The organism is Ensifer sp. Root31, assembly GCF_001424825.1.
Classification (GTDB): domain Bacteria; phylum Pseudomonadota; class Alphaproteobacteria; order Rhizobiales; family Rhizobiaceae; genus Ensifer; species Ensifer canadensis.
In genome coordinates this window covers 501,659-558,083 of the sequence record NZ_LMCO01000001.1, presented here as the reverse complement: position 1 = coordinate 558,083, position 56,425 = coordinate 501,659, and the positions used below count along the sequence as shown (strand labels likewise).

Below are 56,425 nucleotides of genomic sequence, written 5' to 3'. Positions count from 1 at the left end.
GGCCCGAAAGGCCGGCTTCAAGGCCGAATCGGGCGCGGTCCTTCTGATCCCATCCGCCGATGGCCATCTCGGCGGCGCGCTCTTCGGCCTGGGCGGCAACCCATCCGAGGCGCCGTTCCTGACCGGCAAGCTCGCGCGCGCCCTGCCACCCGGCAAGTGGCATATCGAAACGGCGCCGCTCACAGCCAACCGGCTGGCACTCGGCTATGGTCTCGGCTCCTATCGCTTCGAGCGTTACAAGTCGGCAAAGGGCGAGCCGCCGACCTTGCTCATCCCGACCGATGCCGATGCTGCCGATATCAAGCGTCAGCTCGCCGGCGTCTTCCTTGCCCGCGACCTCATCAACACGCCGACCAACGACATGGGCCCTGAGGCGCTGGAAGCAGCATTCCGCGCACTTGCGACGCACTACAAGGCGGATGTCTCGGTGATATCGGGCGAGGCTCTTCTGACGCAGAACTTCCCGCTTGTTCACACGGTCGGCCGTGCGAGCGCAGAAGCGCCGCGTCTTCTTGAACTGCGCTGGGGCAAGAAGGGCCACAAGAAAGTGACGCTGGTCGGCAAGGGCGTCTGCTTCGACACCGGCGGCCTCGACATCAAGCCCGCTTCCTCAATGCTGCTAATGAAGAAGGACATGGGCGGTGCCGCCAACGTCATGGGCCTCGCGCTGATGATCATGGATGCAAAGCTCAAGGTCGATCTGCGCGTCATCATCCCCGTCGTCGAGAACTCGATCTCCGCCAATGCCTTCCGGCCGGGCGACATCTATCGCAGCCGCAAGGGCCTGACGGTGCAGATCGACAACACCGATGCCGAAGGCCGTCTCATTCTTGCCGATGCGCTCGCCTATGCCGACGAGGAAAAGAACGAGCTGCTTGTCGATATGGCAACGCTGACCGGTGCCGCCCGCGTTGCACTCGGTCCCGACCTGCCGCCGTTCTTCACCGACGACGCCGAGCTGGCGCAGGATCTCTCTGAGGCGAGCCTCAGCGTCGACGATCCGATGTGGCGCATGCCTCTGCACATGGGCTACGACAAGGACGTCTCCGCGCGCATTGCCGACCTGACGAACGCGCCTTCGGGCGGCATGGCAGGTTCGATCACCGCCGCGCTCTTCCTCAAGCGCTTCGTCACCAACACCAAAAGCTGGGTGCATTTCGATATCTTCGGGTGGGCCCAGTCCGAGCGGCCGCATTCGCCTGTTGGCGGTGAGGCTCAGGCTATTCGCGCGCTCTATCAGCATATCGGGCGGATCGCCAAGTAAGTCTCTGATGAAGACGACCGGCGCTGACCCTGCGCCGGTCGTCCGAAAAAGCAACGCTTGCGTAACGGTCCGCCGCTATGGTGGCGGACTACCGCAGCGCCGCGCTTCCCTTGGAAGTGTATTGGTCGCTGTCGTTCGTTGACTGTCTGTTTGAATCCTCGAACCGGAGAGCGATCGAGGGATTCATGCGGTTGCGCAGGAGTTGCCATTGCCGGTCGAGCTTACGCCCTCCCAGGCCCTCGGGCTCTGGCACATGGTATCGTTGGAACAGGTGCGGGTGGACGGTCGCGATCTGACGCTGCGCCAGATGGCGATCCTCTTGCAGATCTATCTCGTGCCGCCGCCCCACACCGTTCGTGGCCTTGCCGCAACCCTTGGCGTCACCAAGCCGGTGATCACGCGAGCACTCGATACCATGGGCGCCCTCGGCCTTGTCGACCGCGCCCGCGACGACCGCGATCGGCGCAACGTGGTCATCAAAAGGACAGTCGACGGTGCTCTCTATCTTGAAAAATTCGGCGATCTGATCATTGATCAGGGCCGCAAACAGCCTAAGTGAGTTGACATGTCGACACTTCCCGATCGCCGCCTGAATGCCTATCGAGCCGACCTCGCCGAAAGCCGCCTTCGCGGTGTCGTGGAGGCCGAGCGCTATGTCGAGGGAAGCGTTGCCCGCGTCTCCGTGCCGGTAACGCCGCTCAGGGCAAAGCCCGATCTTGCCTGCGGTACCGATACCGAACTGCTGCTCGGCGAATCGGTTCGGGTGCTCGATACCAACGAGAGCTGGTGCTGGGTGAAGGCGGATCTCGACGGCTATGTCGGCTACCTTCCGGAATATTGCCTTGCGCCGGTGGTCAAGAGCCCGACGCACATCGTCTCGGCCCCGCGCACCTTCGTCTATTCCGGTCATGACTTGCGTTTTCCGACTGTTTATCCGTTGTCGATGGGCAGCCGTCTCAGCGTTGTCGACGAGCGCGAGACCCGTGGCACGCGCTACTTCCTGCTCGACGGCGGCCAGGCGGTGATCGCCAACCATTGCATCGAGGTCGGCAGCGTCGTGCCCGGAGACTATGTCTCGGTTGCCGCCCGCTTCGTCGAAACTCCCTATCTCTGGGGCGGTCGTTCCGGTTTCGGCATTGATTGTTCCGGCCTTGTGCAGCTGTCGATGATGATGGTCGGCAAGCTCGCCCCGCGCGACTCCGACATGCAGGCTGCAGGCTTGGGAACGCCGATCGCCCGTGAGGAGCTTAGGCGCGGCGACCTCGTCTTCTGGAAGGGCCACGTTGCGCTGATGGAAGACGACGAAACGCTGATCCATGCCAACGGCCATACGATGACCGTTGCCCGCGAGGGACTGGAAGCGTCGATCGAACGCATCGGTTGGCTCTACGACCAGCCGACGGGCTATCGCCGCCCTTAAGCATTTCCAGGAAAAGTGCGAAGCGGTTTTCCGTCAGGTAATGCGCAAAAACAAAGAGATAGAGGGTTTGGGCGGCTCTCTCGAGGCCGGAAGCGTTCTAAGCGCTCAGTAGCCGGCTAATTTATCGACGACGTGCTGCAAAGGTTGCCCGCTTTCGAGGCGGGCGATCTGCTGTTCGACGTGGCGGAACAGCGCCTTGACGTCGGACGAAGCTGCGACATGCGGCGTTACATAGACATTCGGCATCTGCCAGAAGCGGCTTTCTGGCGAAAGCGGCTCCTGCTCGAAAACGTCAAGGGACGCTGCGCCGAGAAGGCCCGAATCGAGTGAGCTCAAGATATCGGTTTCGACCTGGCTGCCGCCGCGGCCGCCATTGATGAAGACCGGGGCGCCAAAGGGGCCGTTGCGGCTCAGCTTGGCAAAAAGTCCGGCATTGAAGATGCCGCGGGTCTCCGGCGTCAGCGGCAACAGGCCAACCAGGAAGTCCGTGCGCGCCAGGAAGGCGTCCAGCTCGTCACCGCCATAGGTCTCGATGCCGTCGATCGCCTTCGTGCTGCGCGACCAGCCGACGACCTTGAAGCCCAAGGCCGAAAGCTTACGGGCCGCATCCTGTCCAAGCACGCCCATGCCCATGATGCCGACGGTAATGTCCGCCGCCTCGGGTTGGGAAAGGTCGCGCCACTCCCGCTTTGCCGCCAGCGCCTCATAGGTGCTGTGCTGGCGCAGATGCATGAGGCATTGCATCACCACCCATTCGCTCATGCGTGTCGTCAGGCTGCGATCGACGAAGCGCACAAGCGGCACATCCGGCAATCCCGGCAGCGTCAGGACATGGTCGACGCCGGCGCCGCCGGAGAACACCACCTTGAGATCCGGCGCTCTCTCGAAAAGGTCCGGTGCCGATTTCCACACGACGGCATAGTCGATATCAGAGAGATCGCGATTGTCGTGGATGGCATCGGCTCGGTTGATCACCTCCCGGTCCGGGAAGGCGCCCTTCAGGGCTGCCGCAACCTCCTCGGGAATGAACTTCAGATCGATGATGACGGAGCTTTTCGAGGGCATTGTTAGGACTCTACTGGCGGATGGCGGACAGGTTGACGGCTTCGAGGTTGAAGGCTGCCGCCATCAGGGCCTTGGTATAATCCTCCTGCGGCGCATTGAAGATGCGCTCCGCCGGGCCCTGCTCGACGACCTTGCCCATGCGCATCACGATCATCTCGTTGGCAAGCGCCCGCACAACCTTGAGGTCGTGGCTGATGAAGAGATAGGCGAGGTCGTGCTTGTGCTGCAGGTCGCGCAGCAGGTCGACCACCTGCGCCTGGACGCTCATGTCGAGCGCCGAGGTCGGCTCATCCAGCATCACGAATTTCGGCTTCAGTACCATCGCACGCGCAATCGCGATGCGCTGCCGTTGGCCGCCGGAGAATTCGTGCGGATAGCGCCAGCGGGTGGCGGGGTCGAGCCCCACTTCCTCGAGCGCTGCGGCGACGCGTTGATCGCGCTCGTTGTCCGACAGCGCGCTCTCGTGGATTTTCAGCCCTTCGGCGATGATGTCGGAAATCGACATGCGCGGGCTCAGAGAACCGTAAGGGTCCTGGAAGACGACCTGCATCCGGTTTCGAAGCGGCCGCATTTCGCGGAAGCTGTAGGCGGCGATGTCCTTGCCGACGAAGGCGATCCGTCCCTTGGACGATATCAGCCGCGTCAGCGCCAGACCGAGCGTCGTCTTGCCGGAACCCGATTCGCCGACGACGCCGAGCGTCTGGCCGGCGCGCAGCTTAAGGTCGATGCCGTCGACCGCCTTCACGTGGTCGACGACCTTGCGCAGGAAGCCGGCCTTGATCGGAAACCAAACCTTCACATCAGCCGCTTCCATGACGACTGGCTTGGAGGCGTCCGAAAGCGGCGGGTTACCCCTTGGCTCGGATGCGAGCAGGTGGCGGGTATAGGCATGCTGTGGATTGGCAAAGATCTCGGCGGTCGGCCCGGTCTCGACGATCTTGCCCTTGGTCATCACGCAGACCCTGTCTGCGATTTTTCGCACGATGCCGAGGTCATGGGTGATGAACAGCATCGACATGCCGTGCTCGTCTTTCAGCGTTTTCAAGAGTTCGAGGATCTGGGCCTGCACCGTGACGTCGAGCGCCGTCGTCGGCTCGTCGGCGATCAAAAGCTCCGGCCGGTTGGCGAGCGCCATGGCGATCATCACGCGCTGGCGCTGGCCACCGGAAAGCTCGTGAGGATAGGCGCCAAGCCGCTTCTCCGGCTCGCGGATGCCGACCTGGTTCAAGAGCTCGAGAATTCTCGTGCGCGCCGCGGCTCCTTCCAGTCCCTGATGCAGCTCCAGGATCTCGCCGATCTGCCGTTCGATCGGATGCAGCGGATTGAGCGATGTCATCGGCTCCTGGAAGATCATCGTGATGTCGTTGCCGCGCACATGGCGCAGCTCCGCATCGCTGGCCTTCAGCAGGTCCTTGCCGTTGAAGTGGATTTCGCCGCTCGGATGGCTTGCCGAAGGGTAGGGCAGGAGCTTCAGAATCGAGTTGGCGGACACGGACTTGCCGGAGCCGGACTCACCGACAAGCGCAACCGTTTCGCCGCGCTTGATGTCGAAGGAAATGCTATCGACCGCAAGCGAGGTGTTACCGCCCTGATGGAAAGCGACCGACAGATCGCGGACGGAGAGAATGGGATCGGTCATCGTCGCGCTCACCGGAATGTCTTTCTCGGGTCGAAGGCATCGCGGGTCGCTTCGCCGACGAAGATCAGCAGCGACAGCATCACCGACATGACGCAGAAGGCCGTCAGCCCGAGCCAGGGCGCCTGCAGATTGGATTTGCCCTGCGCGATCATCTCGCCAAGGGAAGGCGAGCCCGGCGGCATGCCGAAGCCGAGGAAGTCGAGCGAGGTCAGCGTGGTGATCGAGCCAGAAAGGATGAACGGCAGGAAGGTCAGGGTCGCCACCATCGCGTTCGGCAGCAGGTGACGGTACATGATCGTGCCGTTGCCGACGCCAAGCGCGCGCGCTGCATTCACATATTCGAAGTTGCGTGCCCGCAGGAACTCGGCGCGCACGACGCCGACAAAGCCGACCCAGGAAAACAAGAGCATGATGCCGAGCAGGATGAAGAAGCCCGGCGGCAGGATCGCGGCGATGATCAAGAGAATGTAGAGCACCGGCATCGACGACCAGATCTCGATGAAGCGCTGCATCAAGAGGTCGGTCCAGCCGCCGAAATAGCCCTGCACTGCGCCGGCCGTCACGCCGATGATCGCGGAGGCGATGGTGAGTACCAGCCCGAAGAGCACCGAGATGCGGAAGCCGTAGATCATGCGCGCCGTCACGTCGCGCGCCTGGTCGTCGGTGCCGAGCCAGTTGAGGTTGCCGGCAATGCAGTTGCGGTCGGCGGTGCCTTCCGGATAGGCCGAGCAGCGTTCCTCCGTGCTCATCAGCCAGAAGGGCTTTGTCGGCGCCGAATGCGGAATGTTCGAGTTGACCGTCTGGTAGGAGTAGCGGATCGGCGGCCAGATCATCCAGCCGTTGCCCTCGATCTCGTCGCGAATGTAGTCGGAGCGATAGTCGGTCTCGGCAAGGAAGCCGCCGAACTTCTCCTCCGGATAGTTGACCACCGCAGGAAACAGGATCTCGCCCTTGTAGGAGGCGATGATCGGCTTGTCGTTGGCGATGAATTCGGCAAACAGGCTGAGCACGAACAGCAGAAGGAACAGCCAGAGCGACCAGTAGCCGCGCCGGTTCGCCTTGAAGTTCTGCCAGCGCCGCTTGTTGACCGGCGACAGCCAGCCACGCGGCGGGGCGGCAACCTGGGTGGGGGCAGTGGTTACGGTGCTCATCACACGTCCCTCCGCTCGAAATCGATGCGCGGATCGACCCAGGTGTAGATGAGGTCGGAGAGCAGGCTGACGAGCAGCCCCATCAGCGAGAAGATGAACAGCGTCGCAAAGACGATCGGATAGTCGCGCTTGACGACGGAATCATAGCCGAGCCGCCCAAGGCCATCGAGCGAGAAGATATATTCGATCAACAGCGAACCGGTGAAGAAGGCCGAGATGAAGGCGCTCGGGAAACCGGCGATGATGATCAGCATAGCGTTGCGGAAGACGTGGCCGTAGAGCACCTGACGGTCATTCAGGCCCTTGGCGCGCGCCGTCGTCACATACTGCTTCTTGATCTCGTCGATGAACGAATTCTTGGTCAAGAGCGTCGTTGTCGCGAAGGCCGAAAGCAAAAGCGTGATCAGCGGCAGCGTCATGTGCCAGAAGTAGTCGAGGATCTTCTGCCACCAGGGCAGTTGCCAGAAATTGTCGGAAACGATGCCGCGCAGCGGAAACCAGTCGAGGAACGAGCCGCCGGCAAAGACGACGATCAGCAGGATGCCGAAAAGGAAGCTCGGAACGGCATAGCCGACGATGATGATGCCCGAGGTCCAGATGTCGAAGGTCGATCCATCAGACACCGCCTTCTTGATGCCGAGCGGGATCGAGATCGCGTAGGAAAACAGCAGGATCCAGAGCCCCAGCGAGATCGAGACCGGCATCTTCTCCTTGATCAGATCGATGACCGACGTGTTGCGGAAGAAGCTCTCGCCGAAGTCGAAGCGGATATAGTCCCACATCATCGTGCCGAAGCGTTCGAGCGGCGGCTTGTCGAAGCCGAACTGTTTTTCGAGCTTGGCGATGAATTCCGGGTCGAGCCCCTGGGCGCCTCGGTACTGGCCGCCTTGATCGCCACCGGTCTGCATCAGGTCGCCGCTGCTGCCGCTCAGCCGGTCGGAGCCGCCGGCGTTCGTCAGGTCCGAAATCACCTGTTCGACCGGTCCGCCGGGCGCAAACTGAATGACTGTGAAAGAAATCGCCATGATCCCGATGATCGTCGGGATCATCAGCAGCAGGCGTCGCAGGATATAGGCACCCATCAGGCCAGCCTTTCGATCGACGTGTTGCCGGTGGCCCGGACCCGCGAAGCGTCGGCGTGCGCCCTATGGTGTCTCAATCCTCACGTCTCCTTGCGGCTTTCAGGCCCAAGCCGGGCCTATATTCGTTTTCAGTGATTCGTTTTTCTGCATTTGGAATCGAGACGGCATCCAAGTGCAAGGGCTTCATTTGGCCGTGGCGTTTTTCGACCACCAGACATCCGGGAAGCCGGTGCCGTAATAGGGCAGCTCCTGCGGATGGGCGAGGTGGTTCCAATAGGCCACGCGGACCGCCTTGGAATAGAAGAGCGGCACGACATAGTTATGGGAGAGGAGAACGCGGTCGAGCGCCCGTGTCGTCGCAACCAGTTCCTCGCGGTTCGGCGCGAAGATGATCCTTCGGATCAGCTCGTCGATCGCTGGATCGGCAATGCCGGCATAGTTTCTCGATCCCGGCTGGTTGACCGAGCTCGAGCCCCAAATGTCGATCTGTTCGTTTCCTGGCACCAGGGACTGCGCCCAGATGCCATAGATCATGTCATAGTCGAAGCTTCTGACGCGATTGGTGTATTGCGAATCGTCGACGGTGCGGATGCGGGCATCGATGCCGATTTTCTTGACGCTGTTAATGAATGGCGTGACCGTGCGCTCGAAGGATGGGTTGGACAGAAGCAGCTCGAAGCCGAAGGGTTCGCCGGTCTTGACGTTGACCAACCGGTTGCCCTTGAGCTCGTAGCCCGCCTCCTTGAACAGGTCGAGCGCCTTGCGCAAGTTGCCGCGCACCTTCTGCGGGTCGCCGTTGATGGGGTTCACATAGGGCGTGGTGAAGACTTCGGCCGGAACCTTGTCCTTCAGCTCCTCCAGGATTGCCTTTTCGCGGCCCTCGGGAAGCTTGGAGGAGGCAAGCTCGGTGCCCCAGAAATAGCTGTCGACACGCTGATAGGCGTTGTAGGCGAGATTGCGGTTGAGATCCTCGAAGTCGAAGGCGTAGTTCAGCGCCTCGCGCACCCGCTGATCCCTAAACTTCTCGCGGCGCATGTTCGGCACCAGCGCCTGCATGACCCCGGTTGCGCGCAGCGGATTCTCGATCTCCTCGCGGATCACACGGCCGTCCTTCATGGCCGGAAAGTCGTAGGCGGTCGCCCAATGGCTCGCGCTGCTGTCTCGGTAGAAATCGACGTTGCCGGCGCGAAAAGCCTCGAATTCCACGTTTCTGTCGCTAAAGAAGGCATAGGTGATCGTGCTGAAATTGTATTGTCCGACATTGACGTTGAGGTTCTTGCCCCAATAGTCGTCCCTGAGCTCGAAGCGGATCGAGCCACCCGCCTGGAAAGAGGCGATCTTGTAGGGGCCGGAGCCCATCACCGGTTCCAGCGTTGTGCGGGAGATATCGCGCTTGTTGCCCTTGGCGTCCTGCCCCTCCCACCAGTGCTTCGGAACGATCGGGAACTGGCCGAGAATGTTCGGCAGTTCGTGGTTGTTCTTCTCGTCAAAGCGGAAGGTGATATCGCGCTCGCCGGTCTTTTCCGCTGAAACCACGTGGCGGTAATAGTTGGACTGGAGTGGATTGTGCTCCTTCGCCATGTTGAGGGAGAAGATGACATCCTCCGGGGTCACCGGCGTTCCGTCGGCCCACTTGGCCTCCGCACGCAGGCGAAAAGTGGCAGACGAGATATCGTCGGGATAGGAGACGCCCTCGGCAAGCAGGCCGTATGCGGTGGTGATTTCATCCTCGGCGGTTTTCAACAGCGTATCGAAGACCAGGGACGAAACGCCGGTCGCCGCTTCGCCCTTGGCGAGGATGGGGTTGAACGTGTCAAACGTGCCGTTTTCCGAGAGCCGCAGCTCGCCGCCTTTCGGTGCGTCCGGATTGACGTAGTCGAAGCGGGCGAAGCCATCCTTATGTTTTGGCTCACCGATCGACGACGTACCATTGCGCCAGACGGGCTGTTCTTCGGCATTCGATGCAGGGGGAAGGAGAAGAAGCGCTGCTGTCAGAAGCGAGGCCGCGAGGCCAGGTTTCACGGTCCTGCAGAAGTTTGGCATCCAGCCGGTACCCCTATATTCCAATGTTCTTTTTTGAAAGCATAGGCGAAATCGGGGCAATTGACAGGCACCGCCGCAAATCAGGCGAAATTTTTGCGTCACATCCCGGTGATTCACAAGGCTGAGGCAAAGACCGCGCCTTAGGATGGGGGTTCATCGGACACGGCGCGTCGGCGTCGGGGTCTGCGGGACATGAACGGGACGAAATGACATGGTTGCTCCACTTCAACGTTGCGGCTCGGCGCTTCTGGCGCTGTTGCTCGGAACGAGTTTCTTGATCGCCGATGCTGCCAGGGCCGACGACACGCCGGCAAAGACGCTTTTCGGCGCCAAGACGCTGCCGGCTCAGATGGCGCCTTCGTCCTATGGCTTCTATGCGAAGGGCTGCCTTGCCGGCGGCGTCGCGATCCCGACGGATGGTCCCACCTGGCAGGCGATGCGGCTGTCGCGCAACCGGCGCTGGGGCCATCCCCAGATGATCGCACTGATCGAACAATTCTCCCATGATGCCGCCGAAAAGGTCGGCTGGCCGGGTCTGCTTCTCGGCGATATCTCGCAGCCGCGTGGCGGACCGATGATCTCCGGCCACGCCTCGCACCAGATCGGTCTCGATGCCGATATCTGGCTGACGCCGATGCCGCAGAGGACGCTGACGGGCCGGGAGCGGGAAGACATCTCCGCAACGTCGATGCTGCAGAAGAACAAGTTTCTGACCGTCGACCCATCGATCTGGACGCCGGCGCATGCCCGGCTGATCATGCTGGCCGCCAGTTACCCGCAGGTCGAACGGGTCTTCGTCAATCCGGCGATCAAGAAGAAGCTCTGCGACACCTGGAACGGTGACCGTTCTGCGCTCGGCAAGGTCCGGCCGATCTATGGCCACGACTACCATTTCCACATCCGCATCAAATGCCCGGCAGGCTCGAAGACCTGCAAGGACCAGGCGGCCGTCCCGGCCGGCGATGGCTGCGACAAATCGCTGGCCTGGTGGTTTACAGATGAACCATGGGCAAAGCCGAAGAAGAAGCCGGGCGAAAAGCCGGTGAAGCCCCGGTTGACGACCATGGCCGATCTGCCGAAGGCCTGCACCCTGGTGCTGAACGGACCGGCCCCGGCCACCGAGCAGGATGCGACCTTCGGCATGGCCTATCGCGCTGCGTCGCCAGTGCCTGCCGAACAGGGCATCGAGCAGGTGATCGGCAATGCCGCAGCCGATTTGCCGCCAGCCGACATTCCCGTTCCCCTGGCGCGCCCGACGCTGCAGTAGCCGTCTCGGCTTGCGCCTTTTCAATCTTGCCGGGCTCATGTATACGGCCATCAAATCGATTTAAATTTGCTGGCGGGGATACGGCATGGCGGATCGGAAATGCGTTGCCCTGATCGCTCACGATCAGAAGAAGGATGATCTCGCCGCGTTTACCAAGGCAAACGAAGCGGTCTTCGCGCAATGGAAGATCGTTGCCACGGGCACGACTGGCGGCCGCGTTCTCGATGTTTGTCCCAGCCTCGATATCACGCGCCTGAAAAGCGGTCCGCTCGGCGGCGACCAGCAGATCGGCGCGATGATCGCCACCGGCGATATCCAGCTTCTGATCTTCTTCGTCGATCCGCTGACGGCGATGCCGCACGATGTTGACGTCAAGGCGTTGATGCGGCTTGCGATCGTCTACGATATTCCGATGGCGCTCAATCGCGCAACGGCGGAGCAGTTGATCGACTTCAACCACAACTGATACTGCATGAATCCTTAAATCGGATTCGATCTAAGGATTCATGCAGCAAGTTTAAGTGCTACAGCGTCCTTTGCGCGTCATATTTGACGCGCGGCGCTGTAGAGAATTCGAAACCTCACGGCGACGATCAGGATGGACAGTGTGATGCCCGGTGCGAGTGACAACAGTTTTTCCTTTCCGATCCTGATCGGCGACATCGGCGGCACCAATGCCCGCTTCGCTTTGCTGCTCGATGCCTTTGCCGAGCCGAAGCAGCTGCCGCCGATCAAGACCGGCGATTTCGAGACGATCGAGGAAGCGTTGCAGAAGAGCATCCTCGACAAGACCTCGGTCCAGCCGCGGTCGGCGATCCTCGCCGTCGCCGGCCCGATCAAGGGCGACGAGATTCCGCTGACCAATGCCGGCTGGGTGTTACGCCCCAAGGACATGCTGTCGGGCCTCGGCCTTGAGGACGTCCTGATCATCAACGATTTCGAGGCGCAGGCGCTGGCCGTCGCCGCCCCGGCTGCCGAAGATCTGGTGAAGATCGGTGGCGGCAGCGTTCGCCCGCTGACCTCCCGCGTCGTTCTCGGTCCGGGTACCGGACTCGGTGTCGGCGGCCTGGTCTTCGCGCAGCACACCTGGTTTCCGGTGCCCGGCGAAGGCGGTCATGTCGATATCGGCCCGCGAACCGAGCGCGACTTCCAGATCTGGCCTTTCCTGGAGCCGATCGAGGGGCGCATGGCCGGCGAGCAGATCCTCTGCGGTCGCGGCATCATGAATCTTTATCGGGCCGTTTGCGCCGCCAATGGCGAAGAACCGGTCCTGAACGATCCGGCCGAGGTCACCACAGCAGCACTTGCCGACAACAACCCCGCCGCGGTCGAGAGTATATCGCTGTTTTCGACCTATCTCGGTCGCGTGGCCGGCGACATGGCGCTGATTTTCATGGCGCGCGGCGGTGTGTTTCTGGCCGGTGGCATTTCGCAAAAGATCCTGCCGGCGCTGCAAAAACCGGAATTCCGGGCCGCCTTCGAAGACAAGGCGCCGCATTCCGCGCTGATGAAGACCATCCCGACCTTCGCGGTCATTCATCCGATGGCGGCACTGTCGGGTTTGGCAGCTTTCGCGCGCACGCCGAGAGACTTCGGTGTTGCAACGGAGGGACGCCGCTGGCGAAGCTGATGGCGGCGGCGTGCGCAAAGACTCGCCAAAGCGACATCAAAGCACTATAGAGCCCGAGAAAGGTAGTGTCGGCGTCCGACTTACCGCGCAGGCTCAGGGAAGACAGGCTTTTTGAGCGCCAGAGATAGAAAACAGCACGCTGTCGATTCTGACACGATCAGCGGAATCTTGAAGCGGGTCATCGCAGAAAACGGTCGCGATCATATCCGCGGCTACGTCTTTGCCATTGCGTGCCTGGCTGTCGTCGCCGTGACGACCGGCTTTACCGCCTCGATCATGGAGACCGTGATCAACGAGGCTTTTGCCAACAGAAATGCGGGTATCGTGCTGCTGGTGTGCGGTTCGATCTTTGGCGCGTTCGTGTTGCGCGGCTTTGCCACCTACGGCCAGGCGGTCGCCTTGTCGAAGATCGGCAACAATATCGTCGCGCGCTACCAGCGCCGGCTCTATGCGCATCTGATGGCACTGAGCGTCGGTTACTTCAACGAGACACGCTCGGCGCAGCTCGCTGCCCAGATCAGCCAGAATGTCAGCGGCATTCGGGACGTGCTCAATCTGACCGTCACTTCGATCGCCCGTGATCTCCTGACCCTGATCGGGCTCGTCGGCGTGATGTTCGCCAAGGATTGGCTGCTGTCGATCATCGTCTTCGTGGCAGCGCCGCCGTTGCTGCTGGGCCTGCGCTACGTTTCCAGGCGCTTGCGCTCGGCGACGCGTGAATCCATCGAGGTCAACAGCCGTGTCCTCGGTGCCATGCAGGAGACGATCCAGGGCATTTCCATCGTCAAGGCATTCACGATGGAGCGCGAACTGCGCGGCAAGGTCGAAGCGATCATCGAGCGGGCCGAAAACCGGGCCAACCGGATTGCGCGCTTGAGCGAACGCACCGCGCCGATGACCGAAACCTTTGCGGGTCTCGCGATTTCCTGCGTGCTTGCCTATTCCGCGTTCCGCGCGATTTATGCCGGCGTACCGCCGGGAGCCTTCTTCGCCTTCGTCGTCGCTCTGTTGATGGCCTATGACCCGGCCCGACGCCTGGCGCGCCTGCAGGTTTCGCTGGAACGTGCCGCGGTCAACGCCCGCATGGTCTACGAAATCCTCGACACGGTGCCGCATCAGCGTGACAAGCCGGATGCAAAGCAGCTCGAGTTCCACGGTGCAAACGTCGAGCTGCGCGATGTGCGCTTCCGCTACGCCAATGGCGACGAGATTCTGAAGGGCGTCAGCTTTGTCGCCGAAGGCGGCAAGACCACTGCGCTTGTCGGCCCGTCCGGGGCCGGAAAGTCGACGGTCATCAGCCTTGTTCCGCGGTTCTACGATCCGGCCTCCGGCCAGATTCTGATCGACGGGCAGGACATCGCCGACGTCACCAAGCAGTCGCTGCGCAATGGCATCGCCTATGTCTCGCAGCAGCCCTATCTTTTCGAAGGCTCTATCCGCGACAACATCCGCTATGGCCGCCCGGACGCGACCGATGCGGAAATCGAGGAAGCCGCGCGTCTGGCCTATGCGCATGACTTCATCCTCACCCAGCCGCAGGGTTACGACACCCCGGTTGGCGAAAACGGGGTCACGATGTCCGGTGGCCAGAGGCAGCGTCTGTCGATCGCCCGCGCGTTGGTGCGCAATGCACCGATCCTGCTGCTCGACGAGGCAACCTCGGCGCTCGACACCGAGTCGGAGGCCGCGGTGCAGAAGGCGCTCGACGAGGCGATGCACGGACGCACGGTCATCGTCATCGCCCACCGTCTGTCCACGGTCGTCAATGCCGACAAGATCATCGTCATGAAGGACGGTCTCGTCGTCGAGGAAGGCACGCACGAGGATCTTGCGCGCCGCCAGGACGGTCTCTACGCTCGCCTGCACAATCTCCAGGGCAAGGCCCCAGAGGCGTCGGCCGACGCCGAAATCTAAACATGAGCTGGAAGGAATATCGCCGATGAGCACGACGGACATGAAGCTTGTGGTCGTCGGCGCGGCCGGTCGCATGGGCCAGACGCTGATCCGTATGGTTCACGGCATGGACGGCGTCCGCCTGCATGCGGCCGTCGAACGTCCAGGCTCACCCTTCGTCGGCCGTGACGCGGGCGAACTCGCCGGGCTCGGACCGATCGGCATCGCGATCACCGACAAGCCGCTCGAAGCTTTTGTCGAAGCCGAAGGCGTGCTCGATTTCACGTCGCCGGCCGGCACCGTCGAATTTGCCGGCCTCGCCGCACAGGCACGCATCGTGCATGTGATCGGCACCACCGGCTGCGGGGCGGATGACGACGCGAAGATCCGCGCTGCCGCGCGTCATGCCCGCATCGTCAAGTCGGGCAATATGAGTCTCGGCGTCAATCTTCTCGGCGTGCTGACGGAGAAGGCGGCGCGTGCTCTCGGGCCTGCTGCCTGGGACATCGAAATCCTCGAAATGCACCATAAGCACAAGGTGGATGCCCCCTCCGGCACGGCACTGCTCCTTGGCGAAGCGGCGGCGAGGGGGCGCAGCATTGCGCTGTCTGAAAATTCCGTGCGCGTCCGTGACGGCCACACCGGCGCCCGCCCGCAAGGCACGATCGGTTTTGCGACGCTGCGCGGCGGCTCGGTGATCGGCGAACACTCGGTCATTCTCGCCGGAGAAGGCGAACAGGTGACGCTGTCCCACAGCGCCACCGACCGTTCCATCTTCGCGCGGGGCGCCATTACCGCAGCACTCTGGGCACGCGACCAGAAACCCGGCTTCTACTCCATGCTCGATGTTCTCGGGCTCAACTGACACCATCTCTATCGTCTCAAGGGGAAATCATATGAGCGGCACCCTCGTCCTTGTCCGGCATGGCCAGAGCGACTGGAACCTGAAGAACCTGTTCACCGGCTGGCGCGATCCTGACCTGACCGAGCTTGGCGTCGAAGAAGCCAAGGCTGGCGGCAAGGCGCTCGCCGACTACGGCATCAAGTTCGACATCGCCTTCACCTCGTCGCTGATCCGCGCCCAGCGCACCTGCCAGTTCGTGCTCGACGCCGTCGGCCAGCCGTCACTCGAAACCATCCGCGATCAGGCGCTGAATGAGCGCGACTATGGTGACCTCTCCGGCCTCAACAAGGATGATGCCCGCGAGAAGTGGGGCGAAGAGCAGGTGCATATCTGGCGCCGTTCCTACGACATTTCGCCGCCGGGCGGCGAAAGCCTGCGCGACACCGGCGCCCGCGTATGGCCCTACTACCTGACGGATATCCTGCCGCGCGTGCTGGCCGGCGAGAAGGTTCTCGTTGCCGCGCATGGCAACTCGCTGCGCTCGCTCGTCATGGTTCTCGACCGGTTGACGAAGGAAGAGATCCTGAAGCTCAATCTCGCGACCGGTGTGCCGATGGTCTACAAGCTCAACGCCAATTCGACGGTCGCTTCCAAGGAAGTGCTCGGCGATATGTCGGCTGCCCATTAAGGCAAACTGCAGAGCAAACAAAAGGGGCGCCGGTCGCCCCTTTTTTCGTTCTCAGGCCTTGCCGGCTTCCCATCCGAGGATTGCGCGCTTGCGCGTCAGCCCCCAGTGATAGCCCGTGAGATCGCCGCTCTTGCCGAGCGCCCGGTGACAGGGAACGACGAACGAGATCGGGTTACGGCCGACGGCTGCCCCGACGGCGCGTGAGGCGGTCGGCTGGCCGATCTCGCCGGCGATGGTCGAATAGGTCGTGGCGCGGCCGAGCGGGATCTTCAAGAGCGCCTGCCAGACCCGGATCTGAAAATCGGAGCCGATCAGGAAGATGCGCAAGGGCTCTCCGGCGCACCAGCGTTCAGGATCGAAAATGCGCGCCGCATAACGCGCCGTGGCCGCGCTGTCCTCGACATAGGTGGCGTTCGGCCAGCGATGCGCCATATCCTCGAAACTCTCGTGCTCGCCGCCGCCATCGGCGAAGGCAAGGCCGGCAAGACCTCGATCGGTGATCATCACCAGCGCCGTGCCGAAGGGGGAGGGGTGGTAGCCGTAGCGGATGGTGAGGCCCGCGCCGCGCGCCTTCCATTCGCCCGGCGACATCGCCTCATGGGTGACGAAGAGGTCGTGCAGCCGGCTCGGGCCGGAAAGCCCGATCTCGATGCTGGTCTCCAAGAGTGGCATGTCTTCCTGGCGCAGCAAGCGCTTGGCATGGTCGAGCGTGACCGCCTGCAGGAACGCCTTCGGCGACAGCCCGGCCCAGCGGGTAAAGACCTTCTGCAGTTGCGTCGGCGACTGCTTCAGACGCTTCGCGATCGCTTCAAGCGAAGGCTGCTCGCGATACTCTTCGGTGAGCATCTCGATCACATTTCTCACCGTGTCGTAATCGGTGCCATCAGGCGTGATGTCGGTGGGGAGGGTTGTCGCAATGTTCATCGGTCATCTCCTGTCGTGACACAGGTAACCATGCCGCCAGCGTCGTTGCCACCCGAAACTTGATTGGCCCTAGCGTCAGCGGCGGCGCACGGTGGCAAGCGCCCCGGAAAACGCCGTGGCGAAGGTTTCGCGGTCGTCGCGGTTGAGGAAGGAACCGACATCGGTCCTGTGGCCGCCGCCGCTGATGCTCATCGAGACGATGCCGATCTCCTGATGCCGTGCGATGTTGAAGCGCGCCCAGAACGGATTGAAGCGGTGTTCGATCATCCGGCCCGACGGCGTGAACTTGCGCACCGACACGTCGGTTCGCGAGACGCTGACTTCTTCACGGCTACGCGCCGAGCGGTAGTTCAGCCAGAAAGCACCGAACAGCAGCGCGAAATCCAGCCCGAAGAAGAACACGATCGGCCAGGCGCCGATCACCATGAACACGACCGCATGTACCAGGCTGAGCAGCCCGGCGATCAGGAAAAACACCTTGAACCCCTTAAAGCCCAGGGAGCGATAGGGGGTCAGTTCGGCGCTGAACACCGGCTCTTCGCCGTCAAGCGTCTGATCGTTGCCATCAGTCATGACCATTGACTATAGATGCATCATGAAAAACGTGAAGCCGAAATTGCCGGGCGAGCCCGCGAAAACGAAGCCAGCGACGGGCCGCCGCGCCCCGCGTACCTCAGGCGTCTACAGTCGCGAGGAAATCTCCGAGATCTTCCGACGCTTCTCGATCCAGCGGCCGGAGCCGAAGGGGGAACTGGAGCACGTCAATCCCTTTACCCTGGTGGTTGCCGTCGCCCTGTCGGCGCAGGCGACTGATGCCGGCGTCAACCGGGCAACCCGGGCACTTTTCGCCGTTGCCGACACGCCGAAAAAAATGCTGGCCCTCGGCGAGGAGAAGGTCCGCGACTACATCAAGACCATCGGCCTTTTCCGCAATAAGGCCAGGAACGTCATCGCGCTCAGCGAAAAGCTGATCACCGATTTCGGCGGCGAAGTCCCGCGCACGCGGGAGGAGCTGGTAACGCTGCCGGGCGTCGGGCGAAAGACCGCCAACGTCGTGCTGTCGATGGCCTTCGGCCAAGCGACGATCGCCGTCGACACCCATATCCTTCGCATCGCCAACCGCCTCTGTCTGGCACCGGGCAAGACCCCTGATGAGGTCGAGGCGAAGCTCTCGCGCATCATTCCCAACGAATATCTCTACCATGCGCATCACTGGCTGATCCTGCATGGCCGCTATTGCTGCAAGGCGCGCAAGCCGGAATGCGAGCGCTGCGTCATTGCCGATATCTGCAAGGCACCGGAAAAGACCTGCGATATCCCGGCGCCGCTGGTCGAGTTGCCGCAACAAGTTCTTCCGGTCGCCGGCTGACGCGCGTCTTATATCTGTCTGCGCTGTCGGCCCGAGACTGACTCATGCGGAGATCAGTCGGTCGATCAGATGGCCGATGGCGTCGACGTAGACCTCTGTCGGCGCGCCTTCGGCAATCTCCAGCACGGCGCGGTCGAAGGCGGCTGACAGCAGCGTCGCCATTGCCGTCAAGGCGGCCTGATCGTGGACCTGCGGCGCCATCGCCTCCGCCAGGCCCTCTTCCAGCGTTCTCTGGGCGTTGGCCGCGTCGATCGTCGCCATTTCCCGTGTGCCGAGCACGGCCGGGCCGTCGAGCAGTAGAATGCGGATTCTGCCCGGCTCCGCCATGGCGTCGAAGAAGGCGCGCGCGCCTGTTATCAGCGCCTCGCGCGGCGTCAGGCGGTCGAATGTCGCTTCCTCGATCCTCGCCGCCACGGCACTGGATTCCCGCTCGGCGACGGCGCGAAACAGTGCCCTCTTGTCTTCGAAGTGGTGGTAGAGCGCACCGCGCGTCATGCCGGCGGCAGCCACGATGTCCGGCGTCGACGTTTCTGCATATCCCCTCGCGACGAAGAGACCGTGGGCAGCATCGAGGATCGCGGCGCGCGTCGTGTCGGAGCGCTCGCGATTGGAGCGGCGCGAGGATTTTATTTGCATACATTCAGCCTGTATGTTAATTCAAAAATACATGCAGACTGTATGATGATGCGAGCGCGAGGGAAAGCCCCATGAAATCGAAAAGCTACTATCCTGTGATCATGACATCAGACGTTGCAGCAACCGCGGCATTCTACATCGACAACTTTCGCTTCCAGGCGCTGTTCACCAGCGATTGGTACATGCATCTGCAGTCGACGGAATCCGAGACGGTGACGCTCGCCGTCCTCGACTATCGCCATGAAACCATCCCGGAGCGTGCCCGCGCGCCGGTCAGTGGCCTGCTCCTCAACTTCGAAGTCGAGGATCCCGACGCAGTCTATGCCGATTGCCAGGCAGCAGGTCTGCCGATCCTGAAGGCGATCTGCGACGAAGATTTCGGCCAGCGCCACTTCATCACCGCCGATCCCAATGGCGTTCTGATCGACGTCATCAAGCCGATCCCGCCGAGCGCCGAGTTCGCCGCCGCCTATGAGGCAAGCGCATTACCAGCGGAATGATCGCAGCCACGCGTGTTTTGTCTTCCAAATGGCTGGAAAACCGCTATTAACGAACACCGGCCATTAGGGAAACTGGACGGAGTTCATGACAAAATACGACGTGCTGACGATCGGCAATGCGATCGTTGATATCATTGCGCGCTGCGATGACGGCTTTCTGAGTGAAAACGGCATCATCAAGGGCGCAATGAACCTCATCGATGCCGACCGCGCGGAGCTGTTGTACTCGCGCATGGGCCCCGCCGTCGAAGCTTCCGGCGGCAGCGCCGGCAACACGGCGGCCGGCGTTGCCAGCCTTGGCGGACGTGCCGCCTATTTTGGCAAGACGACCAACGACCAGCTTGGCGAGATCTTTGCGCACGACATTCGCGCCCAGGGCGTCTATTTCCAGACCAAGCCGCTCGAAACGGTGCCGCCGACCGCCCGCTCGATGATCTTCGTGACCGAGGACGGCGAGCGCTCGATGAACACCTATCTCGGCGCCTGCGTCGAGCTCGGTCCGGAGGACGTGGAGGCCGATGTCGTCGCTGAGGCCAAGGTCACCTATTTCGAGGGCTACCTGTGGGATCCGCCGCGTGCCAAGGATGCAATCCGCGAGGCCGCCAAGATCGCCCATGAAAACGGCCGCGAAACCGCAATGACCCTGTCGGACAGTTTCTGCGTCCACCGCTATCGCGACGAGTTTCTGGAGCTGATGCGCTCCGGCACCGTCGACATCGTCTTTGCCAACAAACAGGAAGCGCTCGCACTCTACGAGACCGAGGACTTCGATCTGGCGCTGGAAAAGCTCTCGAAGGACTGCAAGCTTGCGGCCGTCACGCTGAGTGAAGAAGGCTCCGTCGTCGTGCGCGGCACCGAACGTGTCCGCGTCGGCGCGACGCCGCTCGCGCAGGTGGTCGATACGACAGGCGCCGGTGATCTCTATGCTGCGGGCTTTCTCCACGGATATACGACCGGTCGGTCGCTCGAGGATTGCAGCAAGCTCGGCAATCTCGCAGCCGGTATCGTCATCGGCCAGATCGGCCCGAGGCCGATGGTATCGCTTGCCGCTGCCGCCAAGCAGGCCGAGCTCGCCTGAGGCGAGCTGCAGCGCCGCGCACCAAATATGACCTATGTCAGAGCGGGCGTAGCCTTTATTTGAAGGCTTCGCCCGGATAGGCGCCCCAGATCTCGCTCTGGACGATCCAGCCTTCGACGCCCTGGGTTTCGATGTGGCACCAGTCGCCATTGCATTCACCCACACGGATGACCACGCCGGGCTCCATGCGCGCAACGATCCCTGCCGTGCTCTGCGGCTCGCGGCGCAGGTTGACGAAGACGCCTTCGCCCTTGCCGCGCATCCATGGCGCGGTGACGGCCGTGCGGTCGCCCGACAGAAGGGCCTGGTTCACCCAGCCTTCCGTGCCGTCGGCGTCGCGGATACGGCGCCAGTTATCGTATTCCTGGATGATTTCCACCGGTACGCCGGGCCTGAGGTAGCGGAACGCCACCGCGTAGTCGACGCTCGGGCCGATGCGCAGGTTGACGCTCTTGGCCTTCAGGCTGACGAAACGCGGCAGCGGCAATCCGCTGGCCCCCTTTGCGGCCTGGGCATGGGCACCCGACGTCGTGATGACCGCGCCGATGCAGGCGGCGATCAACGCTAACGAGAGTTTGGAAATGACGTGACGCATGACGAAGCTCATTTTCCGTGGCAACTTGCAGGCGCAGTTCACCCAGGGCTCTTGGCCGGGGCGTAAATCGCGGGGACGACGCAGCGAGTTTTGTTTGTCTTCCCGACCGGGTCTGGTAGAAATTGCGGCTACAGGGAGAAAGTATCGCCCAACTTGGTTAAGGACCCGTCAACAAGGCCCATCGCAGCAATGACAAGCAAGAAGAAGCCCAAGGTCTACATCACCCGGAAACTGCCGGACATCGTCGAAACCAGAATGCGTGAGCTCTTCGACGCCGAACTGAACATCGATGATACGCCGCGCAGCCAACCAGAGCTTGTGGCGGCGGTGAAGCGCGCCGACGTGCTCGTGCCGACGGTGACCGACCGCATCGATGCGGCGTTGATCGAGCAGGCCGGCCCGCAACTGAAACTGATCGCCAGTTTCTCCAACGGCGTCGACAACATCGATGTCGACGCGGCCGCACGCAAGGGCATTACCGTCACCAACACCCCGAACGTTTTGACCGAGGACACCGCCGACATGGCGATGGCGCTCATTCTCGCCGTGCCGCGCCGGCTCGCCGAGGGTGCGCAGATCCTGACCGATCGCAAGGGCGAATGGGCCGGCTGGTCTCCGACCTGGATGCTCGGCCGGCGCATTGCCGGCAAGCGCATCGGCATCGTCGGCATGGGCCGCATCGGCACCGCGGTCGCGCGCCGTGCCAAGGCCTTTGGCCTGTCGATCCACTATCACAACCGTCACAGGGTCAAGGCCGAGACCGAGGAGATGCTGGAGGCGACCTATTGGGACAGCCTCGACCAGATGCTTGCCCGCGTCGATATCGTCTCGGTCAATTGCCCCTCGACGCCGGCGACCTATCACCTGCTTTCGGCCCGTCGGCTCGCGCTGATGCGCCCGGAAAGCTATATCGTCAACACCGCCCGCGGCGGCATCATCGACGAGACGGCGCTGATCAAGTGCCTGCGCGAAGGCAAGATCGCCGGTGCGGGGCTCGACGTTTTCGAGAATGAACCCGTGGTCAACCCCAAGCTCATCAAGCTCGCCGGCGAGGGCAAGGTCGTGCTGTTGCCGCATATGAGTTCGGCGACGCTCGAGGGTCGCATCGACATGGGCGACAAGGTGGTGATCAATATCCGCACCTTCTTCGACGGTCACCGGCCGCCGGATCGGGTGCTGCCGGGTCGCGATTGATTCGCGACTGATCAAAGCGTCTTGCGCATCTCGATCGAGGTAGGCCGGGTAAAGCCCGGGTGAGCGGTTCTGTCGGTTTCGACGAAGCCCCAGGCCGAAAACGTCCTGTGGTTTTCGGTGAGTTCGATCCGTGTCAGCAGCCTCAGAGCGGCCAAGTGGCGGTCGCGTGCCGCTGCTTCGGCGCTTGCAAGCAACAGTCGGCCGACGCCTTTTCCCCGGCAGGTCGCGGAAACCGCAAGCTTGCCGATATAGAGGCAGTCGGTCTCCGGCTTGCAGAAGATGCAGCCGGCAAGCACTGAGCCGTCGACGGCGACGAAGCCAATTTCTGCCGAAGCCTTCTCGCTCAGCCCCTCAATCGTTAGCGCATGGGCCGAGGATGGCGGATCAATCCGCCCGTCCATATAGGCAAAGGCGTCAAGGATCAGGGCCAGCAATTCCTTGTAGCGATCGAAGGCAGCGTCGATCCTGATGATCTGCATCAGTCTGCGCTCCTGTCCTTGCGCCGGCGATAGCGGATGGTGCTGAATTGCGCCGAGAGAGCGTCATACATCAACAGCCGACCGACGAGTGGCTCGCCGATCCCGGCGATCACCTTGATGGCTTCCATAGCCTGCAATGTTCCGATGACGCCGGTGAGCGCGCCGATGATGCCGGCCTCGGCACAGGAGGGCACGACGCCCGGCGGCGGCGCTTCGGGAAAGAGATCGCGGTAGGACGGGTTCGGTTCGCCATCCGCGCCCGAGCGATAAGGCATCAGCACTGTAAGCGAACCGTCGAAGCGGCCGACTGCACCGGTGACGAGCGGTATGCCGACGGCTGCTGCCGTATCGGCGGCGAGATAGCGCGTGTCGAAATTGTCCGAGCCGTCGATCACCAGATCATATTGGCGCAACAGCGCCTCGGCGTTGTCGGCTGCCAGACGAAGGGGATGCCTCTCGACCACCACATGCGGATTGAGCGCGCCGATCGCTGCCGAGGCGCTCTCGACCTTTGTCTGGCCAATATCGGCCGTGCGGTGGATCACCTGCCGCTGCAGGTTCGACAGCGACACCACGTCATCGTCGACGATGCCCAGCGTGCCGATGCCGGCGGCGGCGAGATATTGAAGAACAGGAGCGCCGAGGCCGCCGGCGCCAATGACGAGAACGCGCGCCGCCTTGAGTTTCTGTTGCCCCCCACCGCCGAGTTCGGGCAGCATGATGTGGCGCGCGTAGCGGGCAATTTCCGATGATTCGAGGCTTGTACTAGTCATGAGCGGACACTTTCCATGATCGGCTCCATCATCCCGATACGCTTCCGTGCTCCACCGTCAGGAACCGGCCGCGATCGCCGAGCGCGTCGAACATCGCACGGTCCGTCCCGGTCATGAAGGCCTGGCCGCCAAGTCCGTCGACGAGATCGAATAGGGCGGCGCGGCGGCCCATGTCGAGATGCGCGGCGATCTCGTCGAGCAGCAGGATAGGAGCGTGACCGGTCATGTCGCCGACGAGGCGCGCATGGGCAAGAACCAGGCCGACGAGCAGCGCCTTTTGCTCGCCGGTCGAGCAGCGCTCGGCTTCCATGTCCTTTTCGCGGTGGCGAATCAGGAGGTCGGTGCGGTGCGGTCCGTCCAGTGTCCGGCCGGCGGCCGCGTCGCGCGCCCGGCCCTCGCGCAGCATGGTGAGATATTGTTCTTCGAGGTCGAAGGCTGGCTTGTGGCTCTCGTCGTCGAGGAAGCCCGCCAGCGCCAGGCGCGCAGATGGAAAGACGCTGTCGCCGGTGTTTCTCTCGACGAGCGCCGTCAGCAGACCCAGCATCTCCTGCCGTGCGAGCGCCATCGACACGCCGAGCCCCGCCATTTCCCGCTCGATGGCAGTCAACCAGGCCGGGTCGGGACGAAAGTCGCTGAGGAGCCGATTGCGGCTACGCATGGCACGGTCGAATTCGCTGGCGCGCTTCCCATGCTCCGGATCGAGCGAAAGCACCAGCCGATCGAGGAAACGGCGGCGATCGGCCGACGGGCCGGTGAAGAGCCCGTCCATGGCCGGCGTCAGCCACAGCACGCGCAGATGGTCGGTCAGCTCATCGACCGTACTCGCTGTCGTGCCGTTCAGCCGCAGGCGTCGTGATTGCCCCTCACTGGTGCCGGCCGTGCCGGTACCGATCTCGACCGGGCCTTCCATGCCCACGACTTCGGCAAAGACCGAGAAGCCGTCGCTTGCGCCGACGCGAGCGACATCGGCATAGGCCGCACGCCTGAGGCCACGGCCTGGCGACAGAAACGACACCGCTTCCATCAGATTGGTCTTGCCGGCGCCGTTCTCGCCGGTCAGCACGACGTGCCTCTGGTCGAGCGCCAGCGACAGCGCCGCATAATTGCGGAACTCGCTCAGCTTCAGGCGATTGAGAAAGACCTTTTGTGGCATTTCGGGTCCGGATTCGACGTCGGCGCCAGTCGCAGCGCCACGCGTCGAACAGGACGTGCAAAGGACGCTGCAACACTTGCTGCATAGCTCCATAAATCGATGCCGATTTAAGGAGCTATGCAGTAGGACGAAAGCGGGCTTTAAGGCAAGACGAAAGGTGACCTGAGTCATTTCCAGGCAAAATTGCGCGATAACGGCGGGGAAAGCCTTATAATCCCAGTCGTTCAGCGCTTTTCTTGATCGCTTGCGTACAATATGACAGCCGCATGACAATCCACGAACGGATATATTTGTGATGCTGGCTTGGTTCCGCAAACTCCTTCCCCGCGAAGACAGCTTTTTCGATCTCTTCGCGCAACATTCGCGTACCGTCGTCGGTGCCGCCGAAGCGCTCGACAAGCTCCTCGCCGGCGGCGACGATCTCGAAAAGCACTGCGACCGGATCGTCGCGCTTGAAGACGAGGCAGACGGCGTCACCCGCGAAGTGCTTCTGGCCGTTCGTCGCTCCTTCATCACGCCGTTCGATCGTGGCGACATCAAGGATCTCATCCAGTCGATGGACGATGCCATCGACATGATGCACAAGACGGTCAAGACCATCCGGCTCTACGAGCAGAAGACCTTCGATCCGGGCATGAAGGAAATGGGCGTCATCGTCGTCCAGGCGGCGCACCTGATCGCCGAGGCCATTCCGCTGCTCAATCGCATCGGCGTCAACCACGGCCGGCTCATCGCCATCGCCGAAGAGGTCACGCGCATCGAAGGCCGGTCCGACGAGCTGCACGACCAGGGCCTGAAGGATCTTTTCCGCCGCTACGGTGCCAACAATGCCATGGCCTACATTATCGGTAGCGAGATCTACGGCGAGCTCGAGAAGGTCGTCGACCGCTTCGAGGACGTCGCCAACGAGATCAGCGGCATCGTGATCGAGAACGTCTGATGGACGCGACGCTCGCCCTGCCGTTGCTCGTCGCCCTCATTGCAATCGCCCTGTTCTTCGACTTTCTCAACGGGCTGCATGACGCCGCCAACTCGATCGCAACCATCGTTTCGACCCGGGTGCTCCGGCCGCAATATGCGGTCATGTGGGCGGCGTTCTTCAATTTCATCGCCTTCCTGTTTTTCGGCCTGCATGTGGCCGAGACGCTCGGACGCGGCATCATCGATCCCGGCATCGTTACGCCGCTGGTGATCTTCTCGGCCCTGATGGGGGCGATCGTCTGGAACATCGCGACCTGGATCTTCGGCATTCCGTCGAGTTCGTCGCATGCGCTGATCGGCGGCCTCGTCGGTGCCGGCCTAGCCCGCACTGGCGGCGATGCCATCGTCTGGACCGGTCTCTTGAAGACGGTCGGCGCCATCGTGATGTCGCCGATGATCGGCTTCTTCCTGGCGCTGCTCCTGATCCTCATCGTTTCCTGGCTGTTCGTGCGCCGGACGCCTTTTGCTGTCGACCGTACCTTTCGGGTGATGCAGTTCGTCTCGGCGTCGCTCTATTCGCTCGGCCACGGCGGCAACGATGCGCAAAAGACCATGGGCATCATCGCCGTGCTCTTGTTCTCGCAGGGCTATCTCGGCTCCGAGTTCTATGTGCCGTTCTGGGTGGTGATCACCTGCCAGGCGGCGATCGCGCTCGGCACGCTGTTGGGCGGCTGGCGCATCGTGCACACCATGGGCTCGAAGATCACCAAGCTCAATCCGATGCAGGGCTTCTGCGCGGAAACCGGCGGCGCCATCACGCTGTTTGCCGCCACCTGGCTCGGCATTCCGGTGTCGACCACCCACACGATCACCGGCGCGATCATCGGCGTGGGTGCCGCCAAGCGTGTCTCGGCGGTGCGCTGGGGCCTTGCCGGCAACATTGTCATCGCCTGGTTCGTGACGATGCCGGCCGCTGCTGCGATTTCGGCGCTCACCTACTTCGCAGTCGATCTGTTCCTGTGACCCTGTCCGCCTCCGGCTGCAATGCCGGGGGCGGGGCTCGCGGTTGGGGAGAGAGCCTCCGCATTGGCGGTGGGACTGAGCGTCATGAGACGATCCAGTTCAGGGAACAGGCGTCCGACTTTCGGTTGCAAGGCTCGTCCGGGATATCCGGCCCGGTCGTGATCGCGACTTGGGCGGCGCCCATCAAGATGTAGCGAATGGGGGTTGCGCATGAACGGTCGCGCCCACAGCCGCGCAGCGGTTCACGGGTCCCAGTGCGGAGGATCGCCAAAGGTCTTCTTCAGATGATCGGTAATTGCCCGGAGCTTGGCCGACGGCCGTCGGCCCTCCGGATGGGCCATGTAGATGAATTCCGGCTCTGGGCGAAAACCGACATCGATCTCGCGAAGCCGACCGTCGCGCACCGCAGGACCGCAGATGAATGTCGGCAGCAGCGCGATGCCGAGCCCGGCGACGGCAGCATCGTGGATCATGTCGCCGTTGTTGATGCGCAGCGCCATGCGGGCGCGGATAACGGTCGAACCGGTCGGCCCCTCGAACCGCCAGTCGGAAGCGCCGCGATTGGTGTAGAAGATACCGCGGTGATCGTTGAGTTCCGCAAGCGAGGCCGGCGTGCCGTTGCGATCGAGATAGTCGGGCGAGGCGACCAGCAGGCGCCTGCTTTTGGCAAGCTTCCACACGACCAGCCGTGAATCGGCGATGATCCCGTGGCGCACGATGGCGTCATAACCCTCCGAGGCGACATCGACCCGGCGATCGTCGAGATCGAGCGTCAATTCGACCTCGGGATGTGCCGCCAGAAAGGGGTAAAGGGCAGGCCCGAGATGCAGATGCCCGAAACTGACCGGGGCGGCGATCCGCAATGGTCCGGTCAGCGTCCCGCGGCGCTCCGCCAGATCGCTGGCGGCGGCCTGCACCTCGCTGACGATCCGCACCGCGCGCTCGCGAAAGGCGATGCCATCTTCGGTGAGAGTCAGCTTGCGCGTCGTGCGATGCAACAGCGTTGCGTTCAGGTGGCGTTCCAGGTCCGAGACCCGTTCGCTGATCACGGATTTCGACAGCCGCAGCCGGCGCGCCGCCTCGCTGATCGAGCCGGCTTCCGCAACTGCGACAAAGGCAGCAATTCCTTCGATCTTCAGCATCGTTCGGCATTTCCGAATTCGAGTTCCATCATTGGCAGACTAATCCGAACGGCAATCTTCGGCCATATCTATTGGCAACGAAGGACGGCGGTCGATGGAAAGAAGACCGGTCCCAAGCCAACCCAACAGCCAGGCCAACCCAAAAGAAGGAATTCCATCATGCCACGTTTGCACAACAAGACCGCGCTCATCACCGGCGGCACCAGCGGCATCGGCCTCGAAACGGCGCGCCAGTTCATCGCCGAGGGTGCCCGGGTCGCCGTTACCGGCACCAATCCGAAGAACATTGCCGAAGCACGCAAGATACTCGGCGAAGGCGCCGTCATCATCCAGGCCGATGCCGGCAACGCCGCCGGACAGGCGGCGGTTGCCGAGCAAGTCAAGGCCGCCTTCGGCCATCTTGACATCCTCTTCGTCAACGCCGGCATCGCCAAGCTTCAGCCGATCGAAAAATGGGACGAAGCCAGCTTCGACCAGTCGCTCGCGATCAACGTCAAGGGCCCGTTCTTCCTGATCCAGGCGCTGCTGCCGATCTTCTCCAACCCCGCCTCGATCGTGCTCAACACCTCGATCAACGCCCATATCGGCATGCCGACCTCCAGCGTCTACGCGCTCAGCAAGGCGGCGCTCCTGTCGCTTGCCAAGACGCTTTCGGGCGAACTGATCGGCCGCGGCATTCGCGTCAATGCGGTCAGCCCCGGCCCGATCAAGACGCCACTGCATGACGGACACGGTGCCACGCCTGCCGAAAACAAGGAGATCGTCGCATCGATCGCCGCGCAGATCCCGCTCGGCCGCTTCGGCGATGCAAGCGAGATTGCCAAGGCAATTGTCTTCCTCGCCTCAGACGAGGCCGCCTTCACGGTGGGCGCCGAACTGATCATCGATGGTGGCATGGCCACGCTCTGATACTCACCTGTCTGTTGCCGCCGCGCGCGTTCGATCGCGCGTGGCGGCAAAGTCCTGTTCGTCATCGACGGCACGCCGCGGGCGGCGTTGGCAGGGCGCCCGGAGGAGAGTATATTCTTGAAACCTAATAAGTCGTCGAACAGTCGAGCGGAATGAAGCAGATCCCACACCGATCAGATCCGGGAGGAGACGATGACGAGTGTCAATTGGACGATCAAGGGTCGAGAATTCATTCATTGCAATTGCGCCTATGGCTGCCCCTGCCAGTTCAATGCGCTGCCGACCCACGGCAATTGCTGCGCCGTCGGTGGATTTGAGATCGAGACGGGCCATCACGGCGACACGCGCCTCGACGGCTTGAGATGCGGGATCATTGCGGCTTGGCCCGGTGCAATTCATGAGGGCAGGGGTGAGGTCGTGCCGATCGTCGACATCCGTGCCACGCCGGCCCAGCGCGAGTCGCTGCTGCGCATCATGAGCGGCCAGGATACCGAGCCGGGAGCAACCTTCTTCCAGGTGTTCGCCACCACCTTCGAAACCTTTCACGACCCGGTCTTTGCCGAGATCGACTTCGACGTCGATGTCGGCGCGCGGACAGCACGGCTGAATGTGCCCGGGTGGATCGTGGCGCGTGGCGAGCCGATCTTGAACCCCGTGACCGGAAACCCGCATCAGGCACGCATCAACCTGCCGCAGGGCTTCGAATACGACGTCTGCGAGGTTGGACGCGGGTGGGCCGACACGAAGGGGCCGCTGACGCTGTCCATTCCGGATTCGCACGCCCATTTCGCCAGCATGCATCTGTCTGAAAGCGGCGTGGTTCACTGACGCCCATGGCCGACACTGCGCTCGAAACGCTTTTAAGGCACGACCGGCTCATCGTCGTGGTCTCGCTGTTGGCGCTGACCGGAATTACCTGGCTCTATATTCTCTGGCTGGCAGTCGGCATGGAGGCCATGGCGCACGTGCCGGCCTCTGGCGATGGCATGAGCGGCGACATGGCGATGGGCACAGACGAGGGCATGGCCATGGACATGTCGCCGGGTGCCATGGCGTCGATGGCCGACGTCGCCTTCCGTCCCTGGAGTGTGTCGACCTTCGCCTATGCCTTTGTCATGTGGGCGGTGATGATGGTCGGCATGATGACGCCTTCGGCAACGCCGATGATCCTGCTCTTTGCCCGTGTCGGGCGGCAGGCGGCGCTCGACGACAGGCCGTTTGCCGCGACCGGCTTTTTTGCCGGCGGCTATCTCACCGCCTGGGTCCTGTTTGCGGCTCTGGCGACGCTCGGGCAATGGCTGCTGGAGTCTGCTCTGCTGCTGACGCCGATGCTGGCGAGCGGCAGCCGTATTCTCAGCGGCATCATCCTGATTTCGGTCGGACTGTTTCAATGGACGGCGTTGAAGGACGCCTGCCTAAGGCAGTGCCAGGCGCCGCTCATGTTCATCCAGAGCCATGGCGGCTTTCGCCGCGATGCCGGCGGCGCCTACCAGCTCGGTCTTCTTCACGGCCTTTATTGTGTCGGCTGCTGCTGGGCGCTGATGGCGCTCCTGTTCATCGGCGGCGTGATGAACGTCCTGTGGATCGCGGTGATCGCGATTTTCGTGCTCGCCGAAAAGGTGGTGCCCGGCGGCCGGATGCTGTCCCGCGTCGCGGGAGCCGCGGTCGTCATGGCCGGGCTGTGGCAGCTTGCGGCCATGACGTGATCCTACAGCGCCGCGCGTCTTATTGGACGCGCAAAGGTCGCTGTAGCACTTTGAATTGCTGCATGTTTTTATCCTTAGATCGGATAGGATCTAAGGAAACATGCAGTAGGGGCAACCGCTGAGCGTCAGTCGCTCAGCGTGTCGAAGAAATCCTTCATCCGGGCGAAGAAGCCGGCGGATTCCGGATTGTTGTCCTTCGACGAGATCTGCTCGAATTCCTGTAGCAGCTCGCGCTGACGCTTGGTCAGCTTCTGCGGCGTCTCGATCTGCATCTGGATGTAGAGATCGCCGGTCTGGCTGGAACGTAGCACCGGCATGCCCTTGCCCTTCAGGCGGAACTGCTTGCCGGCCTGGGTGCCTTCCGGCACGGTCACGCGCGACTTGGTGCCGTCGAGCGTGGTGACGTCGAACTTGCCGCCAAGCGCCGCCGTCGTCATCGAGATCGGCACGCTGCAATAGAGATCGGCGCCATCGCGCTGGTAGAACTCGTGCGGCTTGACCGAGAGGAAGATGTAGAGATCGCCCGCTGGTCCACCGCGCAGGCCCGCTTCCCCTTCGCCGGAGAGGCGAATGCGAGTGCCGTCTTCGATGCCGGCCGGAATGTTGACGGAGAGCGTGCGCTCCTCGGTGACGCGGCCCTGGCCGTGGCACTTGGTGCAGGGATCGGTGATCGTCTGGCCGCGGCCGCCGCAGGTCGGGCAAGTGCGCTCGATCGAGAAGAATCCCTGGGCGGCGCGTACGCGGCCCGAGCCTTGACAGGTTCCGCAGGTCTTCGGGCTGGTGCCAGGCTTGGCACCGGACCCGGTGCAGACGTCGCAGGTGATCGAGGTCGGCACCCGGATCTGCGCGGTCTTGCCGGAATAGGCCTCTTCCAGCGAGATTTCCATGTTGTAGCGCAGATCGGCGCCGCGCTCGCGGCCACCCGATGAACGCCGCTGGCGCCCGCCACCCATCATCTCGCCGAAGATGTCTTCGAAGATGTCGGAGAAACCGCCTGCGCCACCGGCGCTACCGCCAAAGCCGTTGCCCATGCCGCCCTGCTCGAAGGCTGCGTGGCCGTAACGATCATAGGCCGCGCGCTTCTGCGGGTCCTTGAGCGTCTCGTAGGCTTGGTTGATTTCCTTGAAGGTCTTTTCCGAGGCGGCGTCGCCGGGGTTCTTGTCCGGATGATACTGCATCGCCAGTTTGCGGAAGGCGCTCTTCAGCTCCTTCTCATCCGCGTTCTTGGCAACGCCAAGCGTTTCGTAAAGATCACGTTTCATTCTTCAAAGATTGTCCTGTTGACAAGGCGTGCCAGCGCGGGGGCCCGGCGGCTGCCTGGTTACCTTGCCACAGGATTTAGTAAACCTTGAAGCGCGATACCATAGCCCATCGGGCCGCGGATGCGGTTTTTTGTCGGAAAAATGACGTTTCTGCCGGTCTCGCGCCCGGTAGACCCGCTTTGGGTGGCACTCCTGCCCCCAGGGATGCTCTGTAGCGGCGGTTTCAGCGGCGCGGGCCTCACGGGGCCGACGTCCTTCAGAGGCTGTCTGGCGCAGGCGCCTGAGGGGTAAAAAGGCAACAAAAAAGCCCGGGTCGCCCCGGGCTTTTCCGTCTCTAGGAGAGGGCGACTTAGGCCGACCGCTTGCGATCGTCTTCGTCGTTGACTTCTTCATAGTCCGCGTCGACGACATCGCCGTCGCGCGCGGCGTCAGCGGCGGCATCCGCATGGGCGGCGTCCGTCTGCTGGGCCTCGTAGATCGCCTGACCAAGCTTCATGGAGACTTCCATCAGCGTGTTGGTCTTGGCCTTGATGTCTTCGGCGTCCGGCTCGGAAGCCTCGACGGCGGTCTTCAGCGCGGCAATGGCGTCGGAGATCGCGTTGCGGTCGGTTTCCGAAACCTTGTCGCCGTAGTCCTTCAGCGACTTTTCCGAAGAATGGATCAGGCTTTCTGCCTGGTTCTTCGCTTCCACGCCTTCGCGGCGCTTCTTGTCGGTTTCGGCATTGGCTTCGGCGTCCTTGACCATCTTCTCGATGTCTGCGTCGGACAGGCCACCGGATGCCTGGATGCGGATCTGGTGTTCCTTGCCCGTACCCTTGTCCTTGGCCGATACCTGCACGATGCCGTTGGCGTCGATGTCGAAGGTCACTTCGATCTGCGGCATGCCGCGCGGTGCCGGCGGAATGCCGACGAGGTCGAACTGGCCGAGCAGCTTGTTGTCGGCTGCCATTTCACGTTCGCCCTGGGAGACGCGGATCGTCACGGCCGACTGGTTGTCGTCGGCGGTCGAGAAGGTCTGCGACTTCTTGGTCGGGATCGTCGTGTTGCGTTCGATCAGGCGGGTGAAGACGCCACCGAGCGTTTCGATGCCGAGCGACAGCGGGGTCACGTCGAGCAGCAGAACGTCCTTGACGTCGCCCTGCAGAACGCCGGCCTGGATCGCAGCACCCATGGCCACGACTTCATCCGGGTTCACGCCCTTGTGCGGCTCCTTGCCGAACAGCTGCTTTACGGTTTCCTGGACCTTCGGCATGCGGCTCATGCCACCGACGAGAACGACTTCGTCGATCTCGGCAGCCGAAACGCCGGCATCCTTCAGCGCGGCCTTGCACGGAGCAACGGTGCGCTGGATCAGGTCGTCGACAAGCGCTTCGAACTTGGCGCGGGTCAGCTTCATGGTCAGGTGCTTCGGACCGGAGGCATCCGCCGTGATGAACGGCAGGTTGATTTCGGTCTGCTGCGACGAAGACAGCTCGATCTTGGCCTTTTCGGCCGCTTCCTTGAGGCGCTGAAGAGCGAGCTTGTCGTTCTTCAGGTCGATGCCCTGTTCCTTCTTGAACTCGCCGGCGAGATACTGGACGAGACGCATGTCGAAGTCTTCGCCGCCGAGGAAGGTGTCGCCGTTTGTCGACTTCACTTCGAAGACGCCATCGCCGATTTCGAGAACCGAGATATCGAAGGTGCCGCCGCCAAGGTCGTAGACGGCGATCGTCTTGCCGTCCTTCTTGTCGAGGCCATAGGCGAGCGCGGCAGCGGTCGGCTCGTTAATGATGCGCAGCACTTCGAGGCCCGCGATCTTGCCGGCATCCTTGGTTGCCTGGCGCTGGGCGTCGTTGAAGTAGGCCGGAACGGTGATGACGGCCTTTTCGACCTTTTCACCGAGGTAGGATTCGGCGGTTTCCTTCATTTTCTGAAGGATCATGGCGGAGATCTGCGACGGCGAGTAATCCTTGCCATGCGCTTCGACCCAGGCGTCGCCATTGTCAGCCTTGGTGATCTTGTAAGGAACCATGTCCTTGTCTTTTTGCGTGGTCGGATCCTGGAAGGTCCGGCCGATCAGGCGCTTGATCGCAAAAAGCGTGTTTTCCGGGTTGGTGACGGCCTGGCGCTTTGCCGGCTGGCCAACGAGACGTTCGCCGTCTTCGCTGAACGCCACCATCGAGGGGGTCGTGCGCGCACCCTCGGCATTTTCGATGACCTTCGCATCTTTTCCGTCCATGACGGCGACGCAGGAGTTGGTCGTTCCCAAGTCAATACCAATAACTTTAGCCATGTCGTTCTCTCCTTGCAGCGGACTGTCGGAACCCGGTCAGGCATTCGTGAGACAGTCCCTAACGGGATGGTCTTTGGATTTCTTCGCAGCGGTGGCTGCGCCGATGCGGCGTATATAAGGACCGGCGTTTCGGACTGCAAGGCATTCTGCGGGGCGATTGGGGGCAAAAGCAAGCCTGCGATTGGCGTGCGGCCTACAATAGATGCTCGACCCGCGGCAGGGGCGGCTGCAAACTGCCAGGACGGCGCCGTTTGCGCCGCCTCAGCCGCCCGTCAGGATATCGAAAAGCGTCGTGCGCTTGGTGGCGCCGGTGGTCTCGCCGACGTCTGCCGGCGGCACCATGCCGCCACTGCCCTCAGGCAAAGGCCGGGTCTGCTGCACGGCGGCCGAGCCGTCGACGCCTACAGGCGGCTCAGGAAACGCGTTCGGGTCGCCGGAAAGCATGTCGCCCGCCGCGGCAGGCGCACCTCCGTCATCGAAGACCGGCTGCACCCCGGTTGTGCCGAACAGCGGCGAGGGCGAAAGGCCATCATGTGCGGCCACCATGAAGTCGTGCCAGGCCTTGGCCGGAAGGCCGCCGCCGGTGACCTTCTTCATCGACTTGCCGTCGTCATTGCCGAACCAGACGCCGGTGGTGAGGTTCGAGGTGTAGCCGACAAAAAGCGCATCGCGGAAGGATTGAGTGGTACCGGTCTTGCCGGCCGCCTCCCAGCCCTTCAGACGCGCCTTCTTGCCGGTGCCGTTGGTCAGCACCCGCACCATCATCTGGTTCATTTCGCTGACGATGGCCGGATCGAGCACGCGCGGCGGGTTGTCGTAGGTGTTTTCGTAAAGCACCGTGCCATCGGCCTTCGAAATCCGGCGAATGACATGCGGCGTCGCCTTGAAGCCACCGTTCATGAACGGGGCATAGGCCGAGGTCAGTTCGACCAGGCTCACTTCCGAGGTGCCGAGCGCGATCGAGGCGTTGGCTTGCATCTCGGAATCGATCCCCAGGCGATGCGCCACCTTCACCACGTTCTGTGGGCCGACCTCCATCACCAGCTGCGCGGCGATGGTGTTTAGCGAGTTGGCGAGCGCGTCGGCGAGCGTAACTTCGCCGCGGTATTTCTGGTCGTAATTCTCGGGCGTCCAGTTGCCGATTCTGACCGGGCCGTCGTTGCGGATCGACATCGGCGTGCGGCCGATCTCAAGCGCTGCCGCGTAGACGAAGGGCTTGAAGGCCGAGCCCGGCTGGCGCTTGGCCTTGGAGGCGCGGTCGAACTGGCTCTCGGCGTAGTCCTTGCCACCGACCAGCGCGCGGATGGCGCCGGTGCCGTCGATCGAAACGAGGGCTGCCTGCGAGGCGTCGAGCTTGGCGCCGTCGCCCGCAAGCGTGGCGCTGATCGCCTCCTCCGCCTGCTTTTCCAGATTGAGGTCGATGGTGGTGTCGACGATCAGGTCTTCCTTGACGTCGCCGATCATGCCGGGAAGCTGGTCCATCACCATGTCGGCGACATAGTGTTCGGCACCCGACCAATAGCTCTTGGCCTTGGTCGGCGTCTGCGACATCGCCGTCTTGATCTCGCTGTCGGTAACGAAGCCTTCCTCGCGCATGGCGCCGAGCACGACCTGGGCGCGCTCTTCCGCGGCCTTCGGGTCACGGGCGGGCGACAGGCGGGAAGGCGCCTTCAACAGGCCGGCCAGCAGCGCCGCCTCGCCGAGGTTCACGTCGCGCGCCGATTTGTTGAAGTAGCGCCTCGACGCCGCCTCAACGCCGTAGGCGTTCGAGCCGTAGAACACCCGATTGAGGTACATCGCCAGGATCTGGTCCTTGGAATATTTCTGCTCCAGCCAGAAGGCGAGTAGCACCTCCTGAACCTTTCGTTCCAGGGTCCGCTCCGGCGACAGGAACAGGTTCTTGGCAAGCTGCTGGGTCAGTGTCGAGCCGCCCTGGACCATTCGGCCGGTGGTGACGTTCGTCAGCATGGCGCGCGCCAGGCCCAGAGGGTCGACGCCGAAATGCGAATAGAACCGGCGATCTTCGATGGCGATCACCGCCTGCGGGATATAGGGTGACATGTTTTCGAGCGACAGCGCTTCGCCGCCGGTCGTGCCGCGATTGGCGATGATGTCGCCATTGACGGAGAGAATCTTGACGTTGGGCGGACGCTCGGGGATCGACCAGCTTTCAGCACTCGGCATGCGCGCGCCGTAATAGAGCACCAGGCCGCCGACGCCCATCGCGCCCCAGATGCCGAGCACAATGCACCAGTAAAACAGCGTGCGCACGAGACCGATGAAACCGCCGCCTCCGCCCGAGCCGCGGCGCGTTCCGCCGCGCTTGCTGCGCTGAGCCTTCTTCTTGGGCGCAGGAGCCGATTTGCCACGCGCAGGTTTGCGGCTGCCGCCGGTCACGCGATCGCTGGCCTCGATGCGAAAATCGTCATCGTCTTCGGCGTTGCCGCCGAACGAGGGCTCGATCCGTTGTCCTGACTTGCCGCTTGCTGCCATGCCGTTTGGATTTACCCCTCATGCCGCATTGCGGGCGCCCAGTCGTCCGCCCCAGCAGCGAACGCAATCCTAAAGGCGGGGAAAAATTGATCGCTCGACCCGCCATGGCGATGCGGTGAACTTTAAATGCGGCAATTTAAGGGGGGGTTAAAAACCGAATTGTAAAATATGCATGGTCTTCAACAGCTTGCCGGATTTGAAGCCCCAGGCTTTGCCGCTTCGTTCGCGCACGCCTGCCAGCATCAATCGCGCGGAGCCACGCGCACGCGCCATCATCAACAGCGGAGGAATTGGCCGCAGTTGCCGCCGACGTGCACGATCCGGCATTGTGTCTGTGTCGATGCCGGCCCTATTCGGCGGCCTTTTCGTCCTGAACCACGCGATCGGTCTTTTTCAGGAGCACAATTTCTTCGGACGTCGGCTGGCTTTCCGTCGTGATGCTGGCGGTGGTTGTTGTCGTATCGACCGCTGCATTGGTCTTGGCGTGATAGGCGCATTCGGCAAATGCCGCGGAGGCGGACAGGCCGACGGTGGCCACAGTCACCAGAATGATCTTCATGATCTTCTCCTTCTCGCCCACGCGTGAAATCCTAACCTGCAACGCGAGCCGCTCGAAATCACGATTTTGTTCCGGCGGAGGCTGCGCCAGGGTTATGGAGGTAGATCGAACGTCGTTGCTCTACTCGATCGAACTCCTGAGCGGTGTTTCGCCGACGAGCTTCGCCTGCTTGCTGCGGTCTGGTTCGGTGTACTCGTAAAGCCATTGGCTGAAAGGCAGTCGCAGCAGGACGGTCTTTGCCAGCTTGTTGGTAGCCATCGCATCGCAGTCGCGCGCCGGGTAGGCCTGGCGGGTACACATCGCTTGCGGACTGTCGACCAGGCGGTAGCCGTGACCTTGAAAGACCAGTGTGGTCATCGCGGTCAACCGGTACGAACCGGGCGGCACAACAACGAGGCGCAGGCTGGCAAGCCAGGTCGTCAGAATCAGGAGAACGATGATCGCGGTCGGGACCTGGAGCAATAACTTCAAGAAAGAGCCTGCAATTCCTAGGTGCAATGGCATCTAAGGAACCAAAAACGCCCGCATGTCTAGGAAGATGTGCGCCGTCATATCGGCTATCTTCAGTTGTGGTTTGCAACCTTTAACGCCAATCGCCACTCATATACGCAACCGGTAATAGATTGCGGACATGATTTTGGGTGAAAATTGTGCGATGCAACAAATCCGCCCTTGAAAATATTGCGACGCATGATTATTGTAACACTTATCGAAGCGCTGCACCTCCTCCCGCGGCGCCCGATGCGGATCGGTGGCACTCCTCCTCCTCCCAGTCACCGGTCAAGTTTGAGAGCCCCGTGCACCTCCTCCCGCGCGGGGCTCTTTTCATGTCTGGACCCCCGCGCTCGTAACGAAAGCACCTGAACGGCGACGCAGATTTTGCTGGTCCTGTCGGTGTTGCGGGTGTATCGGCGCGGTTCATGGGCTCCAAGGCAAACGGCTATATCTACGCGCTCCTCGCCATCGTTATCTTTGCGATCCAGGACGGCATCTCCAAACATCTGGGCAGTGTCTATCCGCCGGTCTTCGTGGCGATGATCCGCTATTGGGCCTTTGCCCTGTTCGCCGTGGCGCTGGCCGCCCGCGCAACGGGAGGGCTCAAGCTGACGGCGACGACGAAACAGCCATTGCTTCAGGTACTGCGCGGGCTGCTGCTGCCGCTGCAGATCGTCATGATCATTACCTCTTTCACGATGGTTGGGCTGGCGCATTCGCAGGCGATCCTTTCAGCGACACCGCTGTTCGTAGCGCTTCTGTCGATGCCGCTTCTGGGCGAGCGTGTCGGCTGGCGCCGATGGCTGGCAATCTCGGTTGGGCTCATCGGCGTACTTCTGATCCTGAAACCGGCCGAAGGCGCGTTCGAACTCACATTCCTGTTGCCCTTGGCCGCAGCACTTGTCTTTGCCCTCTATGTCATCGTCACGCGGCTGGTCAGCCGCGACGATCCGGCGATGACGAGCTTCTTCTACACCGGCATCGTCGGCGCCGTGGCGATCAGCCTTGTCGGCCCATTCTTCTGGACGACGCTGTCGCCACCCGATTGGGGTTGGATGCTGCTCTTGTGCCTCACGGGAACCACGAGCCATTATTTCCTCATCCGTGCCTATGACGTGCTGGACGCGGTCGCCGTCCAGCCTCTGACCTATCTGCAGCTGGTCTTCGCGTCGATCATGGGCGTCAGCCTCTTCGGTGAGACGCTGACCACCAACATGGTTGCCGGCTCGGTGCTCGTGGTTGCGGCCGGCATCTTCACCGTCTGGCGCGAGCGCGTCGTTGCCCGCCGCAAGGCGGGCCTGCCGTCGACCTGACGCGATATCGATATTTTGGCGAATCTTGCTATGGCTTCGCCTTGATGTTGTGCTCGGTTGGCTGCCCCAAAAGCCGATCAGGAGGAGTGCCATGACGTTTCCGTCCGCCGCCGTGCTGGTGTTTTCGACGCTCGCTGCCGTGAATTCCGAAGCTCTGGCGCAGGACAACGTCGCCTATATCGACGACCGATCGGATGGTGCAGCAGTCGTTCGCTCGCTCTACAACGCCATCAATCGCAAGGAATATGCGCGCGCCTACGGTTATTTCGGCGAATCGAAACCGGTTGGCGGTTACAGGACTTTCACGCGCGGTTACGACCGCACCGTTTCGGTCGAAATAAAGCTCGGCAAGGTGAAGACCGAGGCCGGCGCCGGCAGCATCTATTCGGCTGTTCCGGTGGCGGTGAAGTCGATCGAAAAACGTTCGCGGGTACGCTTCTTCGCCGGCTGCTACGTGACGCGGATCATCAATCCTTCGCTGCAGGTGCCGCCGTTCACGCCCTATCAGATCGAAGCGGCGCGCCTCAAGGAAGTGAAGGGACCGCTGGAGGCGGCCCTTCCGACCGTCTGCAACGCCCCGTGACGACGACCTCTACTGAATAGGTCCGCGCCGCTCCGCAAGGAATCTTGACCGTTCGAACACCAGGATTACGGCGAGCGCCATGATGAACGGGATGACGAGATAGAGGATCCGGAAGATCGCCAGCGCCGCCAGCACGTCGGCCGGATCCATTTCCGGCAGGGCGGCGATGAAGACGAGCTCAAGAACGCCAAGTCCGCCCGGCGCGTGCGACAAGAGTGCTGCCGAAAACGACGCCAGAAAGATCCCGAGAATGACGATGAAACCCGGATTGCCGGCTTCCGGCAGGGCGAAATAGATGATCCCGGCGGCACCGATCAGCTCGACCGGCGCGATCACCAGCTGCCGCAGCACGATCGAGGGCTTGGGATAATGCAGCTGGAACCAGCGTGTGCGGATCGACGGCAGGCCGACGAGGCTGCCGATCACATAGAGCGCGATCACGACCAGGATCAGCACGCCCGTCGTCAGCGACATTTCGACCGGCAGGAACTCGGCGAACCGCTCGATGATCTCCGGTTTGACCAGAAGCACGATCGCCGAGAGCATCAGGGTGCCGAGCGTAAAGGTGAACGAGCAGAAGGCGACGAGCACGCCGACTTCGCCCGGCGTCAGCCCTTTCGATCGGTAGGCCCGGTAGCGCACGACAGCGCCCGAAAAGACGGAGGCGCCAAGATTGTGCGAGAGCGCATAGGTGGTGAACGAGCAGACGGTGATGAACCACAGCGAGATACGATGGCCGAGGTGATCGAGCGCCAGCTTGTCGTAGCCGGCAAGTGCTGCATAGGCGACCAGCGTTGCGCCGATCGCCAGCAGCCAGCTTCTCAGGGAAATCGCCTTGAAGCTGGCGATGAATTCGTCCAGCGAGAGACCGCTCAGCTCGTGATAGAGCGCATGCACCGAAAAGATGATCGCCGCCAGCCCGACGACGGGCCAGAAATACGCGCGCAGCCTGCTCATACCGGTGTCGCGATCGCTGCAACAATCTTGGCCGAAGGCCCTTTCGACGGCGTCGCCTTTATCTCGGGACGCATCTGTTCATGAAAGCAGCCGCGATCGCGGCTCCAGCCCGTCACAGTTTCGCGTCCGGAACGCGACGTCTCGGTCCTCACACTTGCCAACGATCCAATTTCCCATTCTGATTTGTTTTGCAAAAGGGAAGCATCTGAGGTCGAGCAGGTCAAGGATCGATGCCCCGGCAGGAGCCGGTGTTTGGTCAAGAAATCGCGAACACGACACGGTAAAGCGGAGGCGGGCGGATGCAGAACGATGAGGAAAAGCCGATCGAGCCGGTTTTTCGCAATGGAACGGTGACGGTCGTCGGCGTGGTGCTGTCGTTTTCGCTGGGCTTTCTCACCCAGTGGGCAGCCAATCCGGTGCCATGGAATATGGGCGATCTTCCCGCCGTCATCCTGTTGGCGATCGGCATCCTTTTGCAGATGCATGCGCTCTGGGACTTTCTGCAGCTGCGGTCGCTGCAGCCAAAGGTCTACGGTCAGGCGACGCGCATCTTCTTCATCGGCGTAGTGGTTACCGGCAGCGGCGTGTTTGCAGCGCTTGTCGCCGACTTTGTCGTGATGATCTCGAAAGCGGGGTGATGGTCGTGGCGGGCTGACCCGCCACGACGTCGTTCGATATCAGGCGGCAAGCGCGTTCAGGATGCGGATCCAGGAACGAATGCCCTTGTGATAGGATTGCAGCTCGTATTTCTCGTTCGGCGAATGGATGCGGTCGTCCGAAAGGCCGAAGCCGACGAGCAGCGATTCCATGCCGAGCATCTTCTGGAAGTCGCCGACGATCGGGATCGAGCCGCCCATGCCGATGACCACGGCCGGCTTCGGCCATTCGTCGGAAAGGGCGAGCTTTGCCGTGTTGAGCAGGTTCGAATCGTAGGGCAGCTGGATTGCCGGCGAACCGCCATGGGCGTGAAATTCGACCGTGCAGTCCGCCGGCACCTTCGAGCGCACATAGGCGCGGAAAGCTTCGCGGATCTTCTCCGGGTTCTGGTTGCCGACCAGGCGGAAGGAGACCTTGGCGGAAGCCTGCGCGGCAATCACCGTCTTGAAGCCTTCGCCGGTGTAGCCGCCGGTGATGCCGTTGATCTCGGCGGTCGGGCGGGCCCAGGTGAGTTCGAGGACCGAACGGTTCTTTTCACCAGACGGGATCGACAGGCCGATTTCGCCGAGGAATTTTTCCGCGGTCTGGCCAAGCGTCTCCCATGCAGCCTTGATCTGGGCCGGGGTTTCCTCGACGCCTTCGTAGAAGCCTTCGAGCGTCACGCGGCTGTTTTCGTCATGAAGCCCGGCGAGGATGCCGGTCAGGATGCGGATCGGGTTGGCGGCAGCACCACCGAAATAGCCCGAATGCAGGTCGCGGTCGGCCGCCTTGATGATGACTTCCTCGCCGACGAGCCCGCGCAAGCCCGCCGAGATCGCAGGCGTGTCCCGGTCCCACATGCTGGTATCGCAGACAAGTGCATAGTCGGCTTTGAGTTCGGCCGCATTGGCTTCGAGGAAAGGTTTTAGCGACGGCGAGCCGGACTCTTCCTCACCTTCGAACAGGATCGTGACGCGGCAGGGCAGCGAACCGTGGACTTCCTTGTAGGCGCGGGCGGCTTCGACGAAGGTCAAGAGCTGGCCCTTGTCGTCGGCGGTGCCTCGGCCGGTGATGACCTTGCGGCCGGGCTCCAGCTCCTTGACGCCGGGTTCGAACGGATCGGTGTCCCACAGGTTCAGGGGATCGACCGGCTGGACGTCGTAATGCCCGTAGAACAGCACATGCGGGGCATCGGCGGTGGCGCCGGCGTGATGGGCAACTACCATCGGATGTCCGGGAGTGTCGCGGATCGAGGCGTCGAAGCCGAGGCCGTTCAGTTCCGCGACCAGCCATTCGGCGGCCTTGCGGCAATCGGCCTTGAAGGCCGGATCGGTCGAGATCGACTTGATGCGCACGAGGTCGAAAAGCCTGTCCAGGCTCTTCGGCAGGTTTGCGTCTGCGCGCTCGAGAATGGGGGTGATATCTGCCATCATGCATATCCTTGCTTCAAGTTTTGCCGGAACCTACTGCATGACGCCGCAAATCGGAATCGATTTCAGCAGCGAAATCATGCGGCCGTTCGACGGGCGGCAGCGATTTTGGCGTGTCCGAACGAACCCGCTCAGGTTGTTTAGAACCTCATGCGGGTGGATTTAAGCCAAATTTTTTGATGGAACGATTAGGGAGACGTGTTGCCTGTCACGCGGCACCGCCGTCACGCGCGGCATGGGCAAGCGCCATGCGCATGTATTCGAGCATGAGTTCGCGCTCGAATTGCCTGAGGCCTGATAACAGCGACTGATCGGCGGCAAGCGCTGCCTCCTTGGCCGCCGCCTCGATTTCCCTCGCCCTCTCGGTCAGGAAGATTTGCTGCGAACGCTTGTCCTGCGGATGTTTGCGCCTGACGATGAGCCCGTCGCGTTCCATTCTCGCCAGCGTGTTGGCCATGGTCGCCTGTTCGATGTCGAGCCTGTCGAGAAGCTGTTTCTGGGTCAGACCCTCCTCGGCCCATAGTTCCAACAGGACGGGAAACTGCCCGGGCGCGAAGCCGAGCTTCTGACCGCGCTCCTGAAGTGCACGCGAGAAGCTTTTGGCCAGCAGGCTGGCCAGGTAAGTCGCAGATTCCATACGGTTGAAGGCCATGCTCCAGTGGGTACGCTCGAAGCGGCGCGAAGACAAGTTACAAAGCAGGCGATGGACTTGAGAAAGCCTTATCTCACAAGGATTTGACAAGGACTTGACCCAACCAACGAGAAACCGCCACGGCGCGGAGGCGGCGCCGTGGCGGTTCTCTGAAAACGGGACAAAGGCCCGGAGAGGGGGATAAGGCCTTTGTCCTCATCTGGTGCGGGCGGGGGACAGGCCAATCACCAGAAGACGGCATCACTCGGTGCCGTTGACTAAGATTTGAGGATTCAAATGTGGCTTTTCAAGGATTGGGCCAATGAATCGCACATTACAAATGCGTAACGTTTCTGTGAAAGCCGGACATTGCTCAAGCGCCCTTCGAGCGCCGGTTCCGCAAGGCAAAAATGACCTCCACGGCGCCGATCGCGATTGCAGTCGCCAACGCTGATTTCGCCACATCGCGGGCCGATTGATCCGGCCTGATGCACATGACGATAATGAAGGCGACGAAAAGTGCGGCCCGAGCGATCGCGTATTCGACCTTCTGCCACAGTGGCCACGGCGCGGCGTCCGCCCGTCTGAAATGGGCATCGAGCCCCGTCGTCGCAAGCAGATAGATCGGCGCAAAGACGGTCTTGATGACGACAAGGAATGCCGGATCGCTCAACAGCCAGGAAATGACGAAACAGACTCCGGCAAACCCTGAAAGAACAAGGTACTGTCTCAGTGCATATTGCACGTCATGCGGCATCGCTTGCTCCTCTGTGACAGCTGGACATTGTAGTGTTCGACGAGAAAACCGCAATGGACGTTTGGCTCACCCCGCGCTATCCATTGCCCATGAAAAACGGTGATCACCTCTTCCTCGTCGACGGCTCCGGATTCATCTTCCGGGCGTTCCACGCCATCCCGCCGCTCAACCGCAAATCCGATGGCCTTCCGGTCAATGCGGTGTCCGGTTTCTGCAACATGTTGTGGAAGTTGCTCACCGATGCGCGCGACACCTCCGTCGGCGTGACGCCGACGCATTTCGCCGTCATTTTCGACTATTCCTCGAAAACGTTCCGAAACGAACTCTACGATCTCTACAAGGCCAATCGCTCGGCGCCGCCTGAGGATCTGATCCCGCAGTTCGGGCTGATCCGCCACGCCACGCGCGCCTTCAACCTGCCTTGCATCGAGAAGGAAGGGTTTGAGGCCGATGACCTGATCGCCACCTATACGCGCCTTGCCGAAAAGGCGGGCGCCAGCGTCACCATCATCTCCTCCGACAAGGACCTGATGCAACTCGTGACGCCGAACGTCTCGATGTACGACAGCATGAAGGACAAGCAGATCTCGATCCCGGAAGTGATCGAGAAATGGGGTGTGCCGCCGGAAAAGATGATCGATCTTCAGGCGATGACCGGCGACTCGACCGACAACGTGCCTGGCATCCCCGGCATCGGCCCCAAGACCGCGGCGCAATTGCTGGAGGAATACGGCGATCTCGATACGCTGCTGGCGCGTGCGGGCGAAATCAAGCAGGCCAAGCGCCGCGAAAACATCATCGCCAATGCCGACCTTGCCCGCCTGTCACGCCAGTTGGTGACGCTGCGCACCGACACGCCGCTCGACGTCCCTCTCGAGGAGCTGCATCTCGAACCGCAGGATGGGCCGCGCCTCGTCGCCTTCCTGAAGGCGATGGAATTCACCACGCTCACCCGTCGCGTGGCCGCCGCCACCGATACGGACGCCGATGTGGTCGAACCGGCCGCGGTGCCGGTCGAGTGGGGCGCGGATGCGCGCGGACCGGATCTCGACAAGGCTGCGGCTGCCCCGGCGTCGTCGAGTGCCGGCGAGGCCGCGCCTGCGGCCGTGAGCCAGGTAGCCTCCACGGGCGAGGCCACTGACGCCACACCAGAGGCGCTCGCACAATCGCGCGCAGCCCTTTTCGCCAGCGCTACCATCGACCACTCGCGGTATGTCGCGATCCGCGATCTGCCGACGCTCGACGCCTGGATTGCCGACGCCAAGGACGCGGGCCTCGTCGCCTTCGACACCGAAACGACGTCGCTCGATGCCATGCAGGCCGAGCTCGTCGGCTTCTCGCTGGCGCTTGCTGACTATGGCAAGGACCCTTCGGGAACGGTGATCCGCGCCGCCTATGTGCCGCTGATCCATAAAACAGGAGTGGGCGATCTTCTCGGCGGCGGCCATGCTGAAAACCAGATTCCGGTGCGCGAGGCGCTCAGCCGGCTGAAGGTGCTGCTTGAAGATCCTTCGGTGTTGAAAGTCGCACAGAACCTCAAATACGACTACCTCCTCATGAAGCGACACGGCATCACCGTCCAGGGCTTCGACGACACCATGCTGATGTCCTACGTCGTTGATGCCGGCAACGGCACGCACGGGATGGATGCGCTGTCGGAGCGCTGGCTCGGTCACAAGCCGCTCGCCTACAAGGACATGACCGGCAGCGGCAAATCGTCGGTGACCTTCGATTATGTCGATATCGACCGCGCCACCGCCTATGCCGCCGAGGATGCCGAAGTCACCCTGCGCCTCTGGCACGTGCTGAAGCCGCGGCTGGTGGCCAAGGGGCTGGTGCGCGTCTATGAGCGGCTGGAGCGCCCGCTCGTGCCGGTGCTGGCCCACATGGAAGAGCGCGGTATCACCATCGATCGCCAGATCCTGTCGCGCCTCTCCGGCGAACTGGCGCAAGGGGCAGCGGCGCTCGAAGACGAGATCTACAAGTTAGCCGCCGAAACATTTACCGTCGGCTCGCCCAAGCAGCTCGGCGATATCCTCTTCGGCAAGATGGGGCTGCCCGGCGGTTCGAAGACCAAGACCGGCCAATGGTCGACCTCGGCGCAGGTGCTCGAGGATCTCGCGGCGGAGGGCCACGAACTGCCGCGCAAGATCGTCGACTGGCGCCAGATGACCAAGTTGAAGTCGACCTATACGGACGCCTTGCCGGGTTTCGTCCATCCGGAAACCAAACGCGTCCACACCTCCTATGCGCTGGCGGCGACGACGACGGGACGCCTGTCCTCGTCCGACCCGAACCTGCAGAACATCCCGGTGCGCACCGCCGAAGGCCGCAAGATCCGCACGGCCTTCATTGCCACATCAGGTCACAAGCTGGTTTCGGCCGACTACAGCCAGATCGAACTGCGCGTGCTTGCCCATGTCGCCGACATCCCGCAGCTTCGCCAGGCCTTTGCCGATGGCGTCGACATTCACGCGATGACGGCTTCGGAGATGTTCGGCGTTCCTGTCGCGGGCATGCCGAGCGAAATCCGCCGGCGGGCGAAGGCCATCAACTTCGGCATCATCTACGGTATCTCCGCTTTCGGCCTTGCCAACCAGTTGTCGATCGAGCGCTCGGAAGCCAGCGACTACATCAAGAAGTATTTCGAGCGTTTCCCCGGCATTCGCGACTACATGGAAAACACCAAGGCCTTTGCCCGCGAGCACGGCTATGTCGAAACGATCTTCGGGCGGCGTGCACATTACCCCGACATTCGCTCGTCGATCCCCTCGCATCGCGCCTTCAACGAGCGCGCTTCGATCAACGCGCCGATCCAGGGGTCCGCAGCTGATATCATCCGTCGTGCCATGGTGAAAATCGAGCCGGCGCTGAGTGAGGCGAAGCTTTCCGCCCGCATGCTGCTGCAGGTGCACGACGAACTGATCTTCGAGGTCGAGGATGCCGACGTCGAGCGGACCATCCCGATCGTCGTGTCGGTGATGGAAAATGCCGCGATGCCGGCGCTCGACATGCGGGTACCGCTCAAGGTCGATGCCCGCGCCGCGATGAACTGGGACGAGGCGCACTGAGGTTTCCCTGAGGGATTCCATCAGCGACCTTGCATCGACAGCTGCGGTTATTCTTGCAGAAGGCGGCCACGACGGCCGCCTTCTGCCTGTCGGCGTATCACGATGATAGAAAGCGCATGCCGCCGCCGTCTCAGCGGTTGCGGTCGTCCTCGTCTCCCCCTAGGCAGCGATCGGGGAGGGCGCTAGCGCGCCCGGCAGAGCCGCCGATCGGAGGAGACCATGGCCACCAACACATTCATCCTTGTGCTGTCCTGTGACGACAAGCCGGGCATCGTTGCCGCAGTGACGACGGAGCTGGCCGGCCTTGGCGCGAATATCGCCGAGAGCAGCCAGTTCTGGGATCGGCACACCAACAGCTTCTTCATGCGCATCGCCTTCCAGGCGCCCGATGGCATGACGCGGGACGACGTCGAGCGGGCGTTGCGGCCGGCGGTCGACCGGTTCCAGATGCGCACCGCGCTGACGGAAGCCGCACGCAAGCCGAAGATCGTCATCCTGGTGTCGAAGTTCGACCATGCGCTCCTGCGTCTGCTCTACCAGATCCGCGTCGGCTGGCTGAACGCCGAGGTCGCCGCCATCGTTTCCAATCACGAGGACAGCCGGCGCACGGCGGAACTCGAGGCGATCCCGTTTCATCATTGGACGGGATCGAAGACCAACAGGGAAGAGCAGGAGGAAAAGCTGTTGCGCCTGACGCAGGAGACCGGCGCCGATCTGGTGATCCTGGCGCGGTACATGCAGGTGTTTTCGGACAATCTGTCAAAGCGCCTCTACGGCAAGGCGATCAACATCCATCACTCGTTCCTGCCGTCGTTCAAGGGGGCCAGGCCCTACCACCAGGCCCACGAACGCGGCGTCAAGCTGATTGGCGCCACGGCCCACTACGTCACCCCGGATCTCGACGAGGGGCCGATCATCGAGCAGGAAACCGAACGTGTCAGCCACGCGCTGACGGCGGAGGACTTCGTCGCCAGCGGCCGTGACATCGAAAGCCGCGTGCTGGCCCGTGCCGTCAAGCTGCACCTGGAACGGCGGGTGATGCTCAACGGCCATAAGACCGTCGTCTTCAGCTGACGGTGGATAGTGCAGAACGGGCGGCGGAGGGCGTGCGGAAGCTCGAAAACAGCCGCCTCAGCCCGTCACGCCCTTCGGCGACGATGTCGAACGGGCGACCAAAGAGCAGCCACTGGGTGCAAAGCCCAAGCATCATCCAGTGAAGCGTGCGGGTCGCCGACGTGGGCGTCCAGCTGTCCTGCATGTAGCCCTTGGCAAGGGCGCGGGAAAAGGCCAGTTCGAGCAGGGCATTATGATGTTCGTCGAGTTCCTTGTGGCGGGTCAGGACCTCGCTCATGTCGCCGTCGTAGTTGGTGCGCAGCATGATGGTGAGAATGCGCTGGCGCTGCTCGTCGGCGGCCAGGATATCGATCCAGGCGCCCATGGCGTCCTCGACGATTGCCAGCGTATCGGCGGCCTCGGCCTCGATTTCCTGGGCGATCATGTCTTCCTGGGGCAGCGGCACGGCATCGTGCAGGGCCAGGAAAAGATCGGTCTTGTTGGCGAAGTGCCAGTAGATGGCGCCGCGGGTCACGCCCGCTTCCTTGGCCACTTCCTCAAGCGTGGTGTTTGAAACACCCTTTTCGTAGAACACACGTTCAGCGGCGCTCAGGATCTTCTGCCGGGTTGCCTCCGCATCGGCTTTCGTTCTGCGCATTCATTCCTCCTTGCAGAACGGCCCGCCGAGAGGGCGGGCCGTCGATAGCAGTGTTATTCGGCGGGTGTTGGGGTCTCGGCTGCAGCCGGTGTGGCTTCTACCTTCTTGCGTCCGAACAGCTTCGTGACGAACACGAAGAACACCGGAACGAAGAAGATCGCCAGCACCGTTGCCGAGATCATACCACCCATCACGCCGGTACCGATGGCGCGCTGGCTGCCAGAGCTTGCGCCGGTGGCAATCGCCAGCGGCAGAACGCCGAGCGTGAAGGCGAGCGACGTCATCAGGATCGGGCGGAAGCGTAAGTGTGCTGCCTCCAGCGTCGCATCGATCAGCGATTTGCCCTGTTCACGCAGTTCCTTGGCGAACTCGATGATCAGGATGGCGTTCTTCGCCGACAGGCCGATGATCGCGATCAGGCCGACCTTGAAGTACACGTCGTTCGGCATCTCGCGCATGGTCACGGCAAGCACCGAACCGATGACGCCGAGCGGAACCACCATGATGACCGCCACCGGGATCGACCAGCTCTCATAGAGCGCAGCCAGGCACAGGAAGACGAGCAGGCACGACAGCGCGATCAAGAGAGGCGCCTGGGTACCCGACTGGATTTCCTGCAGGGACTGGCCGGTCCATTCGTAACCGAAGCCTGCCGACAGTTCGCCCGCAAGCCGCTGCATTTCGTTGATCGCGTCACCGGAGGAGTAACCCGGAGCCGCTTCGCCGCTGATGCGTACCGACGGGTAGCCGTTGTAGCCGATCGTCTGGGTCGAGGCCTTGACCCACTCCACCGTCGCGAAGGCGGAGAGCGGGACCATGCCGCCATTGGCGTTGCGGACGTTGAGGTTCAACAGATCCGCCGTCTGCATGCGCTGACCCTCGTCCGCCTGCACCGTCACGCGCTGCATGCGGCCGGCATTCGGGAAGTCGTTGACATAAGACGAGCCAAGGTTGGTCGAGATCGTCGAGTTGATGTCCGCAAAGGTCACGCCGAAGGTATTGGCCTTTTCGCGGTCGATGGCCACGCTGACCTGAGCCGCATCGGGCATGCCTTCGAAGCGAACCCCGGTCACGATCTTGCTCTGAGCCGCAAGGCCGAGAAGCTGGTCGCGTGCCTGGGACAAAGCCGCTTCGCCGAGACCGCCACGATCCTGCAGGCGGAAGGAGAAGCCCCCGGTGGTGCCGAGGCCCTGGATCGCCGGCGGCGACAGCGCGAAGCTGATCGCATCCTTGATCTGGCTCATGGCCATGGTGGCCCGCATGGCGATCGATTGAGCGGCGTTGTCGGCGTCGCGTTCCTTCCAGTCCTTCAGCGTCACGAAGGCGAGCGCTGCGTTCTGTCCGGTGCCGAAGAAGGAGAAGCCGTTGATCGCGATGATGCGTTCGACAGCCGGCTCCTGGCCGAAGATCTTCTCCGCCTGTTCCACCACCTCGGTCGTACGGTTGCCCGTCGCTTCGGAGGGGAGCTGCATCATGACGATCACGAAGCCCTGGTCTTCGTCCGGAAGGAACGACGACGGCAGCTTCATGAACAGCCAGCCGAGGCCGGCCAAGACGGCGATGTAGACGATCATGTAGCGACCGGTGCGGTGGACCAGGCGCTTCACGATGCCGCTATAGCCGTGCGAGGTCTTGTCGAAGCTGCGGTTGAACCAGCCGAAGAAGCCGCGCTTGGCGTGGTGGTGGCCCTTCGGAACCTGCTTCAGGAAGCTGGCGCACAGCGCCGGCGTCAGCGACAGCGCGAGCAGTGCCGAGAACAGGATCGACACGACCATGGTCAGCGAGAACTGGCGATAGATCACGCCGACGGCGCCCGGGAAGAAGGCCATCGGAATGAACACCGAAGCCAGCACCAGCGTGATGCCGATGACGGCGCCGGTGATCTGCTTCATTGCCTTGCGGGTGGCGTCCTTCGGTGTCAGCCCCTCTTCGGACATGATGCGTTCGACGTTCTCGACGACGATGATCGCATCGTCGACCAGGATGCCGATCGCCAGCACCATGCCGAACATGGTCAGAACGTTGATCGAGAAGCCCATCGCCAGCATCACCGCGCAGGTGCCCAGAAGAGCGACCGGCACGACGAGTGTCGGGATGATGGTGTAGCGGATGTTCTGCAGGAACAGGAACATCACGATGAAGACGAGCGCGACCGCTTCGACCAGCGTCGAAAGCACCTTCTCGATGGAAACGGCAACGAACGGCGAGGTGTCGTAGGGAACCGAATATTCCAGGCCCTCCGGGAAGAACTTCGACAGTTCGTCCATGCGCTCCTTGATCGCCGTCGAGGTCGACATCGCGTTGCCGCTTGGCGACAGCTGTATGGCGATAGCCGCGGACGGCTTGCCGTTCAGGCGGGTCGAAAACGCGTAGCTTTCGCCGCCGATCTCGACGCGGGCAACGTCGCGCAGACGAACGGAGGAGCCGTCCGGATTGGCGCGAAGCACGATCGCTCCGAATTCCTCGGCGCTCGACAGCTGACCCTTGACGACAACAGGAGCACTGATCTGCTGCGTGATCGGGTTCGGCTGTGCGCCGATCGAGCCGGATGCGATCTGGGCGTTCTGGGCCTGGATGGCATTCGTCACGTCGCCGGCGGTCAGGTTGAGGCCGAGCATCTTGTCCGGATCGAGCCAGATGCGCATCGAGCGTTCGGTCGCAAACAGCTGCGCACGGCCGACGCCGGGCACGCGCTGGACTTCGTTCAGCACGTTGCGGCTGAGATAGTCGCCGAGACCGATGGCGTCCATAGAGCCGTCGGTCGAGGTGAGCGCGACGATCATCAGGAAGCCGGAACCGGCTTCGTCGACCTGTACGCCCTGGCGCTTGACCGAATCGGGCAGGCGCGGTTCGACGCGGCGAACGCGGTTCTGAATGTCGACGGCCGCCTGTCCCGGATCTGTACCGGGTGCAAAGGTGGCGCTGATGTCGACCGAGCCGGCAGCGCTGGAGGTCGATTCGAAATAGAGCAGGCCTTCGACGCCGTTCAGCTCGTTTTCGATCAGCCGGGTGACGCTCTGATAGGTGTCCTGCGACGAAGCGCCGGGGTAGCTCGTGTTGATGGAGATCTGCGGCGGCGCAACATCAGGATATTGCGATACCGGCAACAGCGGTATCGCGATGATGCCGGCGAGCATGATGAAGATCGCCACCACCCAGGCAAAAATAGGCCTGTCGATGAAAAAACTAGGCATTAATCAGCACTCACTCTGTGGCTTCAGCGGGCTTTGCGTCGGTCGCCGCGGTCGTCTGGGCTGCTTCGGCCGCCGGCTTTGCATTCGGATCCCAGTCGGTCGGCTCCACCGGCGCGCCGGGGCCGATCTTCTGGAAGCCTTCGACGATGACCTTTTCGCCGGGCTTCAGCCCCGAGGCCACCTGCCAGCGGGTTCCGACCGTGCGTCCAAGTGTGACGTTGCGGAACTCGACCTTCTTGTCGGCGGCCACGACATAGACCTGCGACTGGCCGGCATTGTTGCGCTGGACAGCCTGCTGCGGCACGGTGATCGCGTCCTTCTCGACACCCTGCTGGACCAGCACGCGGACATACATGCCCGGCAATAGGTCGCCGTCGGGATTGGGGAACTCGCCGCGCAGCGTTACCTGGCCGGTCGTCGCGTCAACGGCCGCTTCCGAGAACAGGAGCTTGCCCTTGTGTTCATAAGGCGTGCCGTCGTCGAGGATCAGTTGAACCTCGGCCTCCTGGTCACCGCTCATCATCTGGCCGGCTTCAAGCGCCTTGCGCAGGCGGATGAGATCGGTCGCCGACTGGGTAAAGTCGGCATAGAGCGGATCGAGTTGCTGGATCGTGGCGAGGTTTTCCGAGCTGTTGGCGCTGACGAGCGCACCCTCGGTGATGAGAGCGCGTCCGATCTGGCCGCTGATCGGGGCGGTCACGTTGGCGTATTGCAGGTCGAGCTTGGCAGCGGCCAAGCCCGCCTGGGCGATGGCGACGTCGGCGTTTGCTGCAGCCAGCAGGCCGTTTGCATCGTCGAACTGCTGGGCGGCGACGACGTTTGCCTTCTTCAGAGCTTCCTGTCGGGCAGCCTTCTGTTCGGCCTGGAGATGCACGGCCTGGGCGCGGCGCAGGGTCGCTTCGGCCTTTTCGACCTGGACCTGGAAGGGAGCAGGGTCGATGCGGTAGAGCACGTCACCTTCCTTGACCTTCGAGCCCTGCTGGAAGACGCGTTCGACGACGATGCCGGAAACGCGCGGACGAACTTCGGCGACGCGCGTCGCGGTGATGCGGCCCGGCAGTTCATTGGTGATCGGCAGCGTCTCGGATGCGGTCGTGAAGACAGCGACGGCCGATGGCGGGAAGGCGGGAGCGGCCTGTTCTTCGTCTTTCTGGCAGCCGGAAAGGAGAATCACGGTTGCCAAGGCGGCGGCCAGTGTCGGTCGGTTCATGCGCATAGCGATGTCCATATTCGGTGACCGTGCGCAGCCAGTGCGTATCGCAGGGCTGCGCGGTCCGGAAGTGAAGGGAAGCAATTACCAGTATCGGGATGGGAAAATACCGGAACGCTAATATACAAACACAAATGTATGTTAATTTGCGCCGCAGTGCAACACCGTGATGCAGCGCGTTGAATCGATCAAAAAAATCAGCCGCCGCAGTGCTTTCGGCACCACGGCGGCTTGATATCACTAAGGTGTGATCCGGGTTTGTCGCCGGATTATCGTCTCAGGCGAGGACGCGGTCGTCGGCACCGAAGCGGTGCATGCTGCCGACCATCGGCGTCGCAAAGACAATGTCATCAGGCGCGTAGCGGTGTTCGCCAAACAGCCGAACGGTGATCAGACCGACCTGGTCGGACTCGATATAGACAATCGTGTCGGCGCCCAGATGCTCGACGTGGATGACCTTGCCCTTCCAGTCGCCACTCTCGCGCGACAGACCGATATGTTCCGGCCGGATGCCGATCGTCTTGGCGCCGGGATCGCCGAGGCGGGCGCCGTCGACGAAGTTCATCTGCGGCGAGCCGATGAAGCCACCGACGAAGACATTGGCCGGCCGGTTGTAGAGATCCATCGGCGAGCCGATCTGCTCGATCTGGCCGGCGTTCAGCACCACGATCTTGTCGGCCAGCGTCATCGCTTCGACCTGATCATGGGTCACGTAGATCATCGTGGCCTTCAGGCTGCGATGCAGCCGGGCGATCTCGAGCCGGGTGTTGACGCGCAAGGCCGCATCGAGGTTCGACAAGGGCTCGTCGAACAGGAACAGCTTCGGTTCGCGCACGATGGCGCGGCCGATGGCGACACGCTGGCGCTGGCCGCCGGAAAGTTCCGCCGGGCGCCGGGCGAGATAGGGGTCGAGCGACAGCATGCTGGCGGCCTTGCCGACCTTGTCCTCGATTTCAGCTTTCGGCTTGCCGGCCTGCTTCAGGCCCAGGCCCATATTGTCCTTCACCGTCAGGTGCGGATAGAGCGCATAGGACTGGAATACCATGGCGATGCCGCGCTTGGCGGGGGCCACGTGTCCGACTTCGACGCCGTCGATCTGGACGCTGCCGGAGGTCGCGTCCTCAAGGCCGGCAATGGTGCGCAGCAATGTCGACTTGCCGCAGCCGGAAGGACCCACGAAGATGACGAACTCGCCGTCCTTCACTTCCAGGTCGATGCCCTTGAGAACCTCATGGTTTCCGTAGGCCTTGCGGATGGATTTGAGTTGAAGTGATCCCACCTAATTGCCCCTCTTAAAGTTTGACCGGCTGACCGGTGCGGACGCTTTCATCAGCCGCAAGGCAGATGCGCAGCGACTGGACGGCGTCGTTCATGTGGCGGTCGAGATTGATATCTTCGCGAATGGCCTTCAGCACATAGGCCTGCTCACGATCGCAGAGTTCCTGATGGCCGGGCTCTCCGTCCATTGTCAGGTCCTCGTCCGGCTTGAGAAAGCGACCATTGGGACCAGTTTCCGCATTGTGCACGCGAATGACCGAGGTCTTGGTGTGTGTGTCGATATCGTCCGACTTGGCATTCGGATCCATGACGATCGACACGGAGCCCTTTGGCGACATGACGTCCTTCACGAAGAAGGCGGTCTCCGAAATCATCGGACCCCAGCCGGCCTCGTACCAGCCGGCCGACCCGTCTTCGAAGATCACCTGCAGGTGGCCGTAATTGTACATGTCCGAAGCGATTTCGTCGGAAAGACGCAGGCCCATGCCGCGCACCTCCACCGGCTTGGCGTCGGTGATCTGGCACATGACGTCGACATAATGCACGCCGCAGTCGACGATCGGCGGGGTCGTCTGCATCAGCGACTTGTGGGTCTCCCAGGTCGGACCGCTCGACTGCTGGTTCAAGTTCATGCGGAAGACGTAAGGACCGCCGAGTTTGCGGGCTTCGGCGATCAGCCGGATCCACGAGGGGTGGTGGCGCAGGATGTAGCCGATGATCAGCTTGCGGCCATGCTTCCTGGCGGCAGCAACGACCCGTTCGGCGTCTGCGACCGTCGTTGCCAGCGGCTTCTCCACGAACACGTCGCAGCCGGCTTCGAAGGCGGCAACCGCATAGTCGGCATGGCTGTCGGAATAGGTACAGACCGAGCAGAGTTCGGGTTTCAGTTCCTCAAGCGCCGTCTTGAAGTCAGGATGGATCTCGTAGCCGCGCAGTTCCTCCGGAAGCTCCACCTTGGAGCGGTTGACCAGCCCGACGATCTCGAAGCCGGGATTGTTGTGATAGGCCAGCGCATGGCTGCGGCCCATATTGCCGAGACCCGCGACGAGGACCCGGACCGGTTTGCTGTTTGAACTCACTTGACTGCTCCTGCGGTGATGCCGCGGATCAGCTGCCGCGAGAAAATGACATAGAGGACGAGAACCGGAAGGATGGCGAGCGACAGGGCCGCAAGCACGGCGTTCCAGTTGGTGACGAACTGGCCGATGAAGATCTGCGAGCCGAGCGTGACCGTCTTGGTTGCTTCTGCCGGCGCCAGGATCAATGGGAACCACAGATCGTTCCAGATCGGGATCATCGTGAACACGGCAACCGTTGCCATCGCCGGCCGGATCAGCGGCAGCACGAGGCGGAAGAAGATCGAGTATTCCGACAGCCCGTCGATGCGGCCGGCATTCTTCAGGTCATCCGAAACCGTGCGCATGAACTCCGACAGGATGAACACCGCGAGCGGTAGCCCCTGTGCGGTATAGACGAGGATCAGCGCCGTCAGCGTGTTGACGAGGTTGGCAGCGACCATGCCCTGAAGGATGGCGACGGTGCCGAGCCGGATCGGGATCATGATGCCGATCGCGAGATAGAGCCCCATCAGCGTATTGCCGCGGAAGCGGTATTCCGACAGCGCGAACGCGGCCATGGCGCCGAACAACAGCACCAGCGCGATCGCGACGACCGTGACGATGAAGCTGTTCTGGAAGTAGGTCGCGAAATCGCCCTGGCCGAGCACCGTCTGGTAGCCGATCAGGCTGAAGGTCTCGGGCGTCGGGACCGTCAACGGCGCCCGGAAGATCGCGTTGCGATCCTTGAACGAGTTGATGATCGTCAGGAACACCGGAAACAGCGAGATGAGCGTATAGGCGATCAGCGCGATGTGGACGAAGCCGGTGCGGAAAATGGAGTGGCGTGCTTGCGACATCTCGGCCTCCCTTAGAACTGATAGCGGCGCATGCGGCGCTGGATGACGAAGAGGTAGAGCGAGACGCCGGCGAGGATGATCAGGAACATCACCGTTGCGATCGTCGCGCCCATCGAGCGGTCGCCCAGCTGCAGCTGGAAGCCGAAGAAGGTGCGGTAGAGCAGCGTGCCGAGAATGTCGGTCGAGCCATCAGGACCGGCAAGCGCGCCCTGCACGGTGTAGACCAGGTCGAAGGCGTTGAAGTTGCCGACGAAGGTCAGGATCGAGATG

52 protein-coding genes (2 of these 52 cut by a window edge) are annotated in these 56,425 nt (G+C 62.3%); 23 read left to right on the top strand and 29 right to left on the bottom strand.

The window, feature by feature from the left end; translation table 11 throughout:
* From ASD00_RS02735 to ASD00_RS02725, 3 genes are all read left to right on the top strand, one after another.
* Nucleotides 1–1,264 carry the 3' portion of a M17 family metallopeptidase gene (locus ASD00_RS02735; protein ID WP_025425399.1) on the top strand. The gene continues 128 nt to the left of window position 1, outside the view, so the window shows 1,264 of its 1,392 coding nt (coding positions 129–1,392); the start codon falls outside the window, past its left edge; the stop codon is at nucleotides 1,262–1,264.
* A 208-nt stretch (nucleotides 1,265–1,472) separates the two neighbouring features.
* Entirely contained in the window at nucleotides 1,473–1,823 is a 351-nt protein-coding gene (locus ASD00_RS02730; RefSeq protein WP_025425400.1) for a MarR family winged helix-turn-helix transcriptional regulator, read from the top strand.
* A 6-nt stretch (nucleotides 1,824–1,829) separates the two neighbouring features.
* On the top strand, nucleotides 1,830–2,684 hold the full coding sequence (locus ASD00_RS02725; protein ID WP_025425401.1) for an NlpC/P60 family protein: 855 nt from the start codon (nucleotides 1,830–1,832) through the stop codon (nucleotides 2,682–2,684).
* A 105-nt stretch (nucleotides 2,685–2,789) separates the two neighbouring features.
* Here ASD00_RS02725 and ASD00_RS02720 read toward each other — a convergent pair whose 3' ends face one another.
* From ASD00_RS02720 to ASD00_RS02700, 5 genes are all read right to left on the bottom strand, one after another.
* A complete protein-coding gene (locus ASD00_RS02720) occupies nucleotides 2,790–3,749 on the bottom strand; it encodes a glyoxylate/hydroxypyruvate reductase A (RefSeq protein ID WP_025425402.1) in 960 nt (319 codons plus the stop codon).
* A gap of 10 nt (nucleotides 3,750–3,759) precedes the next feature.
* On the bottom strand, nucleotides 3,760–5,388 hold the full coding sequence (locus tag ASD00_RS02715; protein WP_025425403.1) for an ABC transporter ATP-binding protein: 1,629 nt from the start codon (nucleotides 5,386–5,388) through the stop codon (nucleotides 3,760–3,762).
* 8 nt (nucleotides 5,389–5,396) lie between these two features.
* On the bottom strand, nucleotides 5,397–6,539 hold the full coding sequence (locus tag ASD00_RS02710; RefSeq protein WP_025425404.1) for an ABC transporter permease: 1,143 nt from the start codon (nucleotides 6,537–6,539) through the stop codon (nucleotides 5,397–5,399).
* The gene (locus ASD00_RS02705; protein WP_025425405.1) at nucleotides 6,539–7,621 is read right to left on the bottom strand and encodes a microcin C ABC transporter permease YejB; all 1,083 of its coding nucleotides are present in this window, start codon (nucleotides 7,619–7,621) and stop codon (nucleotides 6,539–6,541) included. Before ASD00_RS02705 ends, ASD00_RS02710 begins: the two co-directional genes overlap by 1 nt.
* Before the next feature lie 183 nt (nucleotides 7,622–7,804).
* On the bottom strand, nucleotides 7,805–9,664 hold the full coding sequence (locus ASD00_RS02700; protein ID WP_025425406.1) for an extracellular solute-binding protein: 1,860 nt from the start codon (nucleotides 9,662–9,664) through the stop codon (nucleotides 7,805–7,807).
* Nucleotides 9,665–9,875: 211 nt separating this feature from the next.
* Here ASD00_RS02700 and mepA point away from each other — a divergent pair, with 211 nt between their 5' ends.
* From mepA to ASD00_RS02670, 6 genes are all read left to right on the top strand, one after another.
* Complete coding sequence (mepA, locus tag ASD00_RS02695; RefSeq protein ID WP_025425407.1) at nucleotides 9,876–10,931, top strand: penicillin-insensitive murein endopeptidase; 1,056 nt, start codon at nucleotides 9,876–9,878, stop codon at nucleotides 10,929–10,931.
* 85 nt (nucleotides 10,932–11,016) lie between these two features.
* Nucleotides 11,017–11,397 (top strand): methylglyoxal synthase, encoded by a 381-nt coding sequence (locus ASD00_RS02690; protein WP_025425408.1) that lies wholly within the window; start codon nucleotides 11,017–11,019, stop codon nucleotides 11,395–11,397.
* A gap of 144 nt (nucleotides 11,398–11,541) precedes the next feature.
* Nucleotides 11,542–12,561, top strand: coding sequence for a glucokinase (locus ASD00_RS02685; protein WP_025425409.1), 1,020 nt, complete (start codon nucleotides 11,542–11,544; stop codon nucleotides 12,559–12,561).
* Between the two features lie 111 nt (nucleotides 12,562–12,672).
* Nucleotides 12,673–14,475: an ABC transporter ATP-binding protein gene (locus tag ASD00_RS02680; RefSeq protein ID WP_057204388.1), complete on the top strand. Its 1,803-nt coding sequence runs from the start codon at nucleotides 12,673–12,675 to the stop codon at nucleotides 14,473–14,475.
* 25 nt (nucleotides 14,476–14,500) lie between these two features.
* Complete coding sequence (dapB, locus tag ASD00_RS02675) at nucleotides 14,501–15,319, top strand: 4-hydroxy-tetrahydrodipicolinate reductase (RefSeq protein WP_025425411.1); 819 nt, start codon at nucleotides 14,501–14,503, stop codon at nucleotides 15,317–15,319.
* A gap of 31 nt (nucleotides 15,320–15,350) precedes the next feature.
* Nucleotides 15,351–15,986 carry a 2,3-bisphosphoglycerate-dependent phosphoglycerate mutase gene (locus ASD00_RS02670; RefSeq protein ID WP_025425412.1) on the top strand — a complete coding sequence of 212 codons (636 nt, stop codon included), beginning with the start codon at nucleotides 15,351–15,353 and terminating at the stop codon, nucleotides 15,984–15,986.
* A gap of 51 nt (nucleotides 15,987–16,037) precedes the next feature.
* On the opposite strand, the gene ASD00_RS02665 is transcribed toward ASD00_RS02670, so the two are convergent.
* A complete protein-coding gene (locus tag ASD00_RS02665; RefSeq protein WP_025425413.1) occupies nucleotides 16,038–16,910 on the bottom strand; it encodes a bifunctional helix-turn-helix domain-containing protein/methylated-DNA--[protein]-cysteine S-methyltransferase in 873 nt (290 codons plus the stop codon).
* A gap of 75 nt (nucleotides 16,911–16,985) precedes the next feature.
* Nucleotides 16,986–17,483: a DUF2244 domain-containing protein gene (locus ASD00_RS02660; RefSeq protein WP_025425414.1), complete on the bottom strand. Its 498-nt coding sequence runs from the start codon at nucleotides 17,481–17,483 to the stop codon at nucleotides 16,986–16,988.
* 22 nt (nucleotides 17,484–17,505) lie between these two features.
* Here ASD00_RS02660 and nth point away from each other — a divergent pair, with 22 nt between their 5' ends.
* The gene (gene nth / locus ASD00_RS02655; protein WP_025425415.1) at nucleotides 17,506–18,279 is read left to right on the top strand and encodes an endonuclease III; all 774 of its coding nucleotides are present in this window, start codon (nucleotides 17,506–17,508) and stop codon (nucleotides 18,277–18,279) included.
* A 42-nt stretch (nucleotides 18,280–18,321) separates the two neighbouring features.
* Here the strand turns inward: nth and ASD00_RS02650 are convergent, their stop codons facing one another.
* The gene (locus ASD00_RS02650; RefSeq protein WP_025425416.1) at nucleotides 18,322–18,915 is read right to left on the bottom strand and encodes a TetR/AcrR family transcriptional regulator; all 594 of its coding nucleotides are present in this window, start codon (nucleotides 18,913–18,915) and stop codon (nucleotides 18,322–18,324) included.
* Between the two features lie 71 nt (nucleotides 18,916–18,986).
* Here ASD00_RS02650 and ASD00_RS02645 point away from each other — a divergent pair, with 71 nt between their 5' ends.
* Both ASD00_RS02645 and ASD00_RS02640 read left to right on the top strand, forming a co-directional pair.
* A complete protein-coding gene (locus ASD00_RS02645; RefSeq protein WP_057204386.1) occupies nucleotides 18,987–19,415 on the top strand; it encodes a VOC family protein in 429 nt (142 codons plus the stop codon).
* A gap of 85 nt (nucleotides 19,416–19,500) precedes the next feature.
* Nucleotides 19,501–20,493 carry an adenosine kinase gene (locus ASD00_RS02640; RefSeq protein ID WP_025425418.1) on the top strand — a complete coding sequence of 331 codons (993 nt, stop codon included), beginning with the start codon at nucleotides 19,501–19,503 and terminating at the stop codon, nucleotides 20,491–20,493.
* A gap of 55 nt (nucleotides 20,494–20,548) precedes the next feature.
* Here the strand turns inward: ASD00_RS02640 and ASD00_RS02635 are convergent, their stop codons facing one another.
* Nucleotides 20,549–21,088, bottom strand: coding sequence for an SH3 domain-containing protein (locus ASD00_RS02635; RefSeq protein WP_025425419.1), 540 nt, complete (start codon nucleotides 21,086–21,088; stop codon nucleotides 20,549–20,551).
* A gap of 189 nt (nucleotides 21,089–21,277) precedes the next feature.
* On the opposite strand from ASD00_RS02635, the gene ASD00_RS02630 reads away from it, so the two are divergent.
* A complete protein-coding gene (locus ASD00_RS02630; protein WP_025425420.1) occupies nucleotides 21,278–22,282 on the top strand; it encodes a D-glycerate dehydrogenase in 1,005 nt (334 codons plus the stop codon).
* An 11-nt stretch (nucleotides 22,283–22,293) separates the two neighbouring features.
* Here the strand turns inward: ASD00_RS02630 and ASD00_RS02625 are convergent, their stop codons facing one another.
* Genes ASD00_RS02625 through recF form a run of 3 tightly spaced genes read right to left on the bottom strand, consistent with a single transcriptional unit; the run spans nucleotide 22,294 to nucleotide 24,687 of the window.
* Nucleotides 22,294–22,761, bottom strand: a complete 468-nt coding sequence (locus ASD00_RS02625) for a GNAT family N-acetyltransferase (RefSeq protein WP_025425421.1) — start codon at nucleotides 22,759–22,761, stop codon at nucleotides 22,294–22,296.
* Entirely contained in the window at nucleotides 22,761–23,534 is a 774-nt protein-coding gene (locus ASD00_RS02620) for a molybdopterin-synthase adenylyltransferase MoeB (protein WP_057204384.1), read from the bottom strand. The genes ASD00_RS02625 and ASD00_RS02620 overlap by 1 nt, the downstream gene beginning before the upstream one ends.
* A 28-nt stretch (nucleotides 23,535–23,562) precedes the next feature.
* Nucleotides 23,563–24,687: a DNA replication/repair protein RecF gene (recF, locus tag ASD00_RS02615; protein ID WP_025425423.1), complete on the bottom strand. Its 1,125-nt coding sequence runs from the start codon at nucleotides 24,685–24,687 to the stop codon at nucleotides 23,563–23,565.
* Between the two features lie 295 nt (nucleotides 24,688–24,982).
* Here recF and ASD00_RS02610 point away from each other — a divergent pair, with 295 nt between their 5' ends.
* Both ASD00_RS02610 and ASD00_RS02605 read left to right on the top strand, forming a co-directional pair.
* Nucleotides 24,983–25,627, top strand: a complete 645-nt coding sequence (locus tag ASD00_RS02610; protein WP_025425424.1) for a DUF47 family protein — start codon at nucleotides 24,983–24,985, stop codon at nucleotides 25,625–25,627.
* The gene (locus ASD00_RS02605; protein WP_025425425.1) at nucleotides 25,627–26,631 is read left to right on the top strand and encodes an inorganic phosphate transporter; all 1,005 of its coding nucleotides are present in this window, start codon (nucleotides 25,627–25,629) and stop codon (nucleotides 26,629–26,631) included. The genes ASD00_RS02610 and ASD00_RS02605 overlap by 1 nt, the downstream gene beginning before the upstream one ends.
* Nucleotides 26,632–26,873: 242 nt before the next feature.
* Here the strand turns inward: ASD00_RS02605 and ASD00_RS02600 are convergent, their stop codons facing one another.
* Nucleotides 26,874–27,773 carry a LysR family transcriptional regulator gene (locus ASD00_RS02600; RefSeq protein ID WP_025425426.1) on the bottom strand — a complete coding sequence of 300 codons (900 nt, stop codon included), beginning with the start codon at nucleotides 27,771–27,773 and terminating at the stop codon, nucleotides 26,874–26,876.
* A 159-nt stretch (nucleotides 27,774–27,932) separates the two neighbouring features.
* On the opposite strand from ASD00_RS02600, the gene ASD00_RS02595 reads away from it, so the two are divergent.
* The 3 genes from ASD00_RS02595 to ASD00_RS02585 all read left to right on the top strand — a co-directional run bounded on the left by ASD00_RS02595 (nucleotide 27,933) and on the right by ASD00_RS02585 (nucleotide 30,388).
* Complete coding sequence (locus tag ASD00_RS02595; RefSeq protein ID WP_025425427.1) at nucleotides 27,933–28,682, top strand: SDR family oxidoreductase; 750 nt, start codon at nucleotides 27,933–27,935, stop codon at nucleotides 28,680–28,682.
* A 192-nt stretch (nucleotides 28,683–28,874) separates the two neighbouring features.
* Complete coding sequence (locus tag ASD00_RS02590; RefSeq protein ID WP_025425428.1) at nucleotides 28,875–29,510, top strand: DUF1326 domain-containing protein; 636 nt, start codon at nucleotides 28,875–28,877, stop codon at nucleotides 29,508–29,510.
* A 5-nt stretch (nucleotides 29,511–29,515) separates the two neighbouring features.
* Entirely contained in the window at nucleotides 29,516–30,388 is an 873-nt protein-coding gene (locus ASD00_RS02585) for a DUF2182 domain-containing protein (protein ID WP_156585425.1), read from the top strand.
* 125 nt (nucleotides 30,389–30,513) lie between these two features.
* Here ASD00_RS02585 and dnaJ read toward each other — a convergent pair whose 3' ends face one another.
* The 5 genes from dnaJ to ASD00_RS02560 all read right to left on the bottom strand — a co-directional run bounded on the left by dnaJ (nucleotide 30,514) and on the right by ASD00_RS02560 (nucleotide 37,445).
* Entirely contained in the window at nucleotides 30,514–31,650 is a 1,137-nt protein-coding gene (gene dnaJ / locus ASD00_RS02580; RefSeq protein ID WP_025425430.1) for a molecular chaperone DnaJ, read from the bottom strand.
* A 349-nt stretch (nucleotides 31,651–31,999) separates the two neighbouring features.
* The gene (gene dnaK, locus ASD00_RS02575; protein WP_025425431.1) at nucleotides 32,000–33,922 is read right to left on the bottom strand and encodes a molecular chaperone DnaK; all 1,923 of its coding nucleotides are present in this window, start codon (nucleotides 33,920–33,922) and stop codon (nucleotides 32,000–32,002) included.
* Nucleotides 33,923–34,183: 261 nt separating this feature from the next.
* Nucleotides 34,184–36,415, bottom strand: coding sequence for a transglycosylase domain-containing protein (locus ASD00_RS02570; RefSeq protein WP_025425432.1), 2,232 nt, complete (start codon nucleotides 36,413–36,415; stop codon nucleotides 34,184–34,186).
* A gap of 349 nt (nucleotides 36,416–36,764) precedes the next feature.
* Nucleotides 36,765–36,974 (bottom strand): hypothetical protein, encoded by a 210-nt coding sequence (locus ASD00_RS02565; RefSeq protein WP_025425433.1) that lies wholly within the window; start codon nucleotides 36,972–36,974, stop codon nucleotides 36,765–36,767.
* A 120-nt stretch (nucleotides 36,975–37,094) separates the two neighbouring features.
* On the bottom strand, nucleotides 37,095–37,445 hold the full coding sequence (locus tag ASD00_RS02560) for a hypothetical protein (RefSeq protein WP_144239129.1): 351 nt from the start codon (nucleotides 37,443–37,445) through the stop codon (nucleotides 37,095–37,097).
* A 449-nt stretch (nucleotides 37,446–37,894) separates the two neighbouring features.
* On the opposite strand from ASD00_RS02560, the gene ASD00_RS02555 reads away from it, so the two are divergent.
* Both ASD00_RS02555 and ASD00_RS02550 read left to right on the top strand, forming a co-directional pair.
* A complete protein-coding gene (locus ASD00_RS02555) occupies nucleotides 37,895–38,782 on the top strand; it encodes a DMT family transporter (RefSeq protein ID WP_025425435.1) in 888 nt (295 codons plus the stop codon).
* 91 nt (nucleotides 38,783–38,873) lie between these two features.
* Nucleotides 38,874–39,365 (top strand): hypothetical protein, encoded by a 492-nt coding sequence (locus ASD00_RS02550; RefSeq protein WP_025425436.1) that lies wholly within the window; start codon nucleotides 38,874–38,876, stop codon nucleotides 39,363–39,365.
* Between the two features lie 9 nt (nucleotides 39,366–39,374).
* Here ASD00_RS02550 and ASD00_RS02545 read toward each other — a convergent pair whose 3' ends face one another.
* Nucleotides 39,375–40,322 (bottom strand): YbhN family protein, encoded by a 948-nt coding sequence (locus ASD00_RS02545; RefSeq protein WP_025425437.1) that lies wholly within the window; start codon nucleotides 40,320–40,322, stop codon nucleotides 39,375–39,377.
* Nucleotides 40,323–40,621: 299 nt separating this feature from the next.
* On the opposite strand from ASD00_RS02545, the gene ASD00_RS02540 reads away from it, so the two are divergent.
* Nucleotides 40,622–40,960, top strand: coding sequence for a hypothetical protein (locus ASD00_RS02540; RefSeq protein WP_025425438.1), 339 nt, complete (start codon nucleotides 40,622–40,624; stop codon nucleotides 40,958–40,960).
* Nucleotides 40,961–40,999: 39 nt separating this feature from the next.
* Here ASD00_RS02540 and ASD00_RS02535 read toward each other — a convergent pair whose 3' ends face one another.
* The 3 genes from ASD00_RS02535 to ASD00_RS02525 all read right to left on the bottom strand — a co-directional run bounded on the left by ASD00_RS02535 (nucleotide 41,000) and on the right by ASD00_RS02525 (nucleotide 43,776).
* On the bottom strand, nucleotides 41,000–42,391 hold the full coding sequence (locus ASD00_RS02535; protein ID WP_025425439.1) for a M20/M25/M40 family metallo-hydrolase: 1,392 nt from the start codon (nucleotides 42,389–42,391) through the stop codon (nucleotides 41,000–41,002).
* Between the two features lie 205 nt (nucleotides 42,392–42,596).
* Nucleotides 42,597–43,040 (bottom strand): MarR family transcriptional regulator, encoded by a 444-nt coding sequence (locus tag ASD00_RS02530; protein WP_025425440.1) that lies wholly within the window; start codon nucleotides 43,038–43,040, stop codon nucleotides 42,597–42,599.
* A 352-nt stretch (nucleotides 43,041–43,392) separates the two neighbouring features.
* Nucleotides 43,393–43,776 (bottom strand): hypothetical protein, encoded by a 384-nt coding sequence (locus tag ASD00_RS02525; RefSeq protein ID WP_025425441.1) that lies wholly within the window; start codon nucleotides 43,774–43,776, stop codon nucleotides 43,393–43,395.
* An 89-nt stretch (nucleotides 43,777–43,865) separates the two neighbouring features.
* On the opposite strand from ASD00_RS02525, the gene polA reads away from it, so the two are divergent.
* The gene (polA, locus tag ASD00_RS02520) at nucleotides 43,866–46,847 is read left to right on the top strand and encodes a DNA polymerase I (RefSeq protein WP_057204442.1); all 2,982 of its coding nucleotides are present in this window, start codon (nucleotides 43,866–43,868) and stop codon (nucleotides 46,845–46,847) included.
* A gap of 219 nt (nucleotides 46,848–47,066) precedes the next feature.
* Nucleotides 47,067–47,921 carry a formyltetrahydrofolate deformylase gene (gene purU / locus ASD00_RS02515; RefSeq protein ID WP_057204380.1) on the top strand — a complete coding sequence of 285 codons (855 nt, stop codon included), beginning with the start codon at nucleotides 47,067–47,069 and terminating at the stop codon, nucleotides 47,919–47,921.
* Here purU and ASD00_RS02510 read toward each other — a convergent pair.
* The 7 genes from ASD00_RS02510 to ASD00_RS02480 all read right to left on the bottom strand — a co-directional run.
* Nucleotides 47,914–48,558, bottom strand: a complete 645-nt coding sequence (locus ASD00_RS02510; protein ID WP_025425444.1) for a TetR family transcriptional regulator — start codon at nucleotides 48,556–48,558, stop codon at nucleotides 47,914–47,916. The genes purU and ASD00_RS02510 overlap by 8 nt on opposite strands.
* 53 nt (nucleotides 48,559–48,611) lie before the next feature.
* Entirely contained in the window at nucleotides 48,612–51,752 is a 3,141-nt protein-coding gene (locus ASD00_RS02505) for an efflux RND transporter permease subunit (protein WP_025425445.1), read from the bottom strand.
* A gap of 10 nt (nucleotides 51,753–51,762) precedes the next feature.
* Nucleotides 51,763–52,980: an efflux RND transporter periplasmic adaptor subunit gene (locus tag ASD00_RS02500; RefSeq protein ID WP_025425446.1), complete on the bottom strand. Its 1,218-nt coding sequence runs from the start codon at nucleotides 52,978–52,980 to the stop codon at nucleotides 51,763–51,765.
* A gap of 259 nt (nucleotides 52,981–53,239) precedes the next feature.
* A complete protein-coding gene (locus ASD00_RS02495; protein ID WP_025425447.1) occupies nucleotides 53,240–54,241 on the bottom strand; it encodes an ATP-binding cassette domain-containing protein in 1,002 nt (333 codons plus the stop codon).
* Nucleotides 54,242–54,254: 13 nt separating this feature from the next.
* A complete protein-coding gene (locus ASD00_RS02490) occupies nucleotides 54,255–55,319 on the bottom strand; it encodes a Gfo/Idh/MocA family oxidoreductase (protein ID WP_057204378.1) in 1,065 nt (354 codons plus the stop codon).
* Nucleotides 55,316–56,155, bottom strand: a complete 840-nt coding sequence (locus ASD00_RS02485) for a carbohydrate ABC transporter permease (RefSeq protein ID WP_025425449.1) — start codon at nucleotides 56,153–56,155, stop codon at nucleotides 55,316–55,318. Before ASD00_RS02485 ends, ASD00_RS02490 begins: the two co-directional genes overlap by 4 nt.
* Nucleotides 56,156–56,166: 11 nt before the next feature.
* Nucleotides 56,167–56,425: the final stretch of a sugar ABC transporter permease gene (locus ASD00_RS02480; protein WP_025425450.1), read on the bottom strand. Its footprint extends 692 nt past the window's final position; 259 of the gene's 951 nt are visible here — the last part of the coding sequence; the start codon falls outside the window, past its right edge; the stop codon is at nucleotides 56,167–56,169.

Coding starts and splice junctions, on each gene's coding strand:
- ASD00_RS02725 (WP_025425401.1), top strand. CDS start 1,830: ATGTCGACACTTCCCGATCGCCGCCTGAATGCCTATCGAGCCGACCTC.
- ASD00_RS02720 (WP_025425402.1), bottom strand. CDS start 3,749: ATGCCCTCGAAAAGCTCCGTCATCATCGATCTGAAGTTCATTCCCGAG.
- ASD00_RS02715 (WP_025425403.1), bottom strand. CDS start 5,388: ATGACCGATCCCATTCTCTCCGTCCGCGATCTGTCGGTCGCTTTCCAT.
- ASD00_RS02710 (WP_025425404.1), bottom strand. CDS start 6,539: ATGAGCACCGTAACCACTGCCCCCACCCAGGTTGCCGCCCCGCCGCGT.
- ASD00_RS02705 (WP_025425405.1), bottom strand. CDS start 7,621: ATGGGTGCCTATATCCTGCGACGCCTGCTGCTGATGATCCCGACGATC.
- ASD00_RS02700 (WP_025425406.1), bottom strand. CDS start 9,664: ATGCCAAACTTCTGCAGGACCGTGAAACCTGGCCTCGCGGCCTCGCTT.
- mepA (WP_025425407.1), top strand. CDS start 9,876: ATGGTTGCTCCACTTCAACGTTGCGGCTCGGCGCTTCTGGCGCTGTTG.
- ASD00_RS02690 (WP_025425408.1), top strand. CDS start 11,017: ATGGCGGATCGGAAATGCGTTGCCCTGATCGCTCACGATCAGAAGAAG.
- ASD00_RS02685 (WP_025425409.1), top strand. CDS start 11,542: ATGCCCGGTGCGAGTGACAACAGTTTTTCCTTTCCGATCCTGATCGGC.
- dapB (WP_025425411.1), top strand. CDS start 14,501: ATGAGCACGACGGACATGAAGCTTGTGGTCGTCGGCGCGGCCGGTCGC.
- ASD00_RS02670 (WP_025425412.1), top strand. CDS start 15,351: ATGAGCGGCACCCTCGTCCTTGTCCGGCATGGCCAGAGCGACTGGAAC.
- ASD00_RS02665 (WP_025425413.1), bottom strand. CDS start 16,910: ATGAACATTGCGACAACCCTCCCCACCGACATCACGCCTGATGGCACC.
- ASD00_RS02660 (WP_025425414.1), bottom strand. CDS start 17,483: ATGACTGATGGCAACGATCAGACGCTTGACGGCGAAGAGCCGGTGTTC.
- nth (WP_025425415.1), top strand. CDS start 17,506: ATGAAAAACGTGAAGCCGAAATTGCCGGGCGAGCCCGCGAAAACGAAG.
- ASD00_RS02650 (WP_025425416.1), bottom strand. CDS start 18,915: ATGCAAATAAAATCCTCGCGCCGCTCCAATCGCGAGCGCTCCGACACG.
- ASD00_RS02645 (WP_057204386.1), top strand. CDS start 18,987: ATGAAATCGAAAAGCTACTATCCTGTGATCATGACATCAGACGTTGCA.
- ASD00_RS02640 (WP_025425418.1), top strand. CDS start 19,501: ATGACAAAATACGACGTGCTGACGATCGGCAATGCGATCGTTGATATC.
- ASD00_RS02635 (WP_025425419.1), bottom strand. CDS start 21,088: ATGCGTCACGTCATTTCCAAACTCTCGTTAGCGTTGATCGCCGCCTGC.
- ASD00_RS02630 (WP_025425420.1), top strand. CDS start 21,278: ATGACAAGCAAGAAGAAGCCCAAGGTCTACATCACCCGGAAACTGCCG.
- ASD00_RS02625 (WP_025425421.1), bottom strand. CDS start 22,761: ATGCAGATCATCAGGATCGACGCTGCCTTCGATCGCTACAAGGAATTG.
- ASD00_RS02620 (WP_057204384.1), bottom strand. CDS start 23,534: ATGACTAGTACAAGCCTCGAATCATCGGAAATTGCCCGCTACGCGCGC.
- recF (WP_025425423.1), bottom strand. CDS start 24,687: ATGCCACAAAAGGTCTTTCTCAATCGCCTGAAGCTGAGCGAGTTCCGC.
- ASD00_RS02610 (WP_025425424.1), top strand. CDS start 24,983: ATGCTGGCTTGGTTCCGCAAACTCCTTCCCCGCGAAGACAGCTTTTTC.
- ASD00_RS02605 (WP_025425425.1), top strand. CDS start 25,627: ATGGACGCGACGCTCGCCCTGCCGTTGCTCGTCGCCCTCATTGCAATC.
- ASD00_RS02600 (WP_025425426.1), bottom strand. CDS start 27,773: ATGCTGAAGATCGAAGGAATTGCTGCCTTTGTCGCAGTTGCGGAAGCC.
- ASD00_RS02595 (WP_025425427.1), top strand. CDS start 27,933: ATGCCACGTTTGCACAACAAGACCGCGCTCATCACCGGCGGCACCAGC.
- ASD00_RS02590 (WP_025425428.1), top strand. CDS start 28,875: ATGACGAGTGTCAATTGGACGATCAAGGGTCGAGAATTCATTCATTGC.
- ASD00_RS02585 (WP_156585425.1), top strand. CDS start 29,516: ATGGCCGACACTGCGCTCGAAACGCTTTTAAGGCACGACCGGCTCATC.
- dnaJ (WP_025425430.1), bottom strand. CDS start 31,650: ATGAAACGTGATCTTTACGAAACGCTTGGCGTTGCCAAGAACGCGGAT.
- dnaK (WP_025425431.1), bottom strand. CDS start 33,922: ATGGCTAAAGTTATTGGTATTGACTTGGGAACGACCAACTCCTGCGTC.
- ASD00_RS02570 (WP_025425432.1), bottom strand. CDS start 36,415: ATGGCAGCAAGCGGCAAGTCAGGACAACGGATCGAGCCCTCGTTCGGC.
- ASD00_RS02565 (WP_025425433.1), bottom strand. CDS start 36,974: ATGAAGATCATTCTGGTGACTGTGGCCACCGTCGGCCTGTCCGCCTCC.
- ASD00_RS02555 (WP_025425435.1), top strand. CDS start 37,895: ATGGGCTCCAAGGCAAACGGCTATATCTACGCGCTCCTCGCCATCGTT.
- ASD00_RS02550 (WP_025425436.1), top strand. CDS start 38,874: ATGACGTTTCCGTCCGCCGCCGTGCTGGTGTTTTCGACGCTCGCTGCC.
- ASD00_RS02545 (WP_025425437.1), bottom strand. CDS start 40,322: ATGAGCAGGCTGCGCGCGTATTTCTGGCCCGTCGTCGGGCTGGCGGCG.
- ASD00_RS02540 (WP_025425438.1), top strand. CDS start 40,622: ATGCAGAACGATGAGGAAAAGCCGATCGAGCCGGTTTTTCGCAATGGA.
- ASD00_RS02535 (WP_025425439.1), bottom strand. CDS start 42,391: ATGATGGCAGATATCACCCCCATTCTCGAGCGCGCAGACGCAAACCTG.
- ASD00_RS02530 (WP_025425440.1), bottom strand. CDS start 43,040: ATGGCCTTCAACCGTATGGAATCTGCGACTTACCTGGCCAGCCTGCTG.
- ASD00_RS02525 (WP_025425441.1), bottom strand. CDS start 43,776: ATGCCGCATGACGTGCAATATGCACTGAGACAGTACCTTGTTCTTTCA.
- polA (WP_057204442.1), top strand. CDS start 43,866: ATGAAAAACGGTGATCACCTCTTCCTCGTCGACGGCTCCGGATTCATC.
- purU (WP_057204380.1), top strand. CDS start 47,067: ATGGCCACCAACACATTCATCCTTGTGCTGTCCTGTGACGACAAGCCG.
- ASD00_RS02510 (WP_025425444.1), bottom strand. CDS start 48,558: ATGCGCAGAACGAAAGCCGATGCGGAGGCAACCCGGCAGAAGATCCTG.
- ASD00_RS02505 (WP_025425445.1), bottom strand. CDS start 51,752: ATGCCTAGTTTTTTCATCGACAGGCCTATTTTTGCCTGGGTGGTGGCG.
- ASD00_RS02500 (WP_025425446.1), bottom strand. CDS start 52,980: ATGGACATCGCTATGCGCATGAACCGACCGACACTGGCCGCCGCCTTG.
- ASD00_RS02485 (WP_025425449.1), bottom strand. CDS start 56,155: ATGTCGCAAGCACGCCACTCCATTTTCCGCACCGGCTTCGTCCACATC.